The organism is Ancylobacter amanitiformis (assembly GCF_030814815.1).
In the GTDB taxonomy this organism is placed as follows: Bacteria; Pseudomonadota; Alphaproteobacteria; order Rhizobiales; family Xanthobacteraceae; genus Ancylobacter; species Ancylobacter amanitiformis.
This window is the reverse complement of record NZ_JAUSVR010000004.1, coordinates 108,080-164,216: the sequence shown is the minus strand read 5'-3', so window position 1 is coordinate 164,216 and position 56,137 is coordinate 108,080. Positions and strand designations below refer to the sequence as shown.

Here is a 56,137-nt window from a genome sequence, read left to right as displayed (position 1 = left end):
TGTTTCAAGAAACGCTAGCCGCGGTCGCGCATCAGCCGCTGCTTGTCGCGCGCCCAATCCTTCGCCTTCAGCGCCTCGCGCTTGTCATGCGCCTTGCGGCCGCGGGCGATGGCGATCTCGACCTTCGCCCGGCCCTGCTCGTTGAAGTAGATCTTGAGCGGCACCACGGTCATGCCCTCGCGCTCGACCGCCTGCCACAGCCGGGCGATCTGCCGCTTGTGCAGCAGCAATTTGCGCGGTCGGCGCGGCTCGTGGTTGAAGCGGTTGGCCTGCAGATATTCCGGTATGAAGGAATTGTAGAGGATCGCCTCGCCGGTTTTCGCCGAGACATAGCTCTCCGCCACCGTCGCACGGCCGCTGCGCAGGCTCTTCACCTCGGTGCCGGACAGCGCGATGCCGGCCTCGAACACCTCGCCGATCTCGAAGTCGAATCGCGCCCGACGATTGTCGGCCACGACCTTGTGGGGTTGCGTCTTCTTTTCGGCCATGTCGCTCCACGCGGGACGGCGTCCCGCTCCGTCCCGGCCTTTCAAAGCCGGATCCGATCCGATTGAACCAACCGGATCGGTGAACCCGTCTCCAACCCGATAGCAGAGAACGCGTCATCCCAACCGGATTGCGGCGCAATCCGGCCGGCGCGGGCTCTAGAGCTTTTCCGGTGAATTCCGGTTCACCGGAAAAGCTCCAGGTTATTGTTCTGACGCATTTTCTTCACACGAACCGGAATCCACTTCGCTCGAAAATGCTCTAGTTGATCAATCCGGCGTGCCGCATGGCATCGCGGACGATCTCCTTGGTCTTCTCGCTCACCGGCACCATCGGCAGGCGCGCCTCGTCGGCGATCTTGCCGAGCACGCTCAGGGCATATTTGGTGGGGCTCGGGTTGGTTTCAACGAACAAAGCCTGAAACAGCGGGAAAAGCCGGTCCTGCAGCTCCAGCGCCTTGGCGTAGTCGCCCGCCAGCGCCGCATCCACCAGTTGGGCGCAGAGCTTGGGCGCCACGTTGGAAGCGACCGAGATGCAGCCATGGCCGCCATGGGCGATGAAGCCGAGCGCGGTCGGGTCCTCGCCGGAAAGCTGGTTGAAGCCGGGCCCGAGAACCTCGCGCTGCTGGCTGACGCGGATGAGATTGGCGGTCGCATCCTTCACGCCGACGATGTTCTCCAGCTCGTAGAGCCGCGCCATCGTCTCCACCGACATGTCGATCACCGAGCGGCCGGGGATGTTGTAGATGTAGATCGGAATGCCGATGGCGTCGTTGATGGCCTTGTAGTGCTGGTAAAGCCCTTCCTGGCCCGGCTTGTTGTAATAGGGCGTGACCACCAGCACCGCATCCGCCCCCGCCGTCTCGGCGTGGCGGGCGAGGTCGATGGCCTCGATCGTGTTGTTGGAACCCGCGCCGGCAATCACCGGCACGCGGCCCGCCGCCTGCGCGACGGTCCATTCCACGACCTTCTTGTGTTCCTCATGGGAAACCGTCGGGCTCTCGCCGGTGGTGCCGACGGGCACAAGGCCGTGAATGCCTTCCTCGACCTGCCAGTCGACGAAGGCCCGGAACGCTTTCTCGTCCAGCACGCCGTCGCGGAACGGCGTCACCAGCGCCGTGAAGGATCCACGGAAGGGCAGCGTGTGAGGCATGAAGCGCTCCTCAAATACTCGCGTCATCTTCGCGTCGCGACCGCGCGGCGCTGCAAAGGGGCCATCAGATATCGCGTCGGCGCGCCGGAAGAAAGGGCCTTGTTGCTCCCGCTCCTGGCAAACTCCTGGCAAAGCGCGCCCGCGCGCGCACCCTGCCCCTGTTTCGCCGGGATGAGCGCCTAGGTTGCAGATCGAGACACCCCCGGGAGATCGCGCGGGGGTTGTGGTTAGCAATTCGTCAATAAGATCGCGCGACAAAGGGTGGGGACGGTCCTGGCCGGACCGAGCGTGATGCGGGTCTTGCACATCCGCCGGGAGTAGATGGCCCATGAGCAATTTGCCCACGACCAGCGTGGATTCGCGCGAGCCGGAAAGCCGCGCCGTGATGTCCGCCGGACAGATGCCAAAGGTTGCGCGCGTGCCGCGCGCGCGCCACCGCTTCCTTCTGCCGCTGATCGCGGCCGCGCTGCTGGGCACGACAGTCCTGCCCTCGATGTCCCGCGCCCAGGGCGACACCTCCTCGACGTCCACGCCGACACCGCCGAAGAAGGCGAGCACCGCCAAGAAGCCGGAGCCGAAAAAGGCCGACGCGAAGAAGCCTGATTCGAAGAAGGCGGACGCCAGGAAGTCCGACCCGAAGAAGATCGCCGCCAAGCCGGCCGCCAAGCCTGCGTCCGCCAAGCCTGCGCCCGCCGCCCAAGCCCTTGCCGTTCCCGCCGCTGCCGCGAGCGCGCCGGCCTTCGCGGCGCCCTCGTTCGGCGGCGCGGCGCCGGCGGATCTGCAGCGCGCGATCTCGCTGGTCGAGCAGGGCAATTCGGCCGATGCTCTGTCCCTTGCCGACAGCATGCGCGATCCCGGTGCGCAGGCGCTGGTGCGCTGGCTCGCGCTGCGCGTCACGGCGCGCGATGTCGGCTATGACCGCGCGGTCGCCATCCTGCAGGCGCATCCGACGCTGCCGACCCCGGTCGTGCTGCGCCGGCGCCTCGAATACCTGCTCTATGCCGAGAACAAGGATCCCCAGACGATCCTGGCCTTCTTCGCCGAGCAGTCGCCGCTTTCCGGCGAAGGCAAGATCGCCCTCGCCCGCGCCCTGTTCGCCGCCGGCGACCAGAAGGCCGGGGCGGCGTGGCTGCGCGACGCCTGGCACGAGGACGCTCTGTCCTCCGACACCGAATCGACCGTGATGGTCGAGTTCGGCGGCCTCCTGACGCGCGCGGACCACAAGTACCGCGCCGACAAGATGATCTATGGTGAGGATGCCGATCGGGGCCTGCGGGCCGCGCAGCGCGCCGGCGACGACGTCACGGCGCTGGCCCGTGCGCGCATCGCGCTGTTCGCCAAGAATGGCGATCCGGCGAAGCTGCTGGCCGCCGTGCCAGGCTCGCTGCGCTCCGACCCGGCCTATCTCTACGCGCTCGCCAAGCTGCAGCGGCGCAACGGCGACTATGCCGCTGCCGCTCGCACGCTGGCCTCAGGCCCCAAGGATCCCGTCGCGCTGGTCGATCCGGACGAATGGTGGGTGGAGCGCCGCCTCACCGCCCGTGGCCTGCTGGATTCCGGCGACGCCCGCGCCGCCTACAAGGTTGTGCGCGAGTCGGCCGTACCGGAGAACGAGCACAAGCGCGCCGACCAGCAGTTCACCGCGGGCTGGATCGCGCTGCGCTTTCTCAACGATCCGAAGACGGCGCTCCAGCATTTCAGCAAGGTCGCGGAAAAGCAGGTACACCCCGCCACCATCTCGCGCGGCTATTACTGGCAGGGCCGCGCCTGGGAGGCGCTGGGCTCCACATCCAATGCCCGCCAGCAATATGAGCAGGCGTCCCATTACAGCACCGCCTATTATGGCCAGCTGGCCGCCGCGCGCCTCAGCACCCCCACGGTGAAGGTGCACGCCGCGCCGGCCGCCAACGCCGCCCAGCGCGCCGCCTTCGCCCGCGACGAGGGCGTGATGATCTACAAGCTGCTGCAGAAGCTCGACAAGTCGAGCCTGCAGCTGGCTCTGGCCTATGATCTCGCCGAACGCCTGCCGGATGCCGCGCAACTCGGCATGCTGGCCGAAGTCGCGCGGGCCGACGGCGATGCCCGCACCATGACCACCATCGGCAAGATCGCGCTCAGCCGCGGCTTCCTGCTGGAGGCGGAAGCCTACCCGACCATCGGCATTCCCAGCTATCGGCCGATCGCGCCGGATGTCGACAGGGCGTTGGTCTTCGCAATCGCGCGGCAGGAGAGCATGTTCAATCCCGCCGCCCGCTCAAGCGCCGGCGCCACGGGACTGATGCAGGTGATGCCGGCCACCGGGCGGTCCATCGCGAACCGCGCGGGGGTGGCGTTCAACCCCGCCCAGCTCGGCAATCCCACGGTCAACGTGCAGTTCGGCGCGGCGGAGCTGCGCAGCCTGCTCGACAATTACCACAACAACTACATCCTGACCTTTGCCGGCTACAATGCCGGGCGCGGCAACGTCTCCAAATGGATCGCCGCTTATGGCGACCCGCGCGACCCGGCCGTCGACCCGATCGACTGGGTGGAGCGCATTCCCTTCTCGGAGACCCGCAACTATGTGCAGCGGGTGATGGAGAACGCGCAGATCTACAAGGCGCGCTTCGGTAGCCGCACCACGTTGCAGATCGAGGCGGATTTGCGCGGCTCGCGGCTGTAATCGTCCCTACCCTGCCGGAATCCGCACCGCGACGCCGGCAGGGTGAATGGGATGGCGCTTCAGGAGCGGGCTTGCCGGCGCAGGGTAATCGTCCGGCGCAGCCAGCATCCGCCGATGCAGCCGATGAGATAGGCGCCCAGCAGCATCAGCGCGGTCTCGATGGCGAATTCCATCACGGCTTCACCTCATCGGTTTCCGGCGAAGATGGCCGGCGTGATGGCGTGCAGCCGCTAAGCCAGCCCGTGACGAGGCCGAGGGCCAGCGCGCCGGTGAGGTAGGGCCAGAGTTCAAGTGCCAGATAGCCCATCGCATCACCTCACGATTACTTGCAGGCCGGCCTCCGTGGCGCCCTCGGGCCGGCTCTGCGCGATGGCGGCCGGTGCCCCGGTGACGAGGCGCTCCGGCGAAATTCCAGCTTCGACGAGATAGGCGGTCACGGCACGCGCCCTCTCGGTCGCCAGCGCATCGTCGGTGCCGGGCTGACGCACGCTGATTTCCACCACCGCATCGGAGCAGCCGACGGCTGCCGCGGCGATATGGTCGAGCAGCCCGCGGCTGGCCGGCGCGATGGCGGCGCCGCCATCGAGGAAGGACACCGTGCCGCGGGCCAGCACATCGTCGATCGCCTTCTGGCAGGTGGTGTTGTCGGTGGAGGCCGGTGGGGCGACAACATCAAGCGCGAGTTCCAGCGTGAAATCGGGCGGAAGCGCACGGGTCAGGTTGGCCCGGATCTGCTCGACCGCGCCGGCATAGAGCGCGGTGCCGGAAAAGCGCAGCTTGGCGTTGTCGAAGCGCGCCTCCCCGACGGAGAGCCGCGCCAGTTCCATGAGCGTGGCCTGCGCGGCTACCGCGAAGCCGGCCGGCGCGCCCTGCGCCACCGCCGACACATCGTTGACCGGCACGCCGAGCAGATCCGCCTTGGCGGCGGCCACCAGCTTCTCGTGCTCCTCGGGCGTGGGGTAGAAGCCGGATACGGTCAGCCCGTCGGCATCGAGGCGCAGGCCGAACACATAGGGCGAGACGACGGGCGGGCGCACGTCGCGCTCCAGCACGAAGCCGCCGGGCGGGGGCACGGTGGAGGCGGCCTGCACGGTGGTATAGGCGGCCGAATCGAGCGCCTCGCCGCTCAGGGACAGCGCCGCGCCATTGCCGCGCAACGCGCCGGTGCGCAGCTTGGCCAGCTGCCCCACGCCGAACACGGTGGCATTCACCCAGGCCTCGGCCGGCGGTCCGCCCGCGGCGATGCGCATCTCGTCGCTCAGCTTCACGCCGGGAAAGCCGGCCTTGATCGCATCCAGCACGAGGCGCTTGGCATCTTCCGAGGGCGCATAGCCGGTGAGCCGCAGCCCGTTGCCCCCGCGCAGCACACCCCACACGAAGGGTGCGACGGTGGGCGGCTCGACCGCGAACCGGGTCAGCGTATAGCCCTCGGGAAGCGAGCGCCGCGCGCCGGCCAGCGTGTCATAGGCGGCGAAGTCCGGCGCCTTGCCCTCGATGGCGACGGTGGTACCCGACAGCGAGACCTTGCCATTGGGCAATCGCCCGAGCTGGGACAGCGCGAATCCCACCGCCTTGAGCCAGCCATCGGCGGGGGGCGAGCCATCTGCCAGCCGCAACTGGTCGGAAATGGCGGCGCCCGGCACCGCCGCCCGCACCAGATCGAGCAGCGCGCGGCGCGCATCGCCCAGCGGAATATAGCCCGCCAGCGTCACGCCGTCCGCCTCGCGCGTCGCCGACCAGACGAAGGGCGACACGGCGGGCGGCAGCACGGCAAAACGGGCGAGCTTGAAATCGGCCGGCAGGTCGGTGCGGACCGTCACCTCCAGCTCGTCATAGGCGGTGAAATCGGGCGCGCGCCCTTCGATGGAGAAGGAATCATCCGACAGCGTGATGCGACCGGCCGGCATCCGGGCGAGTTGCCGGATGCCGAACACCACCATGCCGATGAAATCGCCCGCCGGCACGCCGCGCGCGCGGACCAGTTCCTTCGCCCCGGTCACGACCACGCCGGGGGTCATCTGGCTGGCGGCCTCGACGATGCGCCGGCGCGCATAGCTTGAGGGCACGTAGCCCTCCAGATGCAACTTGGAGCCGTCGCGAATCGCCGCGAAGGTGAAGGGCCGGCGCTCGGGCAGCAGGGTGGTGCGGTCGTCCACCCGCCCCACGCCGAACATCTGCGCCATCTCGGCGCGCACTTTCACCCGTGCTTCCTCGGACAGCGCCTCGCCCTCAAGGATCGCGTCGCGGCCGTCGAAACGCGCATGCGCCCAGGATTCGCCGATGCTCAGCAACAGCGCGTCGGCCCGCGCCGCGAGGGTCTGCTCGATAGGCGCGCGGGCGAAGACAATAGTGGCCGCGATCAGCATCGCGAGGAACGGCAATCCCTTCCACCAGGCCCGCCAACGACACATGAGACGCTTCCCCCGACCGCGCGACACATCGGCGGCCGTCCCCCCGGCCGCCGCGACGCGGCGCGAATTCACCATAGATCGAGGCGATCGGGAAGCGGCGTCAGCCGCGTCCGGCGCCGCATCATGCCCATTCGCCGCGCCGCATCACCGGCTCGGCCTCGCCGGAGGCCGTGATGCCGTCCACATCCACCTCACCCGATCCGATCATCCAGTCGATGTGGATAAGGCTGCTATTGGCGCCCCGCGCGGCGAGTTCCTCCGGCGAGAGCGAGGAGCCATTGATGAAGCACTTGGAATAGGACTGGCCGAGCGCGATATGGCTGGAGGCATTCTCGTCATAAAGCGTGTTGTAGAACAGCAGCCCGCTCTTCGAGATCGGCGAGGAATGCGGCACCAGCGCCACCTCGCCGAGCCGGCGCGAGCCCTCGTCGGTCTCCAGCACCTTGCCCAGCACGTCGGCGCCGGTGCGCGCATTCGCCTCGACAATGCGCCCGCCCTCGAAGCGCACCGCGATGTCCTGGATCAGCGTGCCCTGGTAGGAGAGCGGCTTGGTGCTGGCCACGAAGCCGTCCACGCGGCCCTTGTGCGGCGTGGTGAAGACTTCCTCGGTGGGGATATTGGCATTGCAGACGATGCCATTCTTCGCCGTCGAGGCGCCGCCGGCCCATTCATGCTCGTCGGCGAGCCCCACCGTCAGATCGGTGCCGGGCCCGCGGAAGCGCAGCGCGGCGTAACGCTTGGCGTTGAGCCGGGTGGTGCGGGCGTGGAGCTGGTCGTTATGCGCGGCCCAGGCCGCGACCGGATCGGGCGTATCGACGCGCGAGGCCGCGAAGATGGCGTGCCACAGCTTGGCGACAGCGATGTCCTCGGGATCCTCCGGAAACATCGCCTTGGCCCAGGCGGGCGAGGCATAGGACACGATGGTCCAGTTGATATCGAAGCCGGCGATGAGCGAGAGCGCGGGCATATAGGCCTTGGAGCGCGCGCGATTGGCACGCGAGACCTTCTCGGGGTCCTCATTGGCCAGCAGCGAGGGGTTCTCGCCCGAGATGGCGAGCCGCGCCGCGCCATTCCTGAACGCGCCGGCCATGCCCTCATAGAGCCAGCCGCTCGCCACGTCGAAGCTCTGGTCCGGCGCGTGGCGGAAGCGCGCGAGCGCGGCTTCCTCGTCGCTGAACAGCGTGGTGACGAGGCTGGCGCCGGCCTTGTAGGCATGCTCGGTGATGCGGCGCACCAGCGGCAGCGCATCGATCGAGGCGGTCATCACCAGTTCCTGGCCCGGACGCAGGCCGAGACCCACATGCACGGCGACCTGCCCCAGCCGGTCCAGCTGCTCCTCGTGCGAAAATCCGTGCGGGGATACGCTGGCGTGCTTGGGCATGGCCGTCTCCGAATGCTCGCGGCAGAACTGGGCACGCGACCGAACCGTCTCGTCCGACCGCGCGTCCGCCATAGAAGGGAGGCGGGAGGGCAGGCGTCAAGGCATGGCGATGCTCGACGCGAAAAACGGCGCGATCGCGGCGTGCCCTGAGACAAGCCGCGACCCGCCCCGCGCCGCGCCGCGCGCCGATGTCGCTCAAAGAGCGGCTTATTTGCTGATCGGCGCCTTTACCGGACGCACCGTCACCGTGCCGACCGGCGGGAACCAGGGATCGGTGAAGGTGCCGTAGCTCGGCCCCAGCGAGGGGAACCACGGACGGCCCTGCGGCAGCACGTCGGTCGCGTTATAGATGTTCGCTTCCACCGGGCCGAGATGGCGCACCTGCGGATTGAAATAGGCCGGCGGCAGGAGTTCGACCGCCTGCGCGCTTCCGGCAAAACCGGCCAGCGCACCAAACGCGGCGGCGGCGAAGAACAGACGGCGCATGCTGAACTCTCCCTGTTTCGCGCGGCACGGCCCCTTTGTGCGGCCGGCCGACGGATCGATCATAGCCTGCGATCGTGCGGCAATTTTATCATCTTGCCGGGCCGGAAGCGAGAATGCCTGTCATAGGGTCAAGTACGGGGGGAGGTGGCCCGCTCACCAGCCGATCAGCCGGTTCGCCACCACACCGGCCGCCAGTGCCAGCGCGAGGCTGACGGCCGCCGCAACCAGCACCGAGCGCCGCACCTGCCGCTGCAAGGCGCGATTCCTGATGCCGAAGGACAGGGCACGCGCCGCCTCATGGATGGCCTCGTCCGGCCCCGCCCAGACGACATGGCCGTCCGGCACGATCATGAGGTTCTCCGGCTTGCCGAAATCCTCGATCAGATGGCCATCGCCATCCCGCCCCGGGGCCGCGGCGGGAATGCGTTCGGCCAGCGGGCGCCGCTCGCTCGACCATGTGAAGACCGGCTTGCCGAGCGCCTGCGCATAGCCGATCTCGAAGGCGGTGCCGGGATCCATGTGATGGCCGCGAAACGGCGAGATGTTCGCCACAAGGCCATCGGCCTGCGCGATCATGTCGATGCAGTTGCGCCTTATGTCATCGCCCTGCCCGTCCAGCGGATAGAGCCCCTCCAGGCCGGCCTCCCGGCACAGGCGCTTCAGCCGCTCGCCCTCCGCAGCGGCATCGGGCCGGAACACGTCCGGTCCGGCCAGATAGAGGCGTGGGCGCATCGCGGCTCTCCGGTTCCGGTCCTTGCCGTGCTTAGCGCCCGCCCCTCACCCCGGCAACATCGTGCCGCGCGCGCGCAGCGCCGCATGCCAGCCGAGCGCCTCCTCGATGACGTGCGGCGTGTGCCCGGCCCGCCCGAGCGCCCGCTCGTAATAGTCGCTCAGCGCATCGCGATAGAGCGGATGCACGCAATTGGCGATGACCAGCCGCGCCCGCTCGCGCGGCGCCAGCCCGCGCAGGTCCGCCAGTCCCTGCTCGGTGATGAGGATATCGACATCATGCTCGGTATGGTCGACATGGCTCACCATCGGCACGACGCTGGAAATCGTTCCGTTCTTGGCGATCGACTTGGTGACGAACACCGAGAGATAGGCGTTGCGGGCGAAATCGCCGGAACCGCCAATGCCGTTCATCATGTGCGTGCCGCCGACATGGGTGGAATTGACGTTGCCGTAGAGGTCGAATTCCAGCGCGGTGTTGACGGCGATCACCCCCAGCCGGCGGATGACTTCCGGGTGATTGCTGATCTCCTGCGGGCGCAGCACCAGCTTCGGCTTGTAGCGCGGGAAATCGGGCAGCACGGCCTGATACTTGGCCTGCGACAGCGTGATCGAGGAGCCGGAGGCGAAATCGAGCTTGCCGGCATCGAACAGGTCGAAGGTCGAATCCTGAAGCACCTCGGAATACATGGTGAGGTTGTGGAACGGGCTGTCGATCAGCCCGTGCATCACCGCATTGGCAATGCTGCCGATGCCCGCCTGCAGCGGCTGCAGCGTGGTGGTCAGCCGGCCGAGCTTCACCTCGTGCTTGAGCAGATCGGTGAGATGGCCGGCAATGGCGCGGGTCTCCTCGTCCGGCGGCAGCACGGTGGAGGATGAATCGAGCTTCGATGTCACCACGATGGCAGCGATCTTCGAGGGCTCGATCGCGATGAAGGGCAGGCCGACGCGGTTCTCCGGCGCCACGATCGGGATGGGATGGCGCACCGGCCGCCGCGTGGGAATATAGATGTCGTGCAGCCCCTCCAGCAGCAGCGGCTGCGAGGTGTTGATCTCGACGATCACTTTTTCCGCCAGAATGGCGAAGCTCGCGGAATTGCCGACCGAGGTGGTGGGGATGATGCCGCCCTGCTCGGTGATGGCGACCGCCTCGATGACCGCGACATCGACGGGACCGAGCTGCCGGGTACGCAGCTGTTCCACGGTTTCCGACAGGTGCTGGTCGATGAACATCACCTCGCCGGCATTGATCGCCTTGCGCAGCGCCGGATCGGACTGGAACGGGATGCGCCGGGAGAGGACGTGCGCCTCGGCCAGCTGCTTGTCGAGATCATTGCCAAGCGAGGCGCCGGTGATGAGCGTGATCTTCAACGGCTCGGTCCGGGCACGCGCGGCCAGCGCCAGCGGCACCGCCTTGGCCTCGCCGGCGCGGGTGAAGCCGCTCATGCCCACCGTCATGCCGTTGCGGATATGAGACGCGGCCTCCTCGGCACTCACGATCTTTTCGAGCAGCCCGGCGTGACGGATACGTTCGCGATGCATGTTGCGGCCTGACGCTTAAGGGGGCGAAAACCCTTGGGGACGAGAGCCCCGGGAACCTTGCTCAAGGCCCGGCCCTCGCGGAGCCCGGCCCATGGAAAACGGGTGTCGCGCTCGGATAGCGCTCCGGTCGGCTCACCGCGATAGGACTTTGGTGCCGTGCGCCGCGCGCCATGCATCAGGCGCAGAACTGGGCAGGCGGAAGCGCGGCATCGAACACGCGAACGGGGCACCTCATTTTCCATCGCCAGAAAGAGCGGCGATACAAAATATATGAACGAAAATAACAAACTATAACAAAATCATATACGATATAGCAGCTACTCGATATTTATATGCAGCATCACTATCTGGAAATCTTTTTGTTGTGAGATATTCTAATTATAACTGCTTTATGTAATTTTTAGTATTTCATCATGTTTGTGATATACTTAGATATGCACTCACATCGTGATTTTCTAAAACCATTCACGTATATAATTCGTATACATACAATTTATGGTTGAGTTTTTTATCTGAATTTTAACTACATCGGTTGACATGCCGCGACGGCAACATTTAACCTATCGGCGCCTGCACAGAATTTGACTGCTTTCGAGTTTCGCGATCGATGCATCGCGTCATAATATATAAATATTGGACTTTTTGAATATAATATTCATTCTCATGGGATGAGATTTATCTGTGATTCGGAATGTATATATCGGAAGCCATTCACTTTCTGATTATTCCGAGTCCGCCGCAAATGATGTCCATATTCTGGACAGCTATAACATCATAATAGACTCTATCAGATCAGCAGCTGGCGAGGATGCTGCCGATTTCTTCGCCTTGCCGCAGGTCGTGCGGGGAAATGGCGCCTCCGCAACGTCTGTCGCGTGGTATGCGTCCAGTTCGGGCGCGATCCAGCAGTGGCGTGAACTGGACTTCCACACGCAGATCCGGGTTGCGGGCGAGGTCGGCGCCATTCTGGAACGGCTGCGCCCCCTCTTGTCCGATCCCGGCATCGGGCCCCTGCTTCAGCGCTGGCTCAACGTTACGGATATCGGCAACAATCTTCACCTGGTAGGCGGCCGCCCCGTTCTGGTGAACTGGGGTCTGCTCCCGAGCGCAACCGCGGCCTCCATGGACGCGCGCGACAGGGCTTTCGCCTCGAACCTCGGACGGTTCGCGCCCTGGCTGACCACACCTGCCTTCCATTCCCTTGAATCCGTTGAGCCGACCTCCCCCTCCCCCTCCCCCACGCCAACGGCCGCCCCGGCATCCCCTGTCGAACCGTCGCGATCCCAAAACGAGGCGGCGTCCCAGGTTCCGCCGGACGTGGGAGCGTCTTTTGCGGCCGAGGGGCACGTGGCGGCGATGACCGCTGCGCAAGCGGCGCCCGCCGGCCCCGCGCCATCGCGCGCGTGGCTGCCGGTCGCCATTGCCTGCGCGGTGGCTGCCCTGATCCTCATCCTGCTGCTCATCCCCGGAGTCCTGCTCTACCCGGACACCGAGGTGGGGCAGGGCTCGGCCGCCGGCACCGAGGCGGTGTTGCGCCAGCGCATCGAGGATCTGCAGCAGACGCTTCAGGCGCGAACCTGCCAGGGCGGCGCGGTTCCGGGATCGCCGCAGAACCTGCTGTCGCCGCGCTCGGGCGCGCTCGATCGCACGCTCTTTCCGGCAGCCGCCCCTTCAATCCTCCCGTCAAGCCCGGCCGGTGGGCGGCTGGCGATGATCGCGTCGGCCGCGCTCACGACCCGCTCGCTGACATGGTGAGGAGCGGGCGGCGTGCATAATACCCGCATCAATCGCACCGACGTCGTCTCCATTCGCCCGCTCGGGGCGGCCGTCCGCAGCGAGCATGCGCTGCTCGTCAGCCTGCTGGAGGAGCTGGGCCCGGACGCCAGCGGCCTTCTCGCCGAGCCGGTCTATAATCGCGATGGCTCGGTGATCGACTGGTATGTGCCCGGCCGTGTCGTGGCGCTCGACCTTGTTTCCGCACCGGCGGAGATTGCCGAGAGCGTCACGCAGAGCCTGGCCGAACTTGGGGCGCGCATCCATGCGCTGGCGGACCGGATCGAGCGGCAGGGGCATGCCGAAGACCGGGAGATGGCGAGGCTCCTGCGGGACTGCCTCACCGTTCCCAGTCGCAGTTGCATCTTCGTGGTGGATGGCAAGCCGGTTCTGACCGCCTGGGGCCACGTCACCGACAACGGCCAGGCGGTCAGGACCGGACTGCGGGTGCTGGAACCGCGTCGGCCGGTGGCGCCCCCAACGCCCCCGGCCGCCGCCGCCCCGCCGATGGCGCCGGCTCCCGGGCTTGCCGCCGCGCAGACCGCGGAGGCGCCACTGGCCGCCACCGCGCCGCGCTGGCCGCTCGTCGGCCTGCTGTGGCTCCTCTTCGCGGTATTGATTGCCGCGATCATGTACCTCCTGCTCAAGGCCTGCGCCTTCGGATGGCTGTTTTTCGGGTTCGGCTTCTCGAATTACTGCCCGGCCGGCCCCATCGCGACAATGGACCGCCTCAGCGGCCTCGGCGCGCAGGTCGCGGCCCTCGAACAGCAGCTCGCGCAGGCTCCCGGCGCCTGCGCCGCGGGGGCGATCGGCGGTGCCGGTGCATCGGGTGAGGCTGCGCTTCCCGACGCCGAAGCGACGCTTCAACGCGAGCGCGACGCGCGCGCCGGCCTGCAAACGGGGGATCTGGAGATAACCCTGCTGTGGGATGGCACGGCGGATCTCGACCTTTCCGCTCAATTCCTGTGCCCGTCTGGCCCGCAGGCCGTCGCGATCGACTATCGCACGATGTCGATCTGCGGGGGCGTTCTCGACCGCGACAACAATGCCAACCGGATCGATCCGGCGCCGGCCGAGCACATCACGTTTCCGAACGCTGAAACCGTGCCGTCAGGGCCCATCGACGTGGGTATCACGCTCTACAACCGCAATCGCGATACCAACCCGGACATTCCCTACAAGCTCGTCATTCGTCGGGGCTCGGATCCCCCCCGCATCATCGAAGGAGCCGTCAACGCCAGCGATACCCGCCAGCGGCGAAGCGTCGAGACGATCAGGAACTAGGAAAAACAGATGGCGCTGAAGCTGGCAATCACGCGAGACGATCTGGTCCTGGTCCCGAATACGGGCGTTCAGTTCGTCACGTACCCGTTCGATGTGAACGACCTCGACCGGTTCGACCGAAAGTTCATCGAGCGACCCCATGAGAGCGGCAAGACGACCGACGAGAGCGAGCCCCTCGACAGCTGGCGCCTGCTGCAGGGCTGGAACGACGACAACCCGAAGGAAGCGGCGGAACACCAGCCGGACGAAAGGGACAATTCCTACTCGATTTCCAATGAACGCGCCCTCGAACCCTTTCTCAACAAGTGGGTGCCGGTGCCTTATCTGCGCATCCACAAGGCGATGGCCGGCACCCGCCGGGAAAAATACGACGACGGCCCGACCAACTGGGTTCGCGTCCGTGTTGTCGAGGCCGCGCGCCGCACCGAGCCGGGGGGGCCGTCCCATATCGCCGTCTTCGCCTTCGACACGTCGGTCGACGAGGATATTCCCCTCGCCGAGAATGAAACCGCCACCCGGCCCTATGTCCCCTATACCGAGCCACGGGTGAGCGATGTCGAGAATCCGAGGACGTTCGGCTTTGTCTCGGAAATGGCCAAGCTCGACCGCTTTCTGTCCGACCTTCAGCTCGATCCGGGCACCGGCGACGAAACCGACTACCAGCGATGGGTGGTGAACTGGCTGGAAAAGCTGTTCATCGAACTGAAGGCGTTTTCGGTTGCTCCCCGCCGCCTCAAGCCCGGCGATTTCCCCCACCACCTCGAACATGCCGCCCGCTGGATCGGCCTTCTCGACCTGCTGGCGCGGGTCGTGGTGCCCGCGAAGGTGCGCTTCGCCGATACGCTGTCGGCGCGGCCGCGTTTTCAGCCGGTGAATGTCGACCTCATCCTCGATGTGGGCAACAGCCGCACCTGCGGCATCCTCATAGAGGATCTGCACAACCAGGACCGACTGGGGATCGACGGCTGCAAGACGCTGGAATTGCGGGACCTGAGCGAGCCCGAGAAGGTCTATTCCGAACCTTTCGAGAGCCATGTGGAATTTGCCCAGGCCTGGTTCGGACCGGACGACCTCTCACGCGATTCCGGACGGCAGCGCGCGTTTTTCTGGCCGAGCCTCGTGCGTGTGGGGCCGGAGGCGACCCGGCTGCGCAATCAGGGAGGTGGCAACGAGTCGCTCTGCGGCATGTCGAGCCCCAAGCGCTACCTGTGGGACGTGGCCGCGGCCAATCAGGCCTGGCGCTTCCCCGCGTCGGACTATGTGGACGGCACCATGCCGCCGATCGGGCTGAAGATCCGCCAATATCTGAACAGCAATGGCGATGTGCTCACGCAGGTGCGCAAGGAGAGCAAGCTCTTCCAGACCCTGCACCCCACGCAGTCGGTCGGTGGCCTCACCAAATGGAGCGCCCAGCTCACCTGCTCGCGGTCGTCGGTCTACACGTTCATGCTCGCGGAGGTCATCTGGCAGGCTTTCGTGATGATCAACAACCCGGAGATGCGGGCCAAGCGGAGCCAGAGCGAGGTGCCCCGCCGCCTCAACCGGATCATCATCACGCTGCCCACGGCGGTGCCGACCCGCGAACAGCGCATCATGCGCGCGCGGGCCCAGAGCGCGGTCAATCTGCTGTGGGACGTGATGGGCTGGACCGCGAACCAGCCGCGCGGCACCACTCCGCCGGTCGTTCAGGTCTCCTGGGATGAAGCCTCCTGCGTGCAGCTCGTCTGGCTTTACGGCGAGGTGGTCAAGAAATTCGGTGGCAATATCGACGGTTACTTCAGCCTGAAGGGAAAGCCGCGCCTTCCCTTCACGGCGGACGGGCCGCCCCGGCCCGATGCCCGGCCGGCGAACTCGCTCCGTGTCGCCAGCATCGACGTGGGGGGCGGCACGACCGACCTCATGATCACCACCTATTTTCACCATGACAACATGGCGATCGATCCGGTCCAGACGTTCCGCGAGAGCTTTCGCATTGCGGGCGACGACGTCACGCTGACGGTGATCGAGCGGGCGGTCATTCCCGCCTTCACGGCCTATCTGACCAGCCGGGGGGTGCGCCAGGCGCGGGAGATCCTGCGGCACCTGTTCGGGGGTAACTGGGCCAATATCACCGTGCAGGAAACCAGCCTGCGGCGCCAGTTCGTGCTGCAGGTATTCCTGCCGGTCGCGCTGAAGCTGATGGCGGCGTACGAGGCCGCGCCACCGCATGAATACCGGACGGTCACGGTCAAGACGCTGGGCGAACTGGTGCCGGAGGTGCAGGCCGTCCCGGCCGAGATACGCGCCTATCTGACGCAAGCCTTCGCGCAGCACGGATTGCAGGACCTCGCGCTGGAGGACATTCCGATCGCGCTGGACTTCAACGCCCTCCGTCTGGCGGTCCAGGAAACGCTGCGCAACGTGCTCGACAACCTTGCCGAGGCCATCCACCATTTCGACTGCGACATGGTGCTGATGTCCGGCCGCCCCAGCAAGCTTCCGGCCGTGATGGAGATGGTGGTCGATCGTCTGCCGGTGACGCCGGATCGCATTCTGGCGATGCACGAGTATCGGCCCGGTACCTGGTATCCCTTCAAGGCCGGCGACGGCATGCGGATCGGCGACCCCAAGACCGCCACCGTTGTCGGGGGCATGCTCTGCGCGCTCTCCGAGCGGCAGCTACCCAACTTCATGGTCTATACCAAGAATCTGCAGATGAGGACGACGGCCAAGTACATTGGTTATCTCGAGGGAAACAACAAGCTCAAGGACGAAAGCGTCCTGTTTGCCGAGACGGATGAAACCGTTCGAAGCCGGACGCGGACAAATCCGACCCTGAGATATTACTCGGAAATGGCGCTGGGCTTTCGGCAGCTTCCCTTCGAGCGCTGGATCGCCTCGCCTCTCTATCGGCTGCACGAGGACAAGCGAGGCAAGGAGCTCTCGAAGCCCGTCCTTGTCACGCTCGCGCGTGCCGAATTCGTCGATGAAGACAATCCGGACCAGCTTCTGGAGCGCGAGAGCGCCAAGGAGGAACTGCGCATCGAGGAGGCTTCCGACAACCAGCAGGCCAATGTCGCCAGCGCCATGTTCCTGACGCTGCGGACGATGGATTCAGCCGGCAGCTATTGGCTCGATTCCGGCGTGGTCACCGTTTGATGGAACCCGGCAGCAGGCATGCACACCCTCGGCAAGGAAGCGAACCGGCATGACTGACATCCGCGAAGCCGTGGCACAGGCCGCCAACGACACGGTTGGACAGATCCGCGCCGCGCTTGCCTGGCTCGACACGCCGAAGAATGCCGACCGCGTCGGCGACCCGCGCGGCGTGCTCGGCCGAGATCTGGCGCGCGGCCTGGTATCGGCACGACGCCTCGCCGAAGCCGCCCGACGGCCGATGGCGGTCGCGGTCTTCGGACCGAGCCAGGCGGGCAAATCGCATCTGGTTTCCGTGCTGGCCCGCAAGGAGGACACGCTCCATGCCCTGTTCGATGGCGAGCCGGAGCCGGTCAGCTATATCAAGCGGATCAATCCCGACACCGGCCGCGAGACGACGGGGCTGGTGACACGCTTCACGATCCACCGCCGGCCGACACCCGCGGGCTATCCGGTCGATCTCCAGCTCCTCAGCCATGCCGATATCATCAAGATCCTCGGCAATGCCTATTTCTTCGACGGCAATCCCGCCCGCTACGAGACGTGGCCGGAACGCGAGGAAATCGTCGCTCATATCGCGCCGTTCCGGGGCGGAGACGGCGTGCCCCGCATCGCCAATGGCCTCGATCCCGAAGACGTCTGGGAGATGGAGGAATATTTCGCCCGCTACCTCCCGGAATCGGAACTGACGCGGCGATTGAAGACCTCGGACTTCTGGTCGGTGGCCGCCAGCGCGGCGCCCTCACTGCAGATCGAGCGGCTGGGAACGCTTTTCTCCATCCTGTGGGGGCGGCACCAGGTACTGACGGACATGTATGTGAAACTGGTGGACGCGCTTCGCCAGCTCGGCTTCGCCTCGCAAGCCTTCGCCCCCTTCGCGGCCGTGGATGTGGCGAAGCCGGGCGTCGAGTCCATCATCGACATTGAATCGCTGAAAAAGCTGGCGCTGCCGACCCACGAGACCATCACCCTGCGCACGTCCGGCGGCGGCGAGGTGCCGCTCGCGCGCACGATCGTCACCGCGCTGACGGCCGAACTGCGCATCTGCGTGAAGGACAAGCCCTGGGACTTTTTCGAACATACCGACATCCTGGACTTCCCGGGCTATCGCAGCCGCGGCCTGAACCGGGAGAACGTGGACGATCCGGGCGAGGCGGGGGCGACCGGCCTCGCGAGGGCCCTGCGGGACCACCCCGCAGAAACGGTTTTCCAGCTCATCCGCCGCGGCAAGGTGGAATACCTGTTCCAGCGCTATGTCGCGGACCAGGAAATCACCGCGATGCTTCTGTGCATCAAGGATGGTCCGCAGGAGGTCGTCCAGTTGCCCGATGTCGTGGCCCGATGGATCGCGGCCACGCATGGCGCGACAACGCTCGAACGCCAGGGCAAGCCGGTGCTGCTCTATTTCGTGCTCACGAAGTTCGACCTGCATTTCGAGGAAAAGCCATCGGACGAGGCGCTGGGCCTCGCCGCGCGCTTCACCGGGCGGCTCGATGCGAGCCTGGTCAATCCCTATGGCTCGACATCCGAGACCTGGGTGAGGAACTGGACGGCAGGCCGTCCGTTCAAGAACGCCTTCCTGATGCGCAACCCCTCGCTCTCGAACCGGGCGATCTTCGAACTCGATGGTTCGCGCGAAGTGGATATCCTGCCCGGCCGGAAAGACTGGGTGGCGCGGCTCAAGGCGGCGTTCGTCTCGGTTCCGGCGGCACAGGACCACTTTGCCGATCCGGCGCGCGCCTTCGAGGAAATGATCCGGCTCAATGATGGCGGGGCGAGCTACATCGCCAGCGAGCTGGCCGGCGTGTGCAACCCGCAGATGAAGTCGGCGCAGGTTCGCGACCGCCTGCTGGCGCTCCGGGCGCGCGTGAGCGACATGCTGCAGCGCTATCACGTCTCCACCGATGTCGGAGAGCGGATTGCCGAGCGGCTGGCGGTTGCCGACCGTGTGCTCGACGATCTCTACCGGTGCGACAATGTCGGGCGAATGGGTTCGCTGATCCGGGGATTGATGATCGATCCCGGCGCGCTCTCCGACAGCGTCTACCGGGTCGATCTCTCGCCGGCGAAAGCCGCCTCCCCCGCTTCGCTCCCTGCTCCGGTGATCGTGCCGGCCGGGAGGGTGCGGCCCGGCCAGACCGCGGCGCCCGCCCCGGCCGCGACAGCCTCCCCCGGCGAGCGTCCGAAAGGCGGCGCCCTGGGCTCGGTGGCGGAGCGGCAGGCCCATGCCGCTCTCGAAGCGTGGATTCTCTCCATGTCCGATATCGCCGGCACGCCGGCCTTCACCGAGGAAATGTCCGTGGGGCCGGACAACATGCGGGAAATCGCAACCGAGCTGGCCGCGGCGGCGCGGCGGCTGGGCCTGTCGGAGCAGATCGCCGCGAAGATCGAGATGGAGGCCTTCGCGGCCGACCGTCGTGATCTGCAACTGGAGAAGGCGACGGTCATCTCGGCGGCGATCATCAATGCCTTCGTCGCCGATCTCGGCCTGAGGAAACGGCCCGAGGAGGAGCGCCGGCTGGTCCCCCTCGACAGTTCCTCCTCCGCCCTGCGCGCGATCTTCGCCGAGCGGCCCACCGCCTATGACGCCGCCGGCATCGCCGCCACGCCCGAGCCATTCCGGACCACCGCCACGGATGACTGGCTCTACGCCCTCTACAAGACCGTGCAGGACAACGCGGCGTCGGAAGGGGGCCTGTCGGTCGATCCGGTTGAGAACGGGCGGCTTGGATCCATCATCGCCGGGCTCTCGGGGCCGATCTAGGGATGCAGATGAGCCATGGCTGACGCGGTAACAAAAGCGGACGAACACGGGCCGGGCTATGCGTGGCTGACGGTTCCCTTCGCGGCCGGCTCCGATGTCCGGATCGAGCTGACGCGGAAGGACCGCAGCAGCAAGACGATCCTGGCGCCGGGCGGCTGGCAGGACCAGCCGGCCGGGCTTCCGGTCGCGGAGGTGAAGCCGGCTCGCGACGGGCAATCCGCCCGCCTGCTGCTGGGGCCCGCCATCTGCAACGCCGTCCCGACCGATCTGGATGTCGAAATCACGGTCTCGCACCCCTCCGCACCGGGCGGGCGGTGGATATCCGATGTGTTCTTCTGGCCGAGCATTCGCCGAACGCGCGAGGCCGGTGGCGGCCCGGTCATCGCGCGGCAGGTCGCGCGGGACGTCCCGCGGAATGTTGCCCCGGCCACGCCTGCAGCGGGAGCGGACAAGCCGCAGGAGTCCGGGGCGCCGATCGACGCCGGCGCCGGCAACGGTGTGGGGGCCGATATGTCGGCCACGGCCGGGCGCGTTCCCGGCATCGATGCCGCGCCGGCCGGCCCTTCCCCGCGGCCAGGGTGGATCTGGCTGGGCGTGTTGCCTGTGGTCCTGCTGCTGGCGGCCGGGACGGGCTACGCTTTCCACGCCGGTCTCCTGTGCGATCGGCTGGGCGTTTACTGCTCCCAGCCCCCGGAGGTTCCCGTCGCGCCGGCGGATGCGCCGGCCACGCCGCCGGAAACGGCCGCCGCCCCCCCTGCCCCGTCGCCCGCGACCGACCTGGCCGATGGCGGCCCGGAACGCTGGGCCGATGCCATCACCAATCCGCAGACGCCGCTCGATCAGCTCATGGAACTGGGCCGGGTGCTCAGGGGGCCGGGGCGGGACGAGGCCAGTGCCAATCAGGGCTTCGAGGCCATTTATGCCGCCGCGTTCAGGGGGCATCCGCCGGCGCTGCTCTGGATGGGTGAGGCCAACGATACCAGTCTCGCCGCCGATCCCGCGGGCCTCGGGCCGCAGCGCAATCCTCTCATGGCGGTGGATTATTACCGTAAGGCCGAGCAGGCCGGCGTGGCCGAGGCGGCGGCAAAGCGTGCCCAGCTCTGCGAATGGCTGAAGGAGCGTCGTTTCTCGGGGGACCCGCGCGCGCAGCAGGCGTGGGCGCATGGCTGTGAAGGATGACATGATGCGTTATCGACCGCTCCCACCCCGCCGTCCCCCCGCTACCGCTACTGCCCACGCTACTGCCCACGCTATTGCCCACGCCCTTGTCCGCATCGCGCTCTGCGGTTTCCTGGCCATGGTCGGGGGCCTGATCGCCGGCAGCCCGGCCCGCGCGGACACGGCTCTTCTCGTCGAGAACACGCGCACGCTCTACCAGCGCGTGATCACCAAACCTCAGGCCCGGATCCTGGCGGAACCGCGTACGGGCGCGGCGATCGTGACACCGGAGGTGCCGGCCTTCTCCATCCTCTATGTCTATGAACGCCGGGACGGTTATGTCGCCGTCGGGGTGAATGTCACCGGCAACCGGCGCGGCTGGATCGCCGCGGACAGGCTGGTCGACTGGAAGCAGTCGATCGTGGTCGCGTTCAATAACCGGGTTGATGCCGGGCGGCAGAGGCAGCTGTTCTTCCGGGAACGCGGCCCTCTCGCCGCCATTCTCGAGCGGGAGAACTTCGCCACCGAGATGGCGGGGCTTCGTGTCGCCGCGGCCGCGGGCCGCGCCGCGACGTCGAACGTCGTGTCGATCGAGCCGGAAACGGTCGTCGATATCGACCGGAACTTCTATCTGTTTCCCATTCTCTCGCATCAGGCTGCCTGGCTGCCTCTCGGGCAGGAGGGCAACCTGCTGGAGGTGGCGTCGATCACCGCCAGCCAGCAGCCGCCCGAACGAAGCGACTTCAAGGCGGGAGTGGTGTTCGTGGTCGACACCACGCGCTCCATGCAGCCCTACATCGATCGCACGAAGCAGGCGATCCGACAGATTCAGGGCGCGCTCACCCATTCGGCGGTCGGGGCGAATGTGCGCTTCGGGCTGGTCGGTTTCCGGCAGAACATATCGGCCAACCGGGCGCTGGAATACCACGTCAACTCGTTCCTGCGGCTCGACCAGCAGGCCGATGCCACGCGGTTCCTCGGCGCCATCGAGCGCGTGTCGGCGGCGCGGGTCTCCACCCAGGGATTTGACGAGGACAGCATTGGCGGCGTCAACGAGGCCACCGAAAATGCGGACTGGGACGGCTTCAACGCCCGCTTCGTGATCCTGATCACCGATGCCGGCCCGCGGGCGCCCGCCCTGGGCGGCAATCTCGCCGGCCCGATGGGTGTGGACCAGATCGCCGGAAAGATGGAGCAGAAGGGCATTCGCCTGATCACGCTCCACCTGAAGACACCCGACGGTCGGCCGGACCACGACTACGCCGCCGACAGCTATCGGCGGATGACGCAGCGCGCCGGGCAATCCTCCTATATCGCCGTCGGCGATGGCAGCGTGGTCGACTTCTCCTCCCAGATCGACGGCATAGCCCGGCAGCTGGTGGAGAACGTGAGGGCGGTGCAGGCCGGCCGGGACGTTCAGCCGGTGGACCAGACCCAGGGGGCCCAGCTCATGGCCCGCGCCGGGCGGGCCATGCAGCTCGAATATCTCGGCGCCGCCGCCGGCACCCAGGCGCCCGACTTCTTCAGGGCGTGGACGGCGGACAAGGCGCTGGAGGACCCGCGCATCGTGGCGCTCGATGTGCGCATCATGCTCACCCGCAACCAGCTCTCGACGCTGGCGGAAACGCTGCGCCCCATCGTGGAAACCGGCGAGGCCCCCGGTTCGCAATCCGATCCGCTCGACTATTTCCGCCGCGTGCAGGAACTGGCGGCGCGCGCCAGCAATGACAGCCGCCAGATCGCCGACAACACCCCGCTTGGCGCGGTGCTCGGCGAGTATCTCAGCAACCTGCCCTATCGGAGCCCCGTCCTGCTGATGACCGGGCAGGACTGGGTGACGCTCAATCGCGTTCAACAGCGCGACATCCTTCACACGCTGAAGTCCAAGCTGAGATTCTACCAGGAGGTCCATGCCAGTCCGGACCGCTGGGTCCGGCTCGATCCCGAAGCGAGCGAGGGCGAGATGGTCACGCTTCTGCCGCTCATCCAGATGCCGTGAGCGCGAACATGGCAGAACTCATCGGTCGCCAGATCCAGCGGATACTGAAAGACGGGCAGCGGCGGTTCCGGCTGGATATTCCCGCCTTTGAGCTTCGCCCGGGCGACCGGAAGGTGATCTTCGGGCGCACAGGCTCCGGCAAGACGACCGCGATGGACATTCTGGCACTGGCCTGCCATCCCGACACGGCGGCGCGCTTCGAGCTTCGCATGGGTGGGCGCAGTACCGACCTCGCCCGCGGCAGGCGCGACCACGCCCCTCTCAGGGCCAAGCTGTTCGGCTATGTCCTGCAGTCCAGTCCCCTATTTCCGTTCCTCACCTTCGAAGAGAATGCCAGCCTCGGGCAGCGGCTCGCGGGCCGGCGTGACAGCGGCGTCATCGCCGATCTCTGCCAGCGCCTCGGGCTGGATGCCGCGCCACGCACGCGGGTGTCCGATCTGTCCATCGGCCAACGCCAGCGCCTTGCCGTGGTCCGGGCCATCGCCCATCGGCCTTCCTTCATCCTCTGCGACGAGCCGACCGCCTCGCTGGACCCCGATACGGCGCGCATCCTCCTGCGGACCGTGCTCGACGTGGCGGACGAACTCGGCGCTGCGCTTCTCATCATCTCGCATGACCGGGACCTCACGCGCGGCCACGACTTCGAATATTTCGAGGTGGTCGAATGGCAGCCGGGCCATGCGATGCTTCGTCCGCAGGAGCGGGACGCGGCATGACGGGGCTGTTCCTGGGCTATTGCATGCTGTCGCGGCGGCCCGGTGCGGTCCTGCTCGCGGTCTTTGCCATTTCGGCCTGCATCCTGCCGACCCTGATCGTCTGGGGCATCAAGACAGGCTATATCGAGGCACTGGTCGACCAGCTCCGCCTCGATCCGGCCAATGTGGAGATCCGGCTGCGCGGGGACCGCGCGCTCACCGCGGATGACTTCGACGCCATCCGCTCTTTAGCCGGCATCGGTTATGTCGAGCCCACCACGCGGGGATTGTCGCTGCGCGTCTTCGTCAGTCGGGCCGATGGCAGCCGGCGAACCGAGGGCTCCCTGCTGCCGTCCACCCCCGGCGATCCGCTGCTGGAGAGGTTTGCGCCGCCGGCCGAGGGCGAGGTGCTGATCAGCGCGGATCTCGCAACCCAGCTCGGCGTGGCGCCGGGCGACCGGATCGAGATCGCCACCCGCCGCGATGGGGTGGATCCCCTCATGCGCATCCCGCTGGTCGTCGGGCCGGTGGTCCCGCGCGCACGACTGGCCGGCCAGCGACTTCTCGTCGCGCCGGACCTGATCGTCGCGGTGGAGAATTTCGTGGAGGGCTATGGGGTTCCGCGTTTCCGGATCGCAGGACGCGACCCGTCCGAACAGGAGCGCGCTTTCGCGAGTGCGCGGATCTACGCCCGAGACCTCGAATCGGTCGAGGCCGTCACCGAGCAGCTCAATGCGCTCGGCCACCGGGCCGAGGCCAATGTCGCGATGGTCTCGTTCGCGCTGCGGCTCAACCGCGCGGCCGATCTGCTCACCCTGCTGCTCGGAACCGTGCTGACGGTCGGCTCCTGCATAAGCCTCTGGGGCGCGCTGAGTCTTGGATTCCTGCCGCTGCAGCGACATATCGCGCTACTGCGGCTGATGGGCGGCACGAAAGGCGACGTCGCCAGCATGGTTTTCGGCCAGGCCGTCGGCATCGGATGCGCCGCCATCGTGTTCTCGGGCGCCGGGTTCATCGCGGTCGCCGCGCTCATCAATCCGCTGCTGGGCCATGTCGCGATCGGGTCCTCGGTCGTGTTCCTTTCCGAACGGCAGCTCGCCGCCGCCGCCGCGGCGACGGCCGGCGCGGTGCTGCTGGTCGCCGGCGTCTTCACGATCCGCTACTGGACCCTCGCTCCAACGGGAGCCCTGCGCGATGCGCTTTGATCGATGCCGCAAGGCAATGGCCCTGTGTCTGGCCTTGAGCCCCTGGATCGCCTTGCCCGCAGACTCGGCCGAAACCGGGTGGCGCAAGGAGGTGTTCAATCCTCAACCCCAGCCGGACGACATTTTTCTTCCCCTGCCCTGCGGGGGAAGCATGGCGCTGCGCAGGGTCGTCACCAATCAGGGGATCAACCGATCCGACACAGGCGCGCCGCTGCTGGATCGGGAATTCAGCATGGGACGTGTCGGCCGCGACGCGCTGCGCGGATTCATGGAGAACCGCCGCGAGGAATACATCGCAGGACCGATCGGCACCGCGAGCGAGAACTACTACCTGATCGGAAAATACGAGGTCAGCACCGCCCAGTACGAGGCGGTGATGGCCAAGAGCGAGGCGGAATGCCCGCGCATGGCGCCCGCGCAGGCGCTGCCGAAGACCGATATCAGCTGGTATGACGCGATCGATTTCAGCCGCCGGCTAAACGCCTGGCTCTACGCAGGACCGAACGGCCTTGCCGCGCTCGTGGCGCTTGGCATCACGGACGGGTATGTCCGGCTGCCCAGCGAGACCGAATGGGAATTCGCGGCACGCGGAGGCCTCGCCGTCTCGGATGCCGAGCGCGCGAACGAGCGTTTTCCCATGGAGGAAGGGCTCGACAACTATGCCTGGCACAACGCGCCGCAATCCGCCCAGGGACGCGTGAAGCCGATCGGCACGCGCAAGCTCAACCCGCTCGGGCTGGCCGATGTCTATGGCAACGCCGCCGAGATCGTCCTCGATCCGTTCCGCATGACCCGCGCCGACCGACTTCACGGCCGGATCGGCGGCTATGTGGTTCGCGGCGGCTCCTTCCTCGACGATGCGGGCAAGCTGAACTCCGCGGTGCGTGAGGAACTGCCGTTCTTCTCGCAGGTCACCCAGGGCGAATTCCATGTGCGCACCACCGGGCTGCGCATCGTGGTCGGCACCGCCGCCTTGTCCGCCGATCTTGACGTCGGCCGGCTGGAGGCCGCGGTCGCTGCGGTGCAGAGCCAGCCGTCCAACACGCTGGCGCCCGATGCCGCCGCGCGGCTGGGCAGGCTCGCCCAGCAGACCGAGAATGCCGGGCTCAAACGGCAGCTCGACGCCCTTCGAATGGAACTCGCCGCCGAGTTTGCACGACGCAACGACATCGAGGATCGGCAGATCCGGGGGGCCATCCTCAATGCCGGCTTGATGGCACGCGAACTCCAGCTCGCCTCCCGCGCGCTGGAGAACATCGCCAGCCTGCTGCAGGACGCCAATTATGACGGGCGCGAACTGGATCAGCGCAGCTTCGACGCGGAAAAGGCGAATTTCGACATGTTCCGCCGCCGCTACACCGACGCGATCCAATCGCTGGCCACGATTGCCGCGGCCCGCGTGCCGCCGGCGGCCGAGAGGGTGACGGCCGAACTCCAGGCCAGGGACAGCGAGCAACTGGCGCCCTTCGTTCGGATGGTCCAGCGGCAGGTGCGCGCCTATGCGCGCGGCGAGGTCACGGAGACACGGGACGTCATCAGCGGGGTTATCGGCCGTGACAAGCCGTGGAACTGACGCAACGGATCGAGACAAACTCGAAGGGGAATGGGCGAGATGAAGACGCAGGCAGGGTTATTCAGGAGACTGGCAATCGTCGCCGTCATGGTGATTCCGACCCTTGGACTGGCGGGATGCACGACGACGGGCGGCAGCAACCTGACGGCGGCGGAACAGCAGCTGCGACAGACCGAGACGAAACGCATCGCCCAGGGCGCGGTATACGGCGCCGCCACCGGCGCGGTGCTCGGCGCGGCAATCACCGCGATCGCGGGCGGCAGCAGCGATGCCATTGCGCGAAACGCGCTGATCGGCGCGGGTGCCGGCGCCGTCGGCGGCGGTCTCTACGCCAACAATGTCAACCAGCAGACGCGACCCTATGCCGAGCAGCAGGAGCGCTATGGCACGGTCATTGCGCAGGCTGACGCCAATATCGCGCAGTATCGTCGGACGGCTGAAGCGGCGGGCCGGGTGGCCAGCGACGAGGAAAACAAGATCTCCCGCCTCAACGTGGAGCTTCAGGCGGGGCGCGTAACGGCGGCCGACTATCGCAAGCAGATGGCGAACGCGCAGGGCAACGTGCGCTTGCTCGACCAGCAGATCCGCGACGCCTCGGCCGATATCGACGTGCTCTCCAAGGAAGTATCCGAGGGCGCGCCGGAAAGTGTACAGAGCCGGCAGGCCACATTGATCGCCGAAAAGGCGACGCTGGAGGACCGCAAGCAGCGGCTGATGCAGGCCTATAGCCGCGTCCCCGATTCCGTCGGCCTCAACATCTGAGCGCAAGATGAGAGGAATCATCACCATGCGGCGAAAACTCAGCACGGCGATATCCTTCGCCATCCTCACCCTGGCGGCGTCCGCCCTCGGCGGCTGCCAGACCAGCTGTACCGGAAACCCGGCAACGGACGATCTGTCCTGCGCCCGGCAGGGATTGAACTCCGGGCGCTATGCCCAGGATACCCAGGCCATGGCCATCACCGCGAACCGCCAGACGGCCATTGCGGCCGATGCGCGGCTGACCGCCGCCGTCGCGCAGCAGAGCGCGGACACCGCGCGGGCGAACCGGGCGGCGGTTCAGCGCAGTGTCCAGCAGCAGAATGCCGAGCTGGAACAGCTGCGGCGCGAACTGGCCGACACCGAGCAGCGCCTCGCCGGAGCCCGTTCCACCAGTTCGAACGCCGAGATCGAAGTCCTCGAAAGCGACGTGGCGCGCCTCCGAAGGCAGATACAGGCGCTGCAGACGCGCAGCTGAACCGGAGGGGGTCCCGCAGATGAGAATGCTGCACACGGCCGGATGGGTTCTGCTCACGCTTCTGCTCATCCTCGCCGGCTGGGTCATGCTGCAAGCCTGCGGGATATCCCTGTTCGGGCATCGTCTGGCGTGGTGTTCGGTGGCGGACACGGCGCCGGGCGGCTCGATCGCCCGGCTCTACCAGCAGGGCCTCGACCTGGAACGCCGCGTCGCCGACGCGCCGGCGTGCCAGGCTTCCCCTATTCCTGAAGGCGCGACCGGTTCGTCCGAACCGGCTCCGGTGACAGAAACGCCGGCGCAGCCATCAGGTGGCGGGCAGAATTGACGCCTCTTGGCGTTGATCACCCACGGTGAAGCGCGCGGACCTGCCGCACGCTCATTGCTCATATGCGACGCTGTAAGCCAGCTTTTTCCGCTCGATCCGCGCGAAGCCGGGTTCGCCGAGGTGCATACCGGCGATCAGCAGCCGATCCGAAGCGACCGAGTCCAGGAGCCTCGACCGCGTATCGGCGGCGAGAGGCGCATCCTGATCGAACGCGATCGACACCTCGGGGCGCGGAACCTGGATCTGGGGGAAATGAACGATATCGCCCCAGACCAGCAGGCTGTTGTCACCTGAATCGAGCCGATAGCCGGTGTGTCCGGCGGTGTGGCCCGGCAGCGGCACCGCCGTCATGCCGGGCAGCACCTCGCCGCCCTCAAAGGTGCGCAGCCGGTCGCGGTAGCCGTCGAACGCCTTTCTCGCCACGAGGAAGTTGCCCCGCGCGCGCTCGGGCGCGCGGCTGAGATTGCCGTCATCCTGCCAGAACGCGACTTCCCGATGGTGGGCGACAAGCTCGGCATTCGGGAAGACGGCTTGCCCTGAAGCGTCCATCAGCCCCCCGACATGATCGGGATGAGCATGCGTCAACAGGATCGCATCGATCCCGGAAGGCTGGATGCCAGCGAGGAGCAGATGGGCCTTCAGCCGGCCGCCCCATTGTTTGAAACCGCCGGCGCCCGCGTCGATCAGAACCGTGCGACCGCCTCCACGCACCAGATAGCCGTTGATATGAATCGAGGTGTGATTCGTTATCCCGGCACTTTCCTGCATATGGGAGGCTTCAGTCGGGTCGATATTCGCGAGGAAGTCGAAACTGGCGGTGAGATAGCCATCGCTGACTGCGGTGATGGTGAAGTCACCGACCTTCTGGGTGGGAAAGGCAAGATCGGACATCGCTTTTTCTCCTGGCATCCGCTCAATTTCGCGCGTGAATGCTCGACGCTTCATAGCCAAAGCAACGAATGCGCGCGGTGAGGCCGGTATTGCGCTCTATGGCGCCGTCCAGCCCTCCCAGAAACCGGTCCATGACCTGCGGCGTCCGAAAGGGCTCAAGGCGATACTGGATTTCCGCGAAGGCCGGGTGCCCCAGGCCATGACGGACGGCGACATAGACGATATGCACGTTCGCCAACGCGGCCCGGAGAATGCCGGTGCAGAGTTGTGTGCATTGCTCGGTGAGGTCTGCGAGGGCTTCGTCCGGCGGCATCTTGTCCGCCGGAATATAGATCGTGACATTCGGCATCGGTGCTACCGCGCCTTCCCGACAGCGGCGTCGACGTCATTCGTCAACTGCGCCGTCATCGGCGCATAGACATGGACACCTTCCGGTAGATGCCCGATGTCAGGCGCCTTGCCGCGTTCCACCTTGGCGAGCCAGCGGTGTTCCGGGAGCTTCTCCATGGCGACCGCCTGCATCGCATATGGGGTGAGGCCCAGCCGGATCAGAGGATCGGGGCCTGTGGCGCTCAACGCCAGATATTCACCCTCACCGATTGCCGGCGCGCGCTCGATGCCGGCATAGAGGTTCCGGTGCCAGTCGGTGATGTGCTGTTGCCAGCGCGCGAAATTGCCGCCGCCCTTCCCGCGGTATTCCTCGCCCGTCAGGATGTCGAGGCCGTCGATCGAGTGTAGGGCGAGATAGACCGGGCAGCCGCGGCTCAACGCCCTGAACCGCTGCGAGGTGTGGAAGCCGGTCACCGAAATGAGGGCGGGCAGCTTGTCCAGGCTGTAAAAGTCGTTCCATTCCGCTTCGCTGCTCGGATCGGCAAAGCTGCATTCCACGGTGTAGATCATCGGACCATCCTTAGCCGGTCGCTTGAGGCGATGGGCTTGTCTTTCGTTGATGTTTGATCATGATAATCACGCGATCTTGGGCCATATAGCGATATTCGCTCATTCTTGAGTGACTAAAGATCATGATGGATGTGCGCGTTTCGCGCCGCCGCCAGGGAGACGCGCATGCGCCGCAAGATTCCCAGTCATTCCGCGCTCATGGCCTTCGAGGCGGCCGCCCGTTACGGCAGCTTCGCGCGGGCGGCGGACGAACTCACCCTGACCGAAGGAGCGATCAGCCGCCAGATCGGCCGGCTGGAAGCCTTTCTCGGCGTCACGCTGTTCGAGCGGATCGGCAACCGCGTGCGGCTCCGGCCGAACGGCGAGCGTTATGCGGCGCAGGTTCGCGAGACGCTCGATCGTCTGGAGCACGACAGCCGCTATCTGATGGGCCAACCGGAGGACGGCGCGAGCCTCGACATCGCCACTCTGCCGACCTTTGCCACACGCTGGCTCATCCCGCGCCTGAAGCGGTTTCAGGAACGGCGCCCAAACATCACCCTGCATCTGACGGAGCGGATGGAGCCATTCATTCTCGCCGGCAGCGGGTTCGACGCCGCCATCCATTTCGAGCATCCCGCCTGGACGGGAATGCGGACGCACCGCCTGCTGCATGAGGTGCTGGTTCCGGTCTGCCATCCGGCGCTGATCGCGGGGCGGAACCCGGCGACGGCCCTCGACGCGCTGCCGCGCCTTCATCGCCGCCAGAACCCGGATGCCTGGCAGCTCTATGCGCAGGAGACCGGGATAACACTGACCAACCCGGCGATCGGCGCGCGCTACGATCTTCACGCCATGCTGATCGAGGCTGCGCTCGCCGGCCTCGGGGTCGCGCTGGTGCCGCGTCTTTATATCGAAACCCTGTTGGCAGAAGGTCGCCTGGTTTCGCCTTGGCCGGATGGTCGGTCGATCTCCAAGACCTTTTGCCTCATCCTGCCGGAACCGATCCGATTGAGTGACGGTCCAATACAGGCTTTTGCGCATTGGCTCCTGGAGGAAGCGCAATCTGCCAATTCAACGCCCTGATGCCAGCCTACCTGCCTCCGGCCCGCCACCCGGCCCCGACAAACGGGCAGAACGAACAGCTGAATCCAGATCCTGCGGCGCTGGGGGCAATGGCGTGGATGTCGTTCTCATCCCGGTCTCGGGCGGCCCGCCGCTTCGGCCAAAATAGCCAACATTGCGGACGCGATACCGACCAATGCCGCCGTGGCCGATCCGTCATGGCCGATCCGCCATGGCCGCGGCCGGATCGGCATCGTCACGCAGGTCGGATGCCGTTTTTAGCCGGCTTTTCCGCCTTCCCACCCCTTTCGCCGCGTTTACCGGCTGCGTCCACCAGCCGCTGGAAGGTTGGGCACTCCATATGTGAGGGCGCCGGGCAATCGGCGACATGGCGCAGGGTGTCGCGCAGCGCCGTCAGCTCGCGGATCTGCCGGTCAATCTCGTCCGCCTTCGCGTGCAAGGTGGCGCGCGGCAGATCCGGCATGCCGTTCCTGCCGAACATCCCAGCGATCTCGTGGAGCGAAAAGCCGGCCGATTTGCCCATTGCGATCAGCTTGAGCTGCAACAGCACCTCGGGGGCAAACTGTCGGCGCAAGCCGTGCCGGGAGACCGAGGAAATCAGCCCGGCTTCCTCATAATAGCGCAGCGCCGAGGGCTTGTTCCCGCTTTTCTCCGCGACCTCTCCAATATCCAGAAACTTCATGCTTGACCTCAAGTCGACTTGAAGTGGCAGCCTACTCCCCAACGAATACGGAAGCAAGAGGTCGAGACGATGGAACGGTCCAGTTCAGGCATGGCGGAGACGGCGCAAACGGGCGTCACGATCACGCTGGCGCTCGCGATGCTGCTGGCCGCGCTCGGCACCAGCATCGCCAATATCGCTATGCCGACGCTGGTCGAGGCCTTCTCGGCGCCGTTCGCACAGGTGCAGGCGGTGGTCGTCGCCTATCTCGCGGCGCTCACGGTCTGCGTGGTGATCGCCGGTCGGCTCGGCGACCGTCGCGGGCTGAAGCCCATGCTGGTGGCCGGTCTCGCCGTGTTCGCGCTCGCCTCGCTGCTGTGCGCCATCGCCCCGAGCCTGTTGCTGCTGATCGGCGCACGGGCGCTCCAGGGCGTGGGCGCGGCCTTCCTGATGACGCTCGCCATGGCGCTGATGCGCCAGACCGCCAGCGAGGCGCGTGTCGGGCGAGCCATGGGCCTGCTCGGCACGGTATCGGCGCTGGGCACGGCGCTCGGCCCCTCGCTCGGCGGGCTGCTGATCCCGCTGACGGGATGGCGCGGCATCTTCTGGGTGCAGGTACCGTTGGCAATTGTGGCCCTGATACTGGCGATCGCGATGCTCCCGGCCGAGCCCGTCAAGGAACGGGCACCGGCCATTCGCCTGCGCTCGGTCGTGAACCGGAGCCTCGCGTCAAACCTTCTGGTGAACATTCTCGTCGCCGCCGTCATGATGACGACGCTGGTGGTAGGGCCCTTCTATCTCGCTCTCGGGCTTGGACTGCCGGCGACGCAGGTCGGTTTCGTCATGGCGATTGGGCCGGTGATTTCCATCTTCAGCGGTGTTCCGTCCGGACGGCTGGTCGATGCCCGGGGCAGCCATCGCGTGCTCGCCATCGGCCTTGCCCTGCTGGCGACAGGAGCGTTGCTGCTGGCGTTCCTGCCGAACGGGATCGGCGTTGTCGGCTATGTGCTCTCCATCATCGTGCTGACGCCGGGCTATCAACTGTTCCAGGCCGCCAACAACACCGCCGCGCTGGCCGACGTCGCCAGGGACCAGCGCGGCACGGTTTCCGGGTTGCTGGGCCTGTCACGCAATATCGGCCTGATTGTCGGCGCGTCCGCCATGGGCGCCGTCTTCGCCTTCGGCGTGGGGATGGAGGAGTTCGTCCGCGCGACGCCATCGGCCATCGCCTCGGGGATGCGGCTGACCTTCCTGCTGGCTGCCGCCATGATGCTCGCCGCGATCGCGGTCACCGTAGGAAGGAGCAACTCCGCCAAACGCGCGCGTTAGTCGCCACGATCCGCGCCAAGGGGTGTCGAACCCGCCGCCTCAGAACCAGCGCGGGCTCGGGAACGATGAAACGGAGAACTTCGTCGATGCCATTCGCCTCTATAGCCCTCTAAATGGAGCTATGGGCAAATGGCTCAAACGCACGGGAAGCCGTTGGCTCCGGGGCGGCGACCCGCATTCTATCGAGACTTGCTGACCGCACGGCGCGGCGCGGCAGCGGACATCATCTATGTGCATGCACGCTGGCGAACACCGGATGGCGCGGCGCAATCTGGTCGAGCGTGATCTCTTCAAAGCGCGTGGCGAAAAGGGTCGCGGCCTCTGCCATAGTATCCACCATCACGGCGTTGACGTTCTTTTCCACCAGGCACTCGGATGGCTCGCTACGGTTGCCGATGGCGAAAAGATTGGGACGACCAAGCGCTTACGCCTTTCACGGATCGTGTCGATCTGATCCGGGGCATCATCGAACACGCTCCCGCAGGCCCATTTGATGGCGCGACATGCCTTCTCACGCTGCATCACCTCGACCGGAACGAGCGACTGCGGACGCTGAAGGGTATTCGCCGCCGTCTTGGGCCGGGCGCCCGGCTTGTGGTCGCGGAGCACTCGGCGCCGGGTTCTGACCCCGAGCGCGGGATGGCGCATTCGGTCGCCTTCGGCGATCGTGAGGGCCCCGATTGGGCAAAGGCGGCGGCCACCAGCAGGATGACGATCGAGCGCCTGCCATTGCTTACGCCGGCCGAGGAAGAAGACATGCTGCGCGGGGCCGGTTTCACCGACGTGGAGCTGTATTACGCCGCCTTCTCCTTCCGCGGCTGGGTCGGAACGGCCGGCTAGCGCCACCGACGCGCCCGGTCAGTCGAAAATGTCGGGCTATGATGCAGGATCGACAGTCCACTAGCCGGCCTGCTCGGATCGGCGTCAATCTCGAACGGGAGAGGGCCATCGGCGGTTTATGGCGGGCCGTGCCCGATTAGATTGAGCACGACGTCTACGCTATGGGACGACGAGGCAACCCAGACGCCAACTGGAAATGAGGAAGCCGGGTGCGAATAGCAATCGATACACTCGGCACCAGAGGCGATGTGCAGCCCTATATCGCGCTTGCATTGGGATTGATGGCGCGCGGTCACGAGGTGCAAATCGCGGGGCCCGTTCAGTTCGACGTCATGGTTCGCGAACATGGCATCGCCTTTGCCGCGCTTCCGGGCGAATTCCTGGCGTTGATGGACACGCCCGAAGGCAAAGACGCGATCGCCGGCGGTGGTGGCTTCAGCGCCGGGCTCAAACTTTTGAAGCATGCACGTCCGTTGATGCGGCGCCTGCTGGACGATGAATGGGCGGCCGTCAGAGCTTTCGCGCCCGATGTGATCGTCCACCATCCCAAGGCGATTGCCGCGCCACACATTGCCGAAGCTCTTGCATGCCCGCACATACGTGCGTCGCCGCTGCCAGGCTTCACACCAACCGCAGACTTTCCCAGCCCAATGCTGCCGTTTGCTTCCCTGGGCCCGCTTAACCGGGCCAGTCATGCGCTGATGATCAAGGGAGCAGATTGGCTTTTCGGCAAGCAGATCCGTGACTGGCGGGAGACGTCGCTGGGGCTCGCGGGCCGCCGCTCCGATGCGGTCAGGTTCTTGGGCACGCTCTATGCCTATAGTCCGCATGTCGTCCCGGTTCCGCCCGACTGGGGCCGCGATGTGCTCGTCAGCGGCTATTGGTTCCTCGACGATGAGAGGTGGCGACCGTCCGACGCGTTGACAGCATTCCTCGATGCCGGCGAACCACCTGTCTATGTCGGCTTCGGCAGCATGCCCGGGCTCGATCCTCCGCGAATGACCACGATCGTGCTTGAGGCTCTCGCCAGAACCGGCAAACGCGGGCTGCTGGCAACCGGAGGCGGAGCGCTGGAGGCGCAGCGCGTGCCTGGCAACGTCCACATCATTGCCGGCGTGCCACACGACAGGTTGTTTCCCCGGGTTGCAGCGACCGTGCATCATGGTGGCGCCGGAACCACCGCGGCGTCTCTGCGCGCCGGCAAGCCCGCTGCCATCTGCCCGTTTTTTGGCGACCAGCCGTTCTGGGCAAGGCGTGTCGCGGAGTTGGGCGTGGGCCCACCGACCATCCACCGAAGAACGCTGTCGGCCGAAAGCCTGGCGGCGGCGATTACGGCGATGGATGACCCGGAGATGCGCCACCGGGCATCCACTCTTGGCGTCGCGATCCGACAGGAAGACGGAATCACGGCCGCCGTGACATTCATCGAGAGCAGGGTAACCGGACAAGCTGTTTAGCCGGCCACCAGCAGAAACGCGGTAACACGGAGCAATCCGAAGGTCAGATCTCGGCCTCCGGCCGGGCCGGCGAGTCCGCCTGCAAGGGGCGAACGGTGCCCATGGAGACGTTCGACCATCTGGTCACCCGCCACGTTGCCGAACGCGTGCGGATGCCGGCGCGCTTCGGCGGTCCTGACAGTCGCCGCATAACGTGTGACCGTTTGTCGATCACTCAGATGGCTACCGCGCTCGCCCCGCACTGACTGTCACAATTTGAAACCCGGTCGAGACACCCCGGCGATATCCAGGACCCAGAAAGGTCGGTGGATAAACAGAGGCCGCTTCCGGCCACCTGAACCAGGGTTCCGCCATGCTCGGGAAGATCATATTCGCTGCCGCTCTGGCTCTCGCCGCGCCGGTTGCCAGTGCCGCCACCACGGCCGTCGCCGTCACCAACGTCAATCTTCGCGCCGGGCCGTCGACGGTCTATCCCGCCATAACCGTGGTGCCGACAGGCGCCGCCATCACCACCTTCGGCTGCGTTGCTGGCTATAGCTGGTGCGACATCGGCTTCGGGCCTTATCGCGGCTGGGTGGCGGCAGACTACATCCAAGTCGTCTATCGCGGAGCGCCGGTCGTGCTGGCGGCGCCTGTGGCGCCAGCGGTCGGCATCACCGTCGTGTCGTTCAACCGCGCCTATTGGGACCGCTACTATGTCGCCTATCCCTGGCACAGGCACTGGGCAGCCTATCCGCCTTATGTCACGCCGCGGGTGACCTCGGCCAACCGCTCGGTCACCTGCACGGGAGGCACCTGCGTCGGCGTTCGCAGCGCCACGGGGGTCCATGGCGGCTCGACCGCCCAGACCCGCACCTGCACTGGCGGGGCCTGCACGTCGACCCGGGTCACTGCCGGTCCGAATGGCGGCACGGCGGCGCGCACGCGCAGCTGCGCCGTTGGTCAGGGCTGCACGACCAATCGCGCGGTCGTCGGCCCCGGCGGCGCTGTGCACACCGGCTCGCGCAGCTTCCAGCGCTGGTGATCGGACGTCACCCGATAAAGAAGGCCGGGAGCCTGCGCTCCCGGCCCTTTTCTTTTCGGCGCGTGACCGTCAGAGCGGCATGCCAGGCGCCTCGCTGCGGCGCCATTGCAGGAAACGGATGATCCGCTCGACCAACGTCGTCTGCATCTGCTTGGCCATGCTCATCTGTTCGGGCGTCAGCGCCGCCTTGAGTGTGGAGACCGCGTCCTGCAATGCGCGGGCCTTCTCCGCCCGCTCGATGGCGGCGCCGGCAATGTCCTGCGCGAGGTCGAAAGCCTGTGCCTCGGCGCGCTGTTTCTCCTGCGTCCAGCGCTCGAGCCGCTCGCCTGAGGGCAGAAGCGCGATGAGCGCCGTTGTGTAGCCGCGCCAGGCATCCATCTGGTCGCTCCGGATGCCGAGCGCGGTTTCCTGTGCCGAGAGCAGCAGGCCGGCAACGAGCCGAATGGCTGTCGGATCGAAGGCCGGTCCCGGTTCGCTCACGAACGGCTCCTGCTCGCATGCCCAGGGCCCGGTGGGCGCGGTCAGCTCCTGCGCGCTCCCGAATGTGGGTATGGCGGCGGCGACGAGGCCGAGGACGGCCGCTGCGCCGGCTATCCGTGTGGTCAGTCTGGTCGGGAATGTGGCTCTCATGGCATCAAGTCCTTTGCCGTTGCTGAGGCGGCAAGGGTGAACAGCCAAGGTATCGCCGCTCGAACCGCGGCATGTCGATTTGTATCAGCCCGCAAGTTCCGCCCGCGGCAACCGGACCCGGACGGCAAGCCCCCCGCGCTGGCTGGTGTCCAGCTCGACACTGCCGCCGTGCCGCTCGACCAACCGGCGGACGATGGTCAGGCCGAGGCCCGTCCCGCCGCTGTCGCGATTGCGCGAGGACTCCAGCCGATGAAAAGGTTCGAAGACGCGCTCGCGCTCCTCGGCGGGGATGCCGGGGCCCTCGTCCTCTATGACCAGCACCACAGGCGAGCCGCTGGCATCGATGCGGGCGAAGGCGCGCTCGCCATAGCGCAGCGCATTGCCGACGAGGTTGGCGATAACGCGCCCGAGCGCCTTGTCGCCCATCGCGACCCATGCCGGGCCGTCCGGCATGTCGAGGACGAGGCGCGCGTCGTTCTGCTCGGCGCCGTAGCGGCGCAGCGCGGCCGCGACGTCGGCGGAGGCCGGCTCCGTCGGGGCAAAGGATTCCTGCGCGAAGTCGAGTGTGTCTTCCACCAGCGACTGCATGGCTTCGACATCGGCAATGGCGCCGGCGCGGTGGCGGCTCTCCGGCAGCATCTCCACGCGCAGGCGCAGGCGAGTGAGATAGGTGCGCAGGTCATGCGAGATCGCGCCGAGCGTCAGTGTGCGGTTGCGCACCAAAGCGGCGATACGCTCCTGCATCGCGTTCACCGCGCGGATCAGCGTGCGCAGCTCCGGCGCGCCGCGCTCGGCTATCGTGACCGGGGCGATGTTCTCGCCGACCCTGTCGACCTCGCGGGCGAGACGCGTAATCGGCCTCATCTCGCGCGCGACCGCGACCAGCGCGGCCAGAGCGACAAGGACGCCGAACAGGCCGGCGAAGAAGCCGATCGGCACTCCGAGCAGCCGGACGGTGACGCGGTCCTGGATATCGAGCCAGAGATAGCCGCCCTCGGCCAGTCCGACATAGACGCTGAGCATGTCGCCGCGCCCGTCTTCACTGGGTCCGTCGAGGCGCACGAGCACTTGCCGCCCCTGCGCACCGCGCAGCGCCAGTGCCATCCGGATGGAACGCTCGATACGTCCGATGCCCTTCGTGGGGTCAAGATCATCGGGTAGGGCGGGAATGATCGTGGCGGTGCGGCCGTTCTCGCTGAAGGCCTCCACCAAAGCGGGCCGAAGATCGGCCGGCACCTCGTCGACCAGTAGGGCCAGAGACGCGATCTGCCGCGGCAGCGAAGGCGGCGCCTCGCCGAGAGCCCGGCGCCCCTCGCCCGCACCGAAATAGAAGACCAGCGCCAGCAGCTGGATGGCGAACAGCGCCACCGCGACGATCAGGATGATGCGGGCGAGCAGGCCGAGACGCATGGCCATCCGCCTCAGACCTCGTGCACGTCGGCCGAGAACAGATAGCCGACATTGCGCACGGTGGTGATCGGTTGCTCGGCCTCGCCGAGGCCGCGGGCCAGCTTGCTGCGCAGCCGCGACACGGTGACGTCGATGGTTCGGTCGAACGGGTCGCCGCCGGCGCGCCCGCGTGTCCAGTCCAGCAACTGGTCGCGCGAGAGCACGCGGCCGGGCCGTTCGAGGAAACAGGTCAGCAGGTCGAACTCGGCCGTGGTGAGAAGCACACGCTGCCCCCTCTCGTCCGCCACCGTGCGCGCGTCGAGATCGGCAATGAGCCCCGCGAAACGCCGCCGCCGCCGCTCCGGCACGCCCGCGGACAGGGCACCCGACGCGCGGCGCAGCAAGGCGCGGATGCGCGCCAGCAATTCGCGCGGGTTGAACGGCTTGCCGAGATAATCGTCGGCGCCGATCTCCAGCCCGACGATGCGGTCGATGTCGTCATGCTTGGCCGTGAGCATGAGGATCGGCACCCGGCTTCTGGTCCTGAGCCGCCGGCAGATCGCCAGCCCGTCTTCGCCCGGCAGCATGATGTCGAGGATCACGAGGTCGGGCATGCCCCGCATCAGCGCCCGGTCCATCAGGGCGCCGCTTCCGACCGCCTCGACGTCGTAGCCCTCGCCGCCGAGGAAATCGACGAGCAGGCTGCGAATGTCGCGGTCGTCTTCGACCAGAAGCACTCTTGCGGCTGTCATGGCGCTGGCATGACAGCGACGACGGAGCCGCGCAAGCCATCCCCGCGGCCTCGATACAAACTGCAACAAAAAGCCCCGGCGCGGAGACATGGCCGCAAAACCCCACGCCGATATTCGCTTCCGTCGCCGTGCGCAGCACAGCCGTTCCCGGCGGCATGGCAGGCGCGAACCTGCCCCCATGGAGCCCGTCGCGGTCGGCCGCCCCCCAGCCGGGCGGGCTCCATGGTCCTGCACCCCAACCCGCTAAAGGAGCCGACCTCATGGATCGTGCGTTCTTCCTTCGCGCCGGCCTCGTGCTGGCTTTCGCCACCCTGCTCGGCGCGGCCTTCTCAGGAGCCGCGTCGGCACAGAACCTCTCGCGTGCACAGGCAGAGGCTGTCCGTGCCGCCTGCGAGGCGGACATCCGCGCCACCTGCCCCGGCGTGCAGCCAGGCGGCGGACGCATCCTTCAGTGCATCAAGGCCAATCCCGACAAGATCTCCCAACCCTGCAAGGAGGCTCTCGTCGCCGCCAAGGCTACCCCCGCCCCGTGACCCGCCCCCGGCCGCCCTTCACCCGGATGCCCTTGTCATGAACGTCCAGCCGGGCCTCGACCCGTTCCTGTCGCTGGAGGCGCCCCTCCCGCGCCCGCGTCGGCGCCATGGGCTTCGGCTGACCGTCCTCGCGGCGGTGGTTCTGGGGATCGGATTCGCCGGCCTGCGTTATGTCTATCCGCATGCGGTCGAGGGTGAGATTCTGCGCCCAGGCATGCTGGATGTGGAGCTTCAGGGCCCCGGCACATTGTCGGCCTTGACCGAGGCCAGCGTCAGTAGTCGCATCCAGGCCCGCATCGAGGAACTCGCTGTCGACCGCAACGACGTGGTCGGCACGGGCGAGATACTCGCCCGCCTCGCCTTCGATGACCTCAGCGGTGAGCTTGACGCCGCCGAGGCGAGCGCCCGTGCCGCCGAGCGCGGGGTGGCCGCCGCCCAAGCCGAGCGCGACCACGCCGTCGCGACGCTGGAACAGGCGCGCGCGACGCATGAACGGCAGGTCGCGCTGCTCGCCAAGGGTGTCTCCAGCGCCGCCGGGCTCGAAGACGCGCTCGCCGCCCGCCGTCAGGCCGAAGCCGACGTCGCGCGCGCAGGCCGCGCCATCGAGCAGGCCGAGGCCGAGCACGATGCCGCGAACGCGCGCATAGCCGTTGCCCGCGTCCAGCTCGACCACAGCGTGCTGCGTGCGCCGATTTCCGGCGTGGTAGTGTCGCGCACGCGCCATGTCGGCGAGGTGCTGGCGCCGGGCAGCGAGCTGCTGCACCTCGTCGATCCGGAGAGCCTTGTGCTGACCGCGCGACTGGACGAGAGCGCCATATCCGCTGTCCGGCCGGGACAGGCGGCGGAGATCACCTTCACTCGCGCCGAGGAGACCATCCGCGGCCACATCCTCAGGCTCGGGCGGGAGGTCGACCGGGAGACGAGGGAATTCGAGATCGACATCGCGCTCGATACGATTCCCGCGAACTGGGCGCTCGGCCAGCGCGCCATGGCGCGCATCATCATCGAGCGGCGCGGCCCGCTGCTGACCGTTCCAACGTCGTATCTTGTCTGGCGCGACGGGCGCCCCGGCGTATGGATCGCTGCCCGCGGCCGTGCGCGATGGCGCGAAGTAACGCTGGGCGAGGCCGGCGCGCGACGCGTCGAGATCCGGCGCGGCCTCGATGCCGGCCAGGAGATCCTCAAACCTGGCGACCTCTACCCGTTCATGCGCGCGCGCCTCGCCGGAGCGGCCCCGTGAATCTGGCGCTGAAAGATACGCTCCACGCACCGACCCGCTTCGCGCTTACCACTCTCGGCATCGCCTTCCTCGTCATGGCGGTGATCGGCATGACCGGCCTCTATCGCGGCATCGTCGAAGATGCGCTCCTCATCATCGACCGGATCGATGCTGATCTCTGGGTCGTGCAAGGCAAGCGCGCCGGGCCTTTTGCCGAAGGTTCCGCCGTGGCGGCCGACATGGACCGGCGGGTCGAGGGCGTGCCCGGTGTCGCGGATGTGCGGCGCTTCACCCAGTTCAGCCAGCAGTTCAGCTTCGCCGGTGCCCCGCGCCGCGCCACCGTGACCGGTGTCGACGTGCCGCGCGACAATGGACACTGGTTGTCGCTCGCGGAAGGTCGCTGGCTCGGCGGCAGCCGCTATGAGGCCGTGGCAGATGCGAGCACCGGCCTGAAGGTCGACGACCGGATACAGCTTGCGCGCGACGTCTATACGATCGTAGGCCTCACGCGGCACATGGTCGATTCGGCCGGCGACGGACTGCTTTTCGTCGGCATCAATGACGCTGCCGTCATCGCGCGACGCCGCACATCGGAAGAGATCCATCTCGCGCGCGCCGCCGGGACCGGCGCTGGCGCCGTGAGCGCCGATGCAAGCTCGGTGGCGCAGGACAGCAAGATCTCCGCTGTGCTGGTGCGGCTCGATCCCGCCGCCGACACCGCGCGCGTGATCGCCACCCTGCAGCGCTGGGGCGACGTGCGGGTCATGACCACGGGCGAGCAGCGTGATCTGATGCTCAATGCCCGGCTCTGGAAGCTGCGCCTCCAGATCCTGACCTTCACCGGGATGATCCTTCTCATCACCGCCATCGTGGTGTCGCTCATCGTCTACACCATGACCCTCGAAAAGCTGCACGTGATCGCTCTGCTAAAGCTGATGGGCGCGCGCGAGAGCGTCGTGGTCCGTCTCATCGGCCAGCAGGCCGCACTCATCGGCATCGCCGGCTACGCACTTGCGGTCGTCCTGGCATGGATGATCTTCCCTTTCTTCCCGCGCCGCGTGGTGATGCTACCGCCCGATCTTGCGCAGATCGCGCTTGCCCTTGCTATTGTCTGCACCGTCGCGGCGTGGGTCGGCATCGCCCGCGCCTCGCAAGTCGAGGCACGCGAGGTGTTGTCGTGAGCGGCGCACCCGTGCTTTCGGTGCGCTCGCTCTCACGCCACTACGCCACCGGTGGCGGGCTGGTACGCGCGCTCGACGGCGTCTCGCTCGACGTTGCTGCTGGCGAGCTGGTCGGCATCTTCGGGCCAAGCGGCTCGGGCAAGAGCACCTTCCTGATGCTCGCCGGGCTTCTGGAGAATCCGACCTCCGGCGAGGTCTGGCTGGCGGGGGAGAGGGTTTCCCACGCCGACGCCGACCTCGACTCGCTGCGCGAGATACGCCGCAAGCGCATCGGCTTTGTGTTCCAGAAGGCGAATCTGATCCCTTTCCTGTCAGCGGTGGAGAATATCGCGCTGGGCCTTGAGCTCGCGGATGTAGCCCCTGCCGATGCCCACGCCCATGGAAGACGGCTGCTTGCCGCGCTCGATCTCGTACATCGCGCCGATCACCTGCCGGCGAAGTTGTCGGGCGGCGAGCAGCAACGTGTGGCGGTGGCGCGAGCGCTTGCCAACGCTCCGCCGCTCATCCTAGCCGACGAGCCCACGGCCGCGCTGGACAGCGTACGCGGCCGTCAGGTGATGGAGATCTTCCGCCGCATCGCCGGCACGCGGGGTGCGGCCGTGCTGGTGATCACACATGATCCGCGCTCGACCGACCTGTTCGACCGCATCGTGCACTTCGAGGACGGGCGGATATGTGTGGGCAAGGTCGACCGATGATGATGCTGATGTGATCGCCGAGACTGTACCGGTTGATGCCGACGTTTTCCCGCCAATTCTCCTGGCGCAGAGAAGCGGAAGACGATGAAAGTATTGAAGTTTTGGGACGCGCAGAAGGGCGTTCGTCCTGCAGCCAAACCCTCGCGGCTCAGTTCTGTTGCAGATCGCGCAGATAAGCGCAAAACATGCGGGTTAATCCGGCGGCATAGGCGTCGATCTCGGCGGTGTTTCGTGGCGTTGACGAGAACTGCTTGCCGGCCGCGCTCATCGCGGTCGTGATCAGATCGATGGCCAGTCGCCGGGTCTCTGCCGAGGCCTCGGGAAGCGCATCCTGCATGAAAGCGTCAAACACCTGGGCTCCAGCCTCACGTGCTTCGCGTGTCTCTTTCGCGTCGCGGTAGAACGGCGCCGCGTCAGCGAGTGCCACGCGCAATGCTGCCTCCTCGCATTCCGACAGGATGAATGCTCGACGCGTAGGGCATGTTGCTTGCCGGTCGGCCTTGGCGGCCCAGCGGCAGCTTACGTGGCGAAATCGCAGACTGTGGCCGCTAAGCGAATCCGAGAAGCAACGTCTTCGCCATTTCTCTTGCCTGCGAGGCAAGTTCCTCATCCCGCAGTTCGCCGGCGGTCCAGAACGAGAGAATGCCGCGAAAGGCAAAGGCGAGCTGTTCCGGCAAACAGCGCAGCGCTTTCTCCTTGCCCGCCCCAGTCAAGCCTTCGCCGGGGCCTAGCGCCAGCGACCATAAGGTCGTGGAGTGCGCCAGGACCTTTCCGGGGGAAGGACCGGCCGTGCCGATCCAGCCCATCACAATGCGGGTTACGGGCACGAGGGCGTATTGGAGGAATCGTCCATGGATGATCTCCAGCGTCAGTTCGCGGCCAACGTCTTCGGGCCCGTCGCGATGATCAAGGCGGTGCTGCCTGGCATGCGCACGCGGCGTCGCGGCCACATCATCAACGTCACGTCCATGGGCGGTTTCATCACCATGCCCGGGATCAGCTTCTATTGCGGCAGCAAGTTCGCGCTCGAAGGCCTCTCCGAGGCGCTCGGCAAGGAAGTGGCGAGCTTCGGAATTCGGGTGACGGCGCTCGCGCCCGGCCAATTCCGCACCGATTGGGCCGGGCGCTCGATGGATCGCACGCCGCGCAGCATTGCCGACTATGACGCGGTCATGGACCCGATCCGCGCCGCACGGCAGACCAAGAGTGGCAATCAACCCGGCGACCCGCGCAAGGCTGCGCAGGCGCTGCTCGCTCTGGTCGATGCCGAGAACCCGCCGGTGCGGCTGTTTCTCGGCGAGGACGCTTTGGGACTGGTCGACCAGAAACTCGGCCGCATGCGCGACGAAATCAGCGCATGGGAGGCGCTTTCGCGATCCACCAGCTTCGCATAGTGAGCGATTGTATCCTCCGAGGTTAGGAACGAAACCGAAACCGCGACGATCTCAGACAGCACCTGCGCGGCAGCATGGGCGAGGTTGGAGGTGGCGTGTGCGCCTTCATCAACCGGAGCGGACGCGCTATCGCCCCGCAACGAGCGTTTGAGCGTCCGCATCCCCACTTCCTGCGTTGGAATCGCGAGCACTGCTTCACGGGGAAGCGTGCCGCAGCGCGCCGGGCACCGTCCGGCTCGGAGCGGGGCACACCCCATCGTGGCGCTGACCAGCCGGAAGCTATGCCGCGCCGACGCGGCCCTCGGGCGAAGCCGATCGTCGAGTTCCCCGAGAGCGACGGGCGTCCCTGGACGGACCCGCCCTTGTTCGCCGATGCGCTCGATCTTCACATGCGCCGCCATGGCGATACGGCAAAGCACCTCGCCCGTGTCCTCGAGGCGAGCGCGGCTCAGGTCGATGCCACGGCACTCAATCTGTGGCGCCGCGGCGTGAAGGTGCCGCGCGCCTCCCGAAGTCTCGCGGCACTGGAGCTTATCGAGCGGCGCTACCGCCTCCCGCCGGGCTACTTCCGATCGAAGCTGCCGAACGGAGACCGCTGCACCTCGGCGGGTACCATTGCCGGCATCAGTCGAGCCGAGCGGCGACGCCTCGCCTGGCACCTGCCGCATGATTTTGATCGGCGCCCGTTGAGGGAGCGGGAGGAGATCCTCGAATGGGTGCAGCGCGTGGTGATCACGGGAACGACCGACTATCGGCGCTTCCAGGCTGCCGCCATGAAGCAGCGCTATTCGATCCGGTTTCCCGGCCTGCTTGACCAATCCGCCCGGCCGCGCGGGCTGTACCGGTTTTGCCGGGAGGAGGATGGATCGCTGCCGGATCCGGACCTCGCGAGTGCGGCGCTCGATGCGCCGCCCCAGCTAACTGAGGAGATGGCCGATCTCGTCCGGTTCAAGACGGCAACGCTGATGGCCTTCGGCTATCAGCGCAGCGGCGTCTGGGGCGAGGAGACGGCGTCGCAGAAGGTCGAGCATCTCGGCCTGATGTTCGGTGCGCTGGCTGCGTCACCCAGCGGCGCGGTCCATGGCTTCGGCGTGCCGCTAGAGAATCTGAGCTTCAGTCTGCTGGTCTTCCCGATCGTGTGGGACTGGTACATTCAATGGCGGGAGCGTCGGCGCGGCTTCTACACCGCGTGGGAAGTCGACATGCTGCGGATCGCTGCCGCGCTCAGCCGGTTCTTCCGCGATGCCTTTGGGCTGGAGATGTATATCCGCCGCCTCGCGAAGCACGGCGTGCGGCTCGTCTCCATCACCCAGGAGCTCGGGGATGATCCGGCTCAGGTCATGATGCGGCAGGTCATCGCCCTGTTCGACGAGTACCAGTCGGGCGAGAACGCCAAGCACGTGCTGCGGGCCATGAAGGAGAACGCCCGGCAGGGTTTCTATAACGGCTCCCGCCTGCCGCTTGGCTTCACCCTCGAAGAGGTCGAGAAGCGAGGCCATCGCACGAAGAAGCGGATCATCGTCGATCCCGTGGAGGCCGAGCTGGTGCGGCTGATGTTCGATCTCTACCGGCAGGGAGATGGCACATCGGGCCCCATGGGCATCAAGGAGATTACCAAGCACCTCAACGCCAAGGGCTACCGCACCCGTCTTGGAGCCCGCTACGGCGTCGGCACCATTCACGGTATCCTGACCAATCCCGTCTATGTCGGGGAGTGGAGCTTCAACAAGCGAAGCTCGAAGACGGGGCAAGTGAAGCCTCAGCACGAGGTTATCCCGATCTCGGTGCCGGCCATCCTGGAGCGCCGCACCTTCGACAAGGTACAGAAGGCACTTAGGGCTAAAAGCCCGCACAACACCGCCACGGGTGATCTCGGGTCCGATCCTGCTGACGGGGCTTGCCTATTGCGCCTGTTGCGGCAGCGCCATGACGTTGCGCACCGGCACTTCGAAGAGCGGCAGGGTCTATCGCTATTACAGCTGCTCGACCTCGGGCCGGGTCGGCAAGTCCGCCTGCAAGGGGCGAACGGTGCCGATGGAGAAGCTCGACCATCTGGTCACACGCCATGTCGCTGAACGCGTCCTGATGCCGGAGCGGTTGGAGGCGCTGCTACAGTCCGTCGTCGACCGGCGGGTGAAAGCCGATGCCGAGGTTCAGGCACGGATCGATGAACTATCCCGCGAAAGAACGACAGCAGAAGACAAGCCGCGGCGGCTCTATCAGCTTGTCGCGGACGGCATCGCTGAGCCGGACGACATGCTCAAGGAACAGATTGCCAAGCTCAAAGCAGACCGGGACCGTGCACATTCGGCGCTGGAGCGGATCGAGAATCAAGGTGCCGCCGCAAGCCGGCTTGATCCGGACAAGCTGGCCCGGTTCGGGCAACTCATGCGGTCAAACATCACAGAGGACGAGGTACCGTTCCGCAAAGCCTGTCTGCGCTCGCTGATCGACGCTGTCGAAGTCGACCAGCACGTCGTGCGCATCCACGGATCAAGGACGGTGCTGGAGAGAGCCGTACTCGCCGACCGCGCCACCCAGCCGGGTGTTCGCGGTTTTGTACGGAAGTGGCGCGCCCTAGGGGAGTCGAACCCCTCTCTCCACCGTGAAAGGGTGGCGTCCTAACCGATAGACGAAGGGCGCGCAGGCCGGGTTCTTATAGGCAAGCCGGCGGCGGTGCACAAGCGGTCCCCGCACCCGTCATCCACAGGCTTGCGACGTCTCGTCCCCCGTCCCCCGTCCCGGAACATATCCGCTTCCGGCGGAACGCGAGTGTCGTCCCGGCAGGATCTTGCAACGGGTGCGGCGACCCACGCTGGCAGGCGGCGAGACAAGCCCGGCCGTACTCGTGGTCTCCCGCCACGGCCGGGTGTGTTCGCGCGCGCTTTCGTCTTCGCAGCCGGCATCTTCGCAGCCCGGCATCCATACCGTGGCGAGACGACGCCGCGGTGAAGGGGATCGGCAGGATTTAACACTGGAATGGCGCCCGACCTGAACGGGCGCCACGCCAGCCGTCCACCTGCCGGCCAGCCCGCCCTGGCGCGGCCCGACACTGTCGCCCTGCCCGGCGGGCAACCTGCCGGCCCCGATCCGGGGCTACCGCGCTGGCGACCTCACCATTTGCCGGTGTTCGGCATCGAGGACCAGGGCTCCTGCGGGGGGCGGGCGCCGCCCTTCTGGAGCAGTTCGATCGAGATATTGTCCGGGGAGCGGACGAAGGCCATGTAGCCATCGCGCGGCGGGCGGTTGATGGTCACGCCGCCGTCCTGCAGCTTCTGGCAGGTGGCGTAGATATCGTCCACCTCATAGGCGAGATGGCCGAAATTGCGGCCTTCACCATAGGGTTCCGGATCCCAGTTATAGGTAAGCTCCAGCTCGGCCACGCCCTTCTGGCCCGGCGCGGCGAGGAAAACCAGCGTGTAGCGCCCCTGCTCCACCTCCTTGCGCCGCACCTCTTCGAGGCCCAGCTTGTTGACGTAGAAATCCAGCGACGCATCGATGTCGGTGACGCGAACCATGGTGTGAAGGTACTTCATGGGTCCTCTTGGGGGCTTGTCGCGGCGCCGGCGGCGCCGGTGGCGATAGTGGCTGAAAATATGACGATGGACGATGACATCAAGGCGGCATGCACCGAACTCGGCGCGATCCTCACCGGCATGCGGCGCGGCGTCGCCTTCACCGGAGCCGGCCTATCGACCGAAAGCGGCATTCCCGACTTCCGCTCGCCGGGTGGGCTGTGGACGCGCAACAAGCCGATCGATTATGGCACGTTCCTGTCCGACCGGACGATGCGCCGCGAGGCCTGGCGTCGCCGCTTCGCCATGGAGGAGGCTTTCGCCGGCGCGGCGCCCGGGCGCGGCCACCGCCGGCTGGCGCAATGGCTCGCGGATGGCCGGCTGGCCGGCATCGTCACGCAGAACATAGACGGTTTGCACCAGGCCTCCGGCGTGCCGCAGGAGCGTCTGGTGGAACTGCATGGCAACACGACCTATGCCACCTGCCTCGACTGCGGCGAACGCTATGAACTTGGCTGGGTGCGCCAGCGCTTCGAGGCCCACGCGCACGCGGTGCCCGACTGCCTCGACTGCGGCGGCCCCGTCAAGACCGCCACCATCTCCTTCGGCCAGCCGATGCCGAAGGCGGCCATGGTGCGCGCGCACGAGCTGACGCGCGCCTGCGACGTGTTTCTCGCCATCGGTTCCTCGCTGGTGGTCTGGCCCGCCGCGGGCTTTCCCGTGGAGGCCAAGCGGCACGGCGCCACGCTGGTGATCATCAATCGCGAGACGACCGAGTTCGACGAAATCGCCGATCTGGTGATCCATGCCGATATCGGCGACGTGCTCGACGCGGCCGCCGATGCGCGATGAGGGCGCGTGCCGATGACGCGTGATGCAGGGCACCGCGAGGCTCCCCCTGCCCCTGTCCCCACCTGATGCCGGGAAGCCACTTGACGCAACTGCCGTACGCCGGCCGAATCAATTTGGGTGTTTTCGTGGCGTCTTCGGGTGCTATGCTTTGCGGGAATAGAATCATGAAACGCTGGCAGGACGGGCGCTGGCAGCATGGGCGCCGGCTGGATAGCGGTGCCTGGCGTTCGCGGGGGTAAGTGGCCGATGGTGTCGGATGGTACGCTGCCACGACATGGTGCAGGCGAGCGTCGTTCGCTTGAAGACGAGGCGGATGCCACCGGCACAGGCGAGGGTCCGCTCGTCCAGATCGCCGGCACCATCAAATGGTTCGACCTTTCCAAGGGCTATGGTTTCGTGGTGCCGGACAATGGCGGCGGCGACGTTCTGCTGCATGTCACCTGCCTGCGGCGCGGCGGCTTCACCACGGCGCAGGAAGGCGCGCGCGTCGTGTGCGAAGTGGTGGCCCGCGATCGCGGCTTTCAGGCGCTGCGCGTGATTTCGATGGACGCCTCCACCGCCCTGCATCACAGCCAGCTGCCGCAGGCGCGCACCCATGTCACGGTGCAGCCGGTCGGCGGCTTCGAGCGCGCCTGGGTCAAGTGGTTCAACCGCCTGCGCGGCTTCGGCTTCCTGTCGCGCGGCGAGGGCACCGAGGACATTTTCGTCCATATGGAGACGCTGCGGCGCCACGGCCTCACCGAGCTGCGCCCTGGCCAGATGGTACTGGTGCGCTTCGGGCCCGGCCCCAAGGGGCTGATGGCCGCCGAGGTGCGGCCCGACGGGGCCTCGACGCCCTCCTCGCACTAGCGCATAATTCGGTCGGCTCAAGCGTGCCGGCCATCGCCACCGGACTTGAGCCCTCGCGGCCAGAGCTTTGTCCCGCCGGGTGAGCCCGCGCGAGGCAAGGCGGCTTTGGGCTCCATAGCATCAAGGGAAGGCGCCCGGCGCCCGGTTCCATATGAGTTCTTCTGCTTCTCCGGCCGTGCCTTGCCCGGCGGTCCTTGCCTCGCCCCTGCCCGCCTCGATCAGCATGCCGCCCGTTGCCCGGCCGTCATTGCCGGCGTGGATGATGGGCGTGCTGGCGTTCATTTTCGCGCTGGTGCTCCTCATCCTCCCGGCCGCCAGCGCGGTATTCGAGCCGCTGACGATCCAGACGAAGAACGGCCCGGTCGCCTTCACCGTCGAAATGGCGAGCACTCCGGCGGAGCGCGCCAAGGGGCTGATGTACCGCACGGAACTGGCGCCGAATGCCGGCATGCTGTTCGATTTCGGCGTCGAGCAGCCGATCTACATGTGGATGAAGAACACCTATATCCCGCTCGACATGGTGTTCATCCGCGCCGATGGGCGGATCGCCAGCATTGCCGAGAACACCACGCCGCTTTCCACGCAAACCATCGAGTCCGGCGGTTCGGTCAAGGCGGTGCTGGAACTGGCGGGCGGCACGGCGAAGGCGCGCGGCCTCGCGGTCGGCGATCAGGTCGTGCACAACCTCTTCGCGCCAAAGTAGCGTGGCCCTGTAACCGCTGTCAGCTGACCGCCGCCCGTCAACCGCGGCTTGACGCGGCACGCGGCGGATGCGATGCCGCTTGATATGTGCTTGGCACATGTTCGGGTTTCGGGGCATAGCGCAGTCCGGTAGCGCGGGAGTTTTGGGAACTTCAGGTCGCAGGTTCGAATCCTGCTGCCCCGACCACCCACCTGATGGCCGAACCGACGAGTTGCGCGCGGCGCGGCCCCATCATGAAAATGGCGCCCCGCCCGGCCCGGCCGACCGCCGGAAGCCCGTCTGTGGCAAACGGGTTTCCCCTGCGGGCCCGGTTTCCCCTATGAGCCGGTTTTCCCTGCGAGCATTGGACGACCCGCCGCTTTGCGCGCGCCCAACGCCCGATGCGCGCGATGCCCGCTTGCCAGAACGCGACCCTCGTCTTAAGCAATCCTCAGGTCGCCGTCTGGGCCGCCGCCGGATCGGGTGTAAGGGTTTTCAGGGGCTCGCGGCACGCGGCGTGCCGAGCCTCGGCCATCCGCAAGGCGAGGCCGCCAGCGCGCCGGGCAAGGGAGCGAGTTGAATGGTTGCACGCATTTACAAGCCGACCCGCAACGCCATGCAATCCGGCACGGCCAAGACCAAGCTCTGGATGCTCGACTATGAGCCCGAGGCGCCGCGTCAGGTCGAGCCGCTGATGGGCTATACCAGTTCGTCGGACATGAAGAGCCAGCTTCGCCTGCGCTTCGAGACCAAGGAAGAAGCGATCGCCTATGCCGAGCGGCACGGCATCGCCTACCAGGTGCAGGAGCCCAATGAGCCGGTGCGCCGCCGTATCGCCTATTCCGACAATTTCAGCTTCCGCCGCCTGGGTCAGTGGACCCACTGAGCGACCGGGTCATCCTTCGTCGACAGGTCGTGCCGCGTGCCGCGCGGCGCGTTTTTGGGCCGCGTAGCTCAGCTGGATAGAGCAGCCGCCTTCTAAGCGGCAGGTCGCTGGTTCGAGCCCAGCCGCGGTCGCCAATATTCGGCGCTAATATCAACACCTTGCGCCACGTAACAACGCAGTCGGTCGAGACCATAACAGGCACATTCCGGCCGCCAATGCGGCTTTCGTGACAGACGGTCCCGAGCCAGCGCTCCGGCGTTTGTGTCAGGACGCGCCGGCCGCCTGCCGGGCGGCAAAAGCGCTGGCCGCCTCCTCCAGATCCTCGAACACCATGTCCGCGCCGATGCGGCCCAGCACGCCCGCGCGTTCCAGCAACTGGCGCGGCGCATAATTCAGCTCGGCCAGACCGAAGGCGACGCCGCGCCCGGCCGCCTTCGCCCGCACGTCGTCCAGCATCGCCGCCGCTGTCGAATCGAGCTGCACCACGGCGCTCGCATCCAGCACCAGCCAGCTTGCATCGGCGGGCATTTCGGCGATCAACTGCTCCAGCCGCTCGCGGACATAATCGACGTTGAAGAACAGCAGGCTCCCCTGGATGAGGCACAGCGTGAGCCCCGGCACCGGCCGCGCCTCGGGAAAGCGGTGCAGCTTGTAGAAGCCGGAACGGCCGGGCAGCCGCCCGAGCAGCGCGTCGCGTGGGCGCATTTCCTTCAGCAGCACATAGAGCAGCGTGGCCGAGACGGCGACGATGACGCCGTTGAGCACGCCCAGGCTCACCGCGCCCCACATGCCGATGAGCGCGAACGCGAATTCCATGCGGCTGATATGCCAAAGCTCCCGCAGGCTCTTGAGGTCGATCAGCCCGATGGACGCCGCGACGAGGATCGCCCCCAGCGCGGGCGCCGGCAGTAGGCTGAGCGCATCGTTGAGGAAGACCAGAAGGCTCGCCAGCGCCACGGCCGCCACCACGCCGGCCAGCTGGCTGCGCCCGCCGACCGACAGGTTCACGGCGGTGCGCGAATCCGACACCGTCACCGGAAAGCCGCTGAACACGCCGGTGACGAGATTGGCGCCACCGAGGCCGCGCAACTCCTCATTGGCATCCACGGCGAAGCCGCCCCGCGCGCCGAAGCTGCGCGCCGCCACCAGCCCGGAACTGAAGCTCACGAGCCACAACGCGCCCGCGCCCAGCAGCAGTTGCTGAAGCGGCACGGCAGCGGGCACGGGGACGGAAAAGGCCGGCAGGGATTGCGGCAGGCTACCCACGACCTTGATCCCGAGCCCGGCGAAATCGAACAGGGCCGACCCCGCCATCGCCACCGTCACCACGACCAGCGGTCCTGGAACCGGCGATTTCAGCCGCTCCAGCAGCAAGGTCAGCGCCAGCAACGCGCCACCCAGCGCGACGGATGGCCAATGTACATCGCCGGCCTTGCCCACGAGTTCGAGGATCGGCGCGACGAGCCCATCGGACGCGATGGCGAGCCCGGTGAAGCGGCCGATCTGCCCGACCATGATGGATATGGAAATGCCGCTGATGAAGCCGATGAGAATCGGCCGCGAGAGGAAGGCGGCAATCTCGCCGAGCCGCAGCCGACCGGCGATGAGGCACATCCCCCCGACGCACAGGGCGAGCAGCGCGGCGGTCGCGACCCGGTCGAGGCCGGGATCCTGCGCGAGGATGGAGGCGAGCACGGCGGCCAGAACGGTCATGGTCGCCGCGTCCGGGCCCACCACCAGCCGGTGCGAGGGCCCCAGCAGGGCATAGCCGAGCAGCGAGAAAATGCTGGAATAGACGCCCACTTCCGGCGGCAGGCCGGCAATGGCGGGATAGGCGACGGCGCTGGGAATGGCGACGGCGGCAATGGCCAGCCCCGCCATCACGTCGCGTCCGGCCCAGCTCATGCGGAAGCCGGCGAAACCCTTGAAGAATGGCAAGGCCAGCTTCATCGGACCACTCCTGCGCGAAGGCCGGTCTTGTTAAGTCGCCTCGCGCGACATGATGTTTCGCGTCGTCACCGATGAACACCGATACGCCCGGCAGCGATGTTTGCGTTGAGCAGGCTCAACCGCATCGCCGCCGACACCTCGGGTGGCCACAGTCTGGCGCGGGCCTCCAAAGCGCGCGAATCCTCCCCGCGCGGTCACTCCGCCCCCTCCGGCTCCTCATAGAGCTCCAGCGGCAGCCCATCGGGATCCGCGAAGAAAGTGAAGCGCCGGTCGGTATAGGGGTCGATTCGAATCGGCTCGACGACGACGCCAAGCCGCGCGAGCCGCTCCGCCTCCGCCGCCAGATCGGACACCGCGAAGGCGAGATGGCGTAGCCCGCAGGCCTCCGGCCGGCTGGGCCGCGGCGGCGGATCGGGAAAGGAAAACAGTTCGATCCGCGCATTGCCGGCGTCGATGTCGCATTTCCAGGAAGACCGCGCCGCCCGCCACGCCTCGTGCAGCACGGCAAAGCCCAGCACATCCACATAGAAATGTTTCGAGCGCCCGTAGTCGGAGCAGATGATCGCTATGTGATGGATGCCGCGCATGGAGGCCAGCCTAGCGCGGCCGGGTGCCCCCGCGCCAGCCCGGATGCGGCAGGCCTCGATCAGCCGGCCACTCGTGCGCGGACGGCGCGGGCGGCCCTGGCGAAGTTCAGCGCCAGTTGCGGCGGGCGGTCCCGGCGATAGGCCACGACCAGGCCGACGCGCGGCTCGGGCGCACGGACCGGCCGAAACGCCACGCCCGGCACGTTGAGGTGCCCGAGCGAGGCGGGCACCAGCGACACGCCGAACTCGGCGGCGACCAGCGACAGGATGGAGGCGATCTGCGGCGCCGGCTGGCCGAGCCTTGGCTCGAAGCCGACCGCGCGGCAGGCGGCGAGCGCGGCATCGTGCAGGCTGGTGCCGACAGAGCGCGGCGTGAGGATGAGCGGATCCTCCTTCAGCCGCGTCAGGTCCAGCGGCTCCGCACCCCGGGCCTCGGGATGGCTGGCCGGCAGCGCCGCCACCAGCGGCTCCTCCATGAGGCTCTCCTCGCGCAGGTCCTGCGGGTCCGATTCGGCCGGACGCAGAATGGCGACATCCAGCCGCCCTTCCACCAGGCTGGAGAGCAGCACGAAGGAACTGGCCTCCTCGATCCTGAGCTCGACATCGGGATAGGCGCGGCGGAACGCGCGGATCGCCGCCGGCACCAGCGGGTTGAAGGCGGCGGTGCCGGTGAGGCCGACGCCGAGCTGGCCGGTTTCGCCGCTGGCCGCACGCCGCGCGGACCGGATCGCGACCGTGGCCTGATCGGGCATCGTCGCCACGCCCGCGCGAAACGCCCGGCCGGCCTCGGTCAGTTCGGCCCCGTGGGCCACCCGGTGGAACAGCTGCGCGCCGACTTCCCTCTCCAGATCCTTGATCTGCGAACTGAGCGGCGGCTGGCCGATGCCGAGGCGCGCCGCCGCGCGGGTGAAGTTGCCCTCCTCCGCCACGGCCAGGAAATAGCGGATGTGGCGCAGCTCCATGTCCCTACCTCTCCCATACATTCTGCAGATAGCGAACGTCATTTCCATATATTGGACGGATGCCGGCGGCGTGGCTATCTCCCTGTCGAAACAGGAATGGCCTCCGATGTGCCCACCCGCGATAGCTGCCGCAATCACTGCCGCCCCCGCCCTCCTCGCCCCTTCCCCCGCGCCCGCGATCGACACCGCCCGCCCCGGCCCCGTGATGGGCGCGCCTGTCGGCTGGATCCGTGCCGGTACGGCTGCCTATCGCCGTGCCGGGCTGGCGCTGTTCCTCGCCGGATTCGCGAGCTTCTCCCTGATCTATTGCGTGCAGCCGCTGCTGCCGGCCTTCGCGCAGAGCTTCTCGCTCAGCCCGGCGGAAAGTTCGCTGGCGCTATCGCTGACCACCGGCCTGCTCGCCTTTTCCATCGTGCTGGCCGGCGCCTTCTCGCAGATGCTGGGCCGGCGCGGGTTGATGTTCGGCTCGATGCTGCTGGCCGCGCTGCTCAACCTTTCCGCCGCGCTGGCGCCGAGCTGGCACGGGCTGCTGGTGGCGCGCGCGCTGGAAGGCTTCGTGCTCGGCGGCGTGCCGGCGGTGGCCATGGCCTATCTCGCCGAGGAGATCGAACCCGGCCATCTCGGCAAGGCGATGGGGCTCTATATCGGCGGCACCGCCTTTGGCGCGATGATCGGCCGGGTCGGCATGGGCCTGATGACGGAGTTCACCTCCTGGCGCGCGGCGCTCGCGGTGCTGGGTGTGCTGTGCATCCTCTCGGCGGTCGGCTTCCTGCTCCTGCTGCCGCGCCCGCGCAATTTCGTGCCGCAGCGCGATTTCAGCCTGAGCTTTCACCTCTCCGCCTGGGCGGGGCACCTGCGCAACCGCGCGCTGCTGCGGCTCTATGGAATCGGCTTCCTGCTGACGAGCATCTTCGTCACGCTGTTCAACTATTCCACCTTCCGCCTCTCCGGCGCGCCCTATCATCTCAGCCAGACGCAGGTGAGCATGTTGTTCCTGGCCTTCGGCTTCGGCATCGTTTCGTCGTCGCTGGCCGGCAGCCTGGCCGACCGCTTCGGCCGCCGGCCGCTTGTGCTGGCCGGCTTCCTCATCATGCTCGCCGGCGTGCTGCTCACCATGGCGTCGTCGCTGGTCGCCATCGCCGGCGGCGTCGCGCTGGTGGCCACCGGTTTCTTCATCGGCCATTCGGTGACGAGCAGTTCCGTCGGGCGGCTCGCCAGCCTGTCGAAGGGCCATGCCGCCTCGCTCTACCTGCTGTTCTACTATATCGGATCGAGCGTCACCGGCTCCATCGGCGGCTGGTTCTGGGAGCACGGCGGCTGGGTTTCCATCGCCGCCCTCACCGGCGCACTGGCACTGGCCGGCGCGATTCTGGCGCTCGGCCTGCCGGCACCAAACGAATCCTCCCGCTCCGACTCTTGCCGCTCCGGGGCTTCCCGCCCCGACTCTTGCCGCACCGGGGCGCACCGCGGCGGGTGAGCCTCTCCGCGGTGCCCCGGGCGCAAGAGAGTCGCGGGCGGGAGGTGTCCATGGGCCCCACTTTGGTGGCACGCGCCGCTTCCACCGGAGCGCAAATACCGGCAAAACAGGTCCATGGATATTTTTCACTGGGTCGCCGTGGTCCTGTCGACCATGCTGGGCCTCGGCATCGCCCGGCTTCTCACGGGCTTCGTCATCGCCTTCAAGTCGCGCCATCGTGGTGGCATCGACTGGCTGCCTCTATCGGTGGCGGGCATCGTGCTGGGGGAAATCCTGCAGTTCTGGTGGGCGCTGGCGGAACTTGCCACGCGGCCCGGCTGGAGCCTGGGCGATTTCAGCTTCCTGGTGCTGCTGGTGATGCTGCTGTTTCTCGCGGCGGCGCTCATCGTGCCCACCGATACCGATGTGACCAATCCG

At 66.9% G+C, this 56,137-nt stretch carries 51 protein-coding genes, 3 tRNA genes and 3 pseudogenes (1 of these 57 only partly in view); 34 read left to right on the top strand and 23 right to left on the bottom strand.

The features are described 5' to 3' along the window. Positions 1 to 14: 14 nt before the first annotated feature. The gene (gene smpB / locus QOZ99_RS08220) at positions 15 to 488 is read right to left on the bottom strand and encodes an SsrA-binding protein SmpB (RefSeq protein WP_306889481.1); all 474 of its coding nucleotides are present in this window, start codon (positions 486 to 488) and stop codon (positions 15 to 17) included. Positions 489 to 747: 259 nt separating this feature from the next. Next, positions 748 to 1,638: a 4-hydroxy-tetrahydrodipicolinate synthase gene (gene dapA / locus QOZ99_RS08215; protein WP_306889480.1), complete on the bottom strand. Its 891-nt coding sequence runs from the start codon at positions 1,636 to 1,638 to the stop codon at positions 748 to 750. A gap of 328 nt (positions 1,639 to 1,966) precedes the next feature. On the opposite strand from dapA, the gene QOZ99_RS08210 reads away from it, so the two are divergent. After that, a complete protein-coding gene (locus QOZ99_RS08210) occupies positions 1,967 to 4,300 on the top strand; it encodes a lytic transglycosylase domain-containing protein (RefSeq protein ID WP_306889479.1) in 2,334 nt (777 codons plus the stop codon). A 172-nt stretch (positions 4,301 to 4,472) separates the two neighbouring features. On the opposite strand, the gene QOZ99_RS08205 is transcribed toward QOZ99_RS08210, so the two are convergent. From QOZ99_RS08205 to scpC, 6 genes are all read right to left on the bottom strand, one after another. Beyond that, positions 4,473 to 4,607, bottom strand: coding sequence for a hypothetical protein (locus tag QOZ99_RS08205; RefSeq protein ID WP_306889478.1), 135 nt, complete (start codon positions 4,605 to 4,607; stop codon positions 4,473 to 4,475). A 4-nt stretch (positions 4,608 to 4,611) separates the two neighbouring features. Continuing rightward, entirely contained in the window at positions 4,612 to 6,711 is a 2,100-nt protein-coding gene (locus tag QOZ99_RS08200; RefSeq protein WP_306889477.1) for an OmpA family protein, read from the bottom strand. A gap of 121 nt (positions 6,712 to 6,832) precedes the next feature. Continuing rightward, positions 6,833 to 8,092, bottom strand: a complete 1,260-nt coding sequence (locus QOZ99_RS08195) for an aminopeptidase (RefSeq protein ID WP_306889476.1) — start codon at positions 8,090 to 8,092, stop codon at positions 6,833 to 6,835. Between the two features lie 207 nt (positions 8,093 to 8,299). Then, positions 8,300 to 8,578: a hypothetical protein gene (locus QOZ99_RS08190; RefSeq protein ID WP_306889475.1), complete on the bottom strand. Its 279-nt coding sequence runs from the start codon at positions 8,576 to 8,578 to the stop codon at positions 8,300 to 8,302. A 153-nt stretch (positions 8,579 to 8,731) separates the two neighbouring features. Then, on the bottom strand, positions 8,732 to 9,310 hold the full coding sequence (locus tag QOZ99_RS08185; RefSeq protein WP_306889474.1) for a nucleoside 2-deoxyribosyltransferase: 579 nt from the start codon (positions 9,308 to 9,310) through the stop codon (positions 8,732 to 8,734). A 45-nt stretch (positions 9,311 to 9,355) separates the two neighbouring features. Continuing rightward, positions 9,356 to 10,849, bottom strand: coding sequence for a succinyl-CoA:acetate CoA-transferase ScpC (gene scpC, locus QOZ99_RS08180; RefSeq protein WP_306889473.1), 1,494 nt, complete (start codon positions 10,847 to 10,849; stop codon positions 9,356 to 9,358). 681 nt (positions 10,850 to 11,530) lie between these two features. Between scpC and QOZ99_RS08175 the strand changes: the two genes are divergently transcribed. The 12 genes from QOZ99_RS08175 (at position 11,531) to QOZ99_RS08120 (ending at position 27,997) form a co-directional block, all read left to right on the top strand. Then, a complete protein-coding gene (locus QOZ99_RS08175) occupies positions 11,531 to 12,604 on the top strand; it encodes a hypothetical protein (protein ID WP_306889472.1) in 1,074 nt (357 codons plus the stop codon). Positions 12,605 to 12,616: 12 nt separating this feature from the next. After that, entirely contained in the window at positions 12,617 to 13,906 is a 1,290-nt protein-coding gene (locus tag QOZ99_RS08170) for a hypothetical protein (RefSeq protein ID WP_306889471.1), read from the top strand. Between the two features lie 9 nt (positions 13,907 to 13,915). Continuing rightward, entirely contained in the window at positions 13,916 to 17,044 is a 3,129-nt protein-coding gene (locus QOZ99_RS08165) for a virulence factor SrfB (RefSeq protein WP_306889470.1), read from the top strand. Positions 17,045 to 17,093: 49 nt separating this feature from the next. Continuing rightward, positions 17,094 to 19,805: a virulence factor SrfC family protein gene (locus tag QOZ99_RS08160; RefSeq protein WP_306889469.1), complete on the top strand. Its 2,712-nt coding sequence runs from the start codon at positions 17,094 to 17,096 to the stop codon at positions 19,803 to 19,805. Positions 19,806 to 19,820: 15 nt separating this feature from the next. Then, entirely contained in the window at positions 19,821 to 20,984 is a 1,164-nt protein-coding gene (locus QOZ99_RS08155) for a hypothetical protein (protein ID WP_306889468.1), read from the top strand. Between the two features lie 118 nt (positions 20,985 to 21,102). Next, positions 21,103 to 22,962, top strand: a complete 1,860-nt coding sequence (locus QOZ99_RS08150) for a vWA domain-containing protein (protein WP_306889467.1) — start codon at positions 21,103 to 21,105, stop codon at positions 22,960 to 22,962. A gap of 8 nt (positions 22,963 to 22,970) precedes the next feature. Beyond that, complete coding sequence (locus QOZ99_RS08145; RefSeq protein WP_306889466.1) at positions 22,971 to 23,678, top strand: ATP-binding cassette domain-containing protein; 708 nt, start codon at positions 22,971 to 22,973, stop codon at positions 23,676 to 23,678. Then, positions 23,675 to 24,862 carry an ABC transporter permease family protein gene (locus QOZ99_RS08140; RefSeq protein ID WP_306889465.1) on the top strand — a complete coding sequence of 396 codons (1,188 nt, stop codon included), beginning with the start codon at positions 23,675 to 23,677 and terminating at the stop codon, positions 24,860 to 24,862. The genes QOZ99_RS08145 and QOZ99_RS08140 overlap by 4 nt, the downstream gene beginning before the upstream one ends. 232 nt (positions 24,863 to 25,094) lie before the next feature. Next, positions 25,095 to 26,435: a formylglycine-generating enzyme family protein gene (locus QOZ99_RS08135; RefSeq protein WP_306889464.1), complete on the top strand. Its 1,341-nt coding sequence runs from the start codon at positions 25,095 to 25,097 to the stop codon at positions 26,433 to 26,435. Positions 26,436 to 26,465: 30 nt separating this feature from the next. After that, positions 26,466 to 27,197: a YMGG-like glycine zipper-containing protein gene (locus tag QOZ99_RS08130; protein ID WP_306889463.1), complete on the top strand. Its 732-nt coding sequence runs from the start codon at positions 26,466 to 26,468 to the stop codon at positions 27,195 to 27,197. 25 nt (positions 27,198 to 27,222) lie between these two features. Continuing rightward, on the top strand, positions 27,223 to 27,672 hold the full coding sequence (locus tag QOZ99_RS08125; RefSeq protein ID WP_306889462.1) for a hypothetical protein: 450 nt from the start codon (positions 27,223 to 27,225) through the stop codon (positions 27,670 to 27,672). A gap of 19 nt (positions 27,673 to 27,691) precedes the next feature. After that, complete coding sequence (locus QOZ99_RS08120) at positions 27,692 to 27,997, top strand: hypothetical protein (RefSeq protein ID WP_306889461.1); 306 nt, start codon at positions 27,692 to 27,694, stop codon at positions 27,995 to 27,997. Positions 27,998 to 28,048: 51 nt separating this feature from the next. Here QOZ99_RS08120 and QOZ99_RS08115 read toward each other — a convergent pair whose 3' ends face one another. Genes QOZ99_RS08115 through QOZ99_RS08105 form a run of 3 tightly spaced genes read right to left on the bottom strand, consistent with a single transcriptional unit; the run spans position 28,049 to position 29,788 of the window. Beyond that, a complete protein-coding gene (locus QOZ99_RS08115; RefSeq protein ID WP_306889460.1) occupies positions 28,049 to 28,888 on the bottom strand; it encodes an MBL fold metallo-hydrolase in 840 nt (279 codons plus the stop codon). 22 nt (positions 28,889 to 28,910) lie between these two features. Further along, complete coding sequence (locus QOZ99_RS08110; RefSeq protein WP_306889459.1) at positions 28,911 to 29,237, bottom strand: hypothetical protein; 327 nt, start codon at positions 29,235 to 29,237, stop codon at positions 28,911 to 28,913. Between the two features lie 5 nt (positions 29,238 to 29,242). Then, a complete protein-coding gene (locus tag QOZ99_RS08105) occupies positions 29,243 to 29,788 on the bottom strand; it encodes a sugar ABC transporter (protein ID WP_306889458.1) in 546 nt (181 codons plus the stop codon). 165 nt (positions 29,789 to 29,953) lie between these two features. On the opposite strand from QOZ99_RS08105, the gene QOZ99_RS08100 reads away from it, so the two are divergent. Next, positions 29,954 to 30,853 (top strand): LysR substrate-binding domain-containing protein, encoded by a 900-nt coding sequence (locus QOZ99_RS08100; RefSeq protein ID WP_306889457.1) that lies wholly within the window; start codon positions 29,954 to 29,956, stop codon positions 30,851 to 30,853. Between the two features lie 235 nt (positions 30,854 to 31,088). Here the strand turns inward: QOZ99_RS08100 and QOZ99_RS08095 are convergent, their stop codons facing one another. After that, positions 31,089 to 31,535, bottom strand: coding sequence for a helix-turn-helix domain-containing protein (locus QOZ99_RS08095; protein ID WP_306889456.1), 447 nt, complete (start codon positions 31,533 to 31,535; stop codon positions 31,089 to 31,091). Positions 31,536 to 31,580: 45 nt separating this feature from the next. Here QOZ99_RS08095 and QOZ99_RS08090 point away from each other — a divergent pair, with 45 nt between their 5' ends. Then, entirely contained in the window at positions 31,581 to 32,843 is a 1,263-nt protein-coding gene (locus QOZ99_RS08090; RefSeq protein WP_370876822.1) for an MFS transporter, read from the top strand. Positions 32,844 to 33,066: 223 nt separating this feature from the next. On the opposite strand, the gene QOZ99_RS08085 is transcribed toward QOZ99_RS08090, so the two are convergent. Next, positions 33,067 to 33,207 (bottom strand): hypothetical protein, encoded by a 141-nt coding sequence (locus tag QOZ99_RS08085; RefSeq protein ID WP_306889454.1) that lies wholly within the window; start codon positions 33,205 to 33,207, stop codon positions 33,067 to 33,069. 11 nt (positions 33,208 to 33,218) lie between these two features. Between QOZ99_RS08085 and QOZ99_RS08080 the strand changes: the two genes are divergently transcribed. From QOZ99_RS08080 to QOZ99_RS08065, 4 genes are all read left to right on the top strand, one after another. Further along, on the top strand, positions 33,219 to 33,683 hold the full coding sequence (locus QOZ99_RS08080) for a class I SAM-dependent methyltransferase (RefSeq protein WP_306889453.1): 465 nt from the start codon (positions 33,219 to 33,221) through the stop codon (positions 33,681 to 33,683). Positions 33,684 to 33,892: 209 nt separating this feature from the next. Beyond that, complete coding sequence (locus QOZ99_RS08075) at positions 33,893 to 35,140, top strand: glycosyltransferase (RefSeq protein WP_306889452.1); 1,248 nt, start codon at positions 33,893 to 33,895, stop codon at positions 35,138 to 35,140. 101 nt (positions 35,141 to 35,241) lie between these two features. Beyond that, entirely contained in the window at positions 35,242 to 35,385 is a 144-nt protein-coding gene (locus tag QOZ99_RS08070; RefSeq protein ID WP_306889451.1) for a hypothetical protein, read from the top strand. Between the two features lie 107 nt (positions 35,386 to 35,492). Continuing rightward, complete coding sequence (locus QOZ99_RS08065) at positions 35,493 to 36,164, top strand: SH3 domain-containing protein (RefSeq protein WP_306889450.1); 672 nt, start codon at positions 35,493 to 35,495, stop codon at positions 36,162 to 36,164. 69 nt (positions 36,165 to 36,233) lie between these two features. On the opposite strand, the gene QOZ99_RS08060 is transcribed toward QOZ99_RS08065, so the two are convergent. The 3 genes from QOZ99_RS08060 to QOZ99_RS08050 are packed head-to-tail and all read right to left on the bottom strand — an operon-like array spanning position 36,234 to position 38,935. Then, positions 36,234 to 36,842 carry a hypothetical protein gene (locus QOZ99_RS08060; RefSeq protein ID WP_306889449.1) on the bottom strand — a complete coding sequence of 203 codons (609 nt, stop codon included), beginning with the start codon at positions 36,840 to 36,842 and terminating at the stop codon, positions 36,234 to 36,236. Positions 36,843 to 36,878: 36 nt separating this feature from the next. Then, on the bottom strand, positions 36,879 to 38,210 hold the full coding sequence (locus QOZ99_RS08055) for an ATP-binding protein (protein ID WP_306889448.1): 1,332 nt from the start codon (positions 38,208 to 38,210) through the stop codon (positions 36,879 to 36,881). A gap of 5 nt (positions 38,211 to 38,215) precedes the next feature. Further along, positions 38,216 to 38,935 carry a response regulator gene (locus QOZ99_RS08050; RefSeq protein WP_306889447.1) on the bottom strand — a complete coding sequence of 240 codons (720 nt, stop codon included), beginning with the start codon at positions 38,933 to 38,935 and terminating at the stop codon, positions 38,216 to 38,218. Between the two features lie 260 nt (positions 38,936 to 39,195). Here QOZ99_RS08050 and QOZ99_RS08045 point away from each other — a divergent pair, with 260 nt between their 5' ends. The 4 genes from QOZ99_RS08045 to QOZ99_RS08030 are packed head-to-tail and all read left to right on the top strand — an operon-like array spanning position 39,196 to position 42,566. Next, the gene (locus QOZ99_RS08045) at positions 39,196 to 39,468 is read left to right on the top strand and encodes a hypothetical protein (RefSeq protein ID WP_306889446.1); all 273 of its coding nucleotides are present in this window, start codon (positions 39,196 to 39,198) and stop codon (positions 39,466 to 39,468) included. Between the two features lie 37 nt (positions 39,469 to 39,505). Next, on the top strand, positions 39,506 to 40,708 hold the full coding sequence (locus QOZ99_RS08040) for an efflux RND transporter periplasmic adaptor subunit (protein ID WP_306889445.1): 1,203 nt from the start codon (positions 39,506 to 39,508) through the stop codon (positions 40,706 to 40,708). After that, positions 40,705 to 41,868 carry an ABC transporter permease gene (locus QOZ99_RS08035; protein ID WP_306889444.1) on the top strand — a complete coding sequence of 388 codons (1,164 nt, stop codon included), beginning with the start codon at positions 40,705 to 40,707 and terminating at the stop codon, positions 41,866 to 41,868. Before QOZ99_RS08040 ends, QOZ99_RS08035 begins: the two co-directional genes overlap by 4 nt. Further along, positions 41,865 to 42,566 (top strand): ABC transporter ATP-binding protein, encoded by a 702-nt coding sequence (locus QOZ99_RS08030; RefSeq protein WP_306889443.1) that lies wholly within the window; start codon positions 41,865 to 41,867, stop codon positions 42,564 to 42,566. The genes QOZ99_RS08035 and QOZ99_RS08030 overlap by 4 nt, the downstream gene beginning before the upstream one ends. A gap of 148 nt (positions 42,567 to 42,714) precedes the next feature. On the opposite strand, the gene QOZ99_RS08025 is transcribed toward QOZ99_RS08030, so the two are convergent. Next, the gene (locus tag QOZ99_RS08025) at positions 42,715 to 43,176 is read right to left on the bottom strand and encodes a hypothetical protein (protein ID WP_306889442.1); all 462 of its coding nucleotides are present in this window, start codon (positions 43,174 to 43,176) and stop codon (positions 42,715 to 42,717) included. Further along, positions 43,115 to 43,393 carry a hypothetical protein gene (locus QOZ99_RS08020; protein ID WP_306889686.1) on the bottom strand — a complete coding sequence of 93 codons (279 nt, stop codon included), beginning with the start codon at positions 43,391 to 43,393 and terminating at the stop codon, positions 43,115 to 43,117. Before QOZ99_RS08020 ends, QOZ99_RS08025 begins: the two co-directional genes overlap by 62 nt. On the opposite strand from QOZ99_RS08020, the pseudogene QOZ99_RS08015 reads away from it, so the two are divergent. The 3 pseudogenes from QOZ99_RS08015 to QOZ99_RS08005 all read left to right on the top strand — a co-directional run. Continuing rightward, positions 43,370 to 43,960, top strand: a pseudogene (locus QOZ99_RS08015) (oxidoreductase); the annotation flags it as partial. The gene QOZ99_RS08020 and the pseudogene QOZ99_RS08015 overlap by 24 nt on opposite strands. Before the next feature lie 74 nt (positions 43,961 to 44,034). Beyond that, positions 44,035 to 45,738, top strand: a pseudogene (locus QOZ99_RS08010) (recombinase family protein); the annotation flags it as partial. A 148-nt stretch (positions 45,739 to 45,886) separates the two neighbouring features. Next, positions 45,887 to 45,970 (top strand): annotated as a pseudogene (locus QOZ99_RS08005) (hypothetical protein); the annotation flags it as partial. Between the two features lie 558 nt (positions 45,971 to 46,528). Here the strand turns inward: QOZ99_RS08005 and QOZ99_RS08000 are convergent. Together QOZ99_RS08000 and QOZ99_RS07995 are read right to left on the bottom strand one after the other, a co-directional pair. Then, positions 46,529 to 46,603, bottom strand: a tRNA-Glu gene (locus QOZ99_RS08000). A gap of 470 nt (positions 46,604 to 47,073) precedes the next feature. Next, the gene (locus tag QOZ99_RS07995; protein ID WP_306889441.1) at positions 47,074 to 47,496 is read right to left on the bottom strand and encodes a VOC family protein; all 423 of its coding nucleotides are present in this window, start codon (positions 47,494 to 47,496) and stop codon (positions 47,074 to 47,076) included. A 60-nt stretch (positions 47,497 to 47,556) separates the two neighbouring features. Between QOZ99_RS07995 and QOZ99_RS07990 the strand changes: the two genes are divergently transcribed. From QOZ99_RS07990 to QOZ99_RS07965, 6 genes are all read left to right on the top strand, one after another. Continuing rightward, entirely contained in the window at positions 47,557 to 48,327 is a 771-nt protein-coding gene (locus QOZ99_RS07990; RefSeq protein WP_306889440.1) for an SIR2 family NAD-dependent protein deacylase, read from the top strand. Positions 48,328 to 48,573: 246 nt separating this feature from the next. After that, positions 48,574 to 49,176 (top strand): cold-shock protein, encoded by a 603-nt coding sequence (locus tag QOZ99_RS07985; RefSeq protein ID WP_306889439.1) that lies wholly within the window; start codon positions 48,574 to 48,576, stop codon positions 49,174 to 49,176. 259 nt (positions 49,177 to 49,435) lie between these two features. Next, a complete protein-coding gene (locus QOZ99_RS07980; RefSeq protein ID WP_370876821.1) occupies positions 49,436 to 49,879 on the top strand; it encodes a DUF192 domain-containing protein in 444 nt (147 codons plus the stop codon). A 109-nt stretch (positions 49,880 to 49,988) separates the two neighbouring features. After that, a tRNA-Pro gene (locus tag QOZ99_RS07975) sits at positions 49,989 to 50,065 on the top strand. Between the two features lie 373 nt (positions 50,066 to 50,438). Next, positions 50,439 to 50,744 carry an ETC complex I subunit gene (locus QOZ99_RS07970; RefSeq protein WP_306889437.1) on the top strand — a complete coding sequence of 102 codons (306 nt, stop codon included), beginning with the start codon at positions 50,439 to 50,441 and terminating at the stop codon, positions 50,742 to 50,744. Between the two features lie 57 nt (positions 50,745 to 50,801). Next, positions 50,802 to 50,878 (top strand) — tRNA-Arg (locus tag QOZ99_RS07965). Between the two features lie 130 nt (positions 50,879 to 51,008). Here QOZ99_RS07965 and QOZ99_RS07960 read toward each other — a convergent pair. The 3 genes from QOZ99_RS07960 to QOZ99_RS07950 all read right to left on the bottom strand — a co-directional run bounded on the left by QOZ99_RS07960 (position 51,009) and on the right by QOZ99_RS07950 (position 54,243). Continuing rightward, positions 51,009 to 52,694, bottom strand: a complete 1,686-nt coding sequence (locus tag QOZ99_RS07960; RefSeq protein WP_306889436.1) for a SulP family inorganic anion transporter — start codon at positions 52,692 to 52,694, stop codon at positions 51,009 to 51,011. 194 nt (positions 52,695 to 52,888) lie between these two features. Then, positions 52,889 to 53,281, bottom strand: coding sequence for an SMU1112c/YaeR family gloxylase I-like metalloprotein (gloA2, locus tag QOZ99_RS07955; protein WP_306889435.1), 393 nt, complete (start codon positions 53,279 to 53,281; stop codon positions 52,889 to 52,891). A gap of 59 nt (positions 53,282 to 53,340) precedes the next feature. Continuing rightward, positions 53,341 to 54,243, bottom strand: a complete 903-nt coding sequence (locus QOZ99_RS07950; protein ID WP_306889434.1) for a LysR family transcriptional regulator — start codon at positions 54,241 to 54,243, stop codon at positions 53,341 to 53,343. A 106-nt stretch (positions 54,244 to 54,349) separates the two neighbouring features. On the opposite strand from QOZ99_RS07950, the gene QOZ99_RS07945 reads away from it, so the two are divergent. Together QOZ99_RS07945 and QOZ99_RS07940 are read left to right on the top strand one after the other, a co-directional pair. Continuing rightward, complete coding sequence (locus QOZ99_RS07945) at positions 54,350 to 55,720, top strand: MFS transporter (RefSeq protein WP_306889433.1); 1,371 nt, start codon at positions 54,350 to 54,352, stop codon at positions 55,718 to 55,720. A 114-nt stretch (positions 55,721 to 55,834) separates the two neighbouring features. Then, positions 55,835 to 56,137, top strand: partial view of a hypothetical protein gene (locus tag QOZ99_RS07940; protein WP_306889432.1) — the 5' portion only. Its footprint extends 255 nt past the window's final position; 303 of the gene's 558 nt are visible here — the first part of the coding sequence; it begins with the start codon at positions 55,835 to 55,837; its stop codon lies off the right edge, out of view.

Excerpts from the sequence above, each read along its gene's own strand:
- QOZ99_RS07995 (WP_306889441.1), bottom strand. The coding sequence starts at position 47,496 with ATGAAGTACCTTCACACCATGGTTCGCGTCACCGACATCGATGCGTCG.
- QOZ99_RS08145 (WP_306889466.1), top strand. The coding sequence starts at position 22,971 with ATGGCAGAACTCATCGGTCGCCAGATCCAGCGGATACTGAAAGACGGG.
- QOZ99_RS08155 (WP_306889468.1), top strand. The coding sequence starts at position 19,821 with ATGGCTGACGCGGTAACAAAAGCGGACGAACACGGGCCGGGCTATGCG.
- QOZ99_RS08160 (WP_306889469.1), top strand. The coding sequence starts at position 17,094 with ATGACTGACATCCGCGAAGCCGTGGCACAGGCCGCCAACGACACGGTT.
- QOZ99_RS08100 (WP_306889457.1), top strand. The coding sequence starts at position 29,954 with ATGCGCCGCAAGATTCCCAGTCATTCCGCGCTCATGGCCTTCGAGGCG.
- QOZ99_RS07970 (WP_306889437.1), top strand. The coding sequence starts at position 50,439 with ATGGTTGCACGCATTTACAAGCCGACCCGCAACGCCATGCAATCCGGC.
- QOZ99_RS08135 (WP_306889464.1), top strand. The coding sequence starts at position 25,095 with ATGGGACGTGTCGGCCGCGACGCGCTGCGCGGATTCATGGAGAACCGC.
- QOZ99_RS08055 (WP_306889448.1), bottom strand. The coding sequence starts at position 38,210 with ATGGCCATGCGTCTCGGCCTGCTCGCCCGCATCATCCTGATCGTCGCG.
- QOZ99_RS07950 (WP_306889434.1), bottom strand. The coding sequence starts at position 54,243 with ATGGAGCTGCGCCACATCCGCTATTTCCTGGCCGTGGCGGAGGAGGGC.
- QOZ99_RS07980 (WP_370876821.1), top strand. The coding sequence starts at position 49,436 with ATGATGGGCGTGCTGGCGTTCATTTTCGCGCTGGTGCTCCTCATCCTC.
- QOZ99_RS08080 (WP_306889453.1), top strand. The coding sequence starts at position 33,219 with ATGGCTCGCTACGGTTGCCGATGGCGAAAAGATTGGGACGACCAAGCG.
- QOZ99_RS08125 (WP_306889462.1), top strand. The coding sequence starts at position 27,223 with ATGCGGCGAAAACTCAGCACGGCGATATCCTTCGCCATCCTCACCCTG.
- QOZ99_RS07985 (WP_306889439.1), top strand. The coding sequence starts at position 48,574 with ATGGTGTCGGATGGTACGCTGCCACGACATGGTGCAGGCGAGCGTCGT.
- QOZ99_RS08115 (WP_306889460.1), bottom strand. The coding sequence starts at position 28,888 with ATGTCCGATCTTGCCTTTCCCACCCAGAAGGTCGGTGACTTCACCATC.
- QOZ99_RS08200 (WP_306889477.1), bottom strand. The coding sequence starts at position 6,711 with ATGTGTCGTTGGCGGGCCTGGTGGAAGGGATTGCCGTTCCTCGCGATG.
- QOZ99_RS08130 (WP_306889463.1), top strand. The coding sequence starts at position 26,466 with ATGGGCGAGATGAAGACGCAGGCAGGGTTATTCAGGAGACTGGCAATC.
- QOZ99_RS08025 (WP_306889442.1), bottom strand. The coding sequence starts at position 43,176 with ATGAGGAACTTGCCTCGCAGGCAAGAGAAATGGCGAAGACGTTGCTTC.
- QOZ99_RS07945 (WP_306889433.1), top strand. The coding sequence starts at position 54,350 with ATGTGCCCACCCGCGATAGCTGCCGCAATCACTGCCGCCCCCGCCCTC.
- QOZ99_RS08205 (WP_306889478.1), bottom strand. The coding sequence starts at position 4,607 with ATGGGCTATCTGGCACTTGAACTCTGGCCCTACCTCACCGGCGCGCTG.
- QOZ99_RS07990 (WP_306889440.1), top strand. The coding sequence starts at position 47,557 with ATGACGATGGACGATGACATCAAGGCGGCATGCACCGAACTCGGCGCG.
- QOZ99_RS08045 (WP_306889446.1), top strand. The coding sequence starts at position 39,196 with ATGGATCGTGCGTTCTTCCTTCGCGCCGGCCTCGTGCTGGCTTTCGCC.
- QOZ99_RS08070 (WP_306889451.1), top strand. The coding sequence starts at position 35,242 with ATGGAGACGTTCGACCATCTGGTCACCCGCCACGTTGCCGAACGCGTG.
- QOZ99_RS08190 (WP_306889475.1), bottom strand. The coding sequence starts at position 8,578 with ATGCGCCGTCTGTTCTTCGCCGCCGCCGCGTTTGGTGCGCTGGCCGGT.
- QOZ99_RS08185 (WP_306889474.1), bottom strand. The coding sequence starts at position 9,310 with ATGCGCCCACGCCTCTATCTGGCCGGACCGGACGTGTTCCGGCCCGAT.
- QOZ99_RS08195 (WP_306889476.1), bottom strand. The coding sequence starts at position 8,092 with ATGCCCAAGCACGCCAGCGTATCCCCGCACGGATTTTCGCACGAGGAG.
- QOZ99_RS08065 (WP_306889450.1), top strand. The coding sequence starts at position 35,493 with ATGCTCGGGAAGATCATATTCGCTGCCGCTCTGGCTCTCGCCGCGCCG.
- scpC (WP_306889473.1), bottom strand. The coding sequence starts at position 10,849 with ATGCATCGCGAACGTATCCGTCACGCCGGGCTGCTCGAAAAGATCGTG.
- QOZ99_RS08040 (WP_306889445.1), top strand. The coding sequence starts at position 39,506 with ATGAACGTCCAGCCGGGCCTCGACCCGTTCCTGTCGCTGGAGGCGCCC.
- QOZ99_RS08105 (WP_306889458.1), bottom strand. The coding sequence starts at position 29,788 with ATGATCTACACCGTGGAATGCAGCTTTGCCGATCCGAGCAGCGAAGCG.
- QOZ99_RS07960 (WP_306889436.1), bottom strand. The coding sequence starts at position 52,694 with ATGAAGCTGGCCTTGCCATTCTTCAAGGGTTTCGCCGGCTTCCGCATG.
- QOZ99_RS08140 (WP_306889465.1), top strand. The coding sequence starts at position 23,675 with ATGACGGGGCTGTTCCTGGGCTATTGCATGCTGTCGCGGCGGCCCGGT.
- QOZ99_RS08150 (WP_306889467.1), top strand. The coding sequence starts at position 21,103 with ATGGTCGGGGGCCTGATCGCCGGCAGCCCGGCCCGCGCGGACACGGCT.
- smpB (WP_306889481.1), bottom strand. The coding sequence starts at position 488 with ATGGCCGAAAAGAAGACGCAACCCCACAAGGTCGTGGCCGACAATCGT.
- QOZ99_RS08095 (WP_306889456.1), bottom strand. The coding sequence starts at position 31,535 with ATGAAGTTTCTGGATATTGGAGAGGTCGCGGAGAAAAGCGGGAACAAG.
- gloA2 (WP_306889435.1), bottom strand. The coding sequence starts at position 53,281 with ATGCGCGGCATCCATCACATAGCGATCATCTGCTCCGACTACGGGCGC.
- QOZ99_RS08050 (WP_306889447.1), bottom strand. The coding sequence starts at position 38,935 with ATGACAGCCGCAAGAGTGCTTCTGGTCGAAGACGACCGCGACATTCGC.
- dapA (WP_306889480.1), bottom strand. The coding sequence starts at position 1,638 with ATGCCTCACACGCTGCCCTTCCGTGGATCCTTCACGGCGCTGGTGACG.
- QOZ99_RS08120 (WP_306889461.1), top strand. The coding sequence starts at position 27,692 with ATGAGAATGCTGCACACGGCCGGATGGGTTCTGCTCACGCTTCTGCTC.
- QOZ99_RS08110 (WP_306889459.1), bottom strand. The coding sequence starts at position 29,237 with ATGCCGAATGTCACGATCTATATTCCGGCGGACAAGATGCCGCCGGAC.
- QOZ99_RS08165 (WP_306889470.1), top strand. The coding sequence starts at position 13,916 with ATGGCGCTGAAGCTGGCAATCACGCGAGACGATCTGGTCCTGGTCCCG.
- QOZ99_RS08210 (WP_306889479.1), top strand. The coding sequence starts at position 1,967 with ATGAGCAATTTGCCCACGACCAGCGTGGATTCGCGCGAGCCGGAAAGC.